The organism is Ruegeria sp. E8, from assembly GCF_056533985.1.
This window is the reverse complement of the sequence record NZ_JBQFOY010000003.1, coordinates 230,686-288,356: the sequence shown is the minus strand read 5'-3', so window position 1 is coordinate 288,356 and position 57,671 is coordinate 230,686. Positions and strand designations below refer to the sequence as shown.

Annotated in this window: 50 protein-coding genes and 3 pseudogenes (2 of these 53 only partly in view); 16 read left to right on the top strand and 37 right to left on the bottom strand. The window is 55.2% G+C overall.

From position 1 onward, the window contains the following. From ACR0LF_RS06615 to ACR0LF_RS06530, 18 genes are all read right to left on the bottom strand, one after another. Positions 1-1,330: the 5' portion of a trypsin-like peptidase domain-containing protein gene (locus ACR0LF_RS06615; protein ID WP_480580445.1), read on the bottom strand. 116 nt of this gene lie to the left of the window's left edge; the window shows 1,330 of its 1,446 coding nt (coding positions 1-1,330); the start codon lies at positions 1,328-1,330; its stop codon lies off the left edge, out of view. After that, positions 1,327-2,088 (bottom strand): glycine zipper domain-containing protein, encoded by a 762-nt coding sequence (locus ACR0LF_RS06610; RefSeq protein WP_480580447.1) that lies wholly within the window; start codon positions 2,086-2,088, stop codon positions 1,327-1,329. Before ACR0LF_RS06610 ends, ACR0LF_RS06615 begins: the two co-directional genes overlap by 4 nt. A gap of 72 nt (positions 2,089-2,160) precedes the next feature. Continuing rightward, entirely contained in the window at positions 2,161-4,119 is a 1,959-nt protein-coding gene (locus tag ACR0LF_RS06605; RefSeq protein WP_480580449.1) for an SUMF1/EgtB/PvdO family nonheme iron enzyme, read from the bottom strand. Further along, positions 4,112-5,341: an ABC transporter permease gene (locus ACR0LF_RS06600; RefSeq protein ID WP_480580451.1), complete on the bottom strand. Its 1,230-nt coding sequence runs from the start codon at positions 5,339-5,341 to the stop codon at positions 4,112-4,114. The genes ACR0LF_RS06605 and ACR0LF_RS06600 overlap by 8 nt, the downstream gene beginning before the upstream one ends. Beyond that, a complete protein-coding gene (locus ACR0LF_RS06595) occupies positions 5,338-6,078 on the bottom strand; it encodes an ATP-binding cassette domain-containing protein (protein ID WP_480580453.1) in 741 nt (246 codons plus the stop codon). Before ACR0LF_RS06595 ends, ACR0LF_RS06600 begins: the two co-directional genes overlap by 4 nt. 11 nt (positions 6,079-6,089) lie before the next feature. Further along, complete coding sequence (locus ACR0LF_RS06590; protein ID WP_480580455.1) at positions 6,090-8,654, bottom strand: vWA domain-containing protein; 2,565 nt, start codon at positions 8,652-8,654, stop codon at positions 6,090-6,092. 70 nt (positions 8,655-8,724) lie between these two features. Next, on the bottom strand, positions 8,725-9,147 hold the full coding sequence (locus ACR0LF_RS06585; protein WP_480580457.1) for a hypothetical protein: 423 nt from the start codon (positions 9,145-9,147) through the stop codon (positions 8,725-8,727). Positions 9,148-9,167: 20 nt separating this feature from the next. Continuing rightward, positions 9,168-10,022 (bottom strand): hypothetical protein, encoded by an 855-nt coding sequence (locus tag ACR0LF_RS06580; protein WP_480580459.1) that lies wholly within the window; start codon positions 10,020-10,022, stop codon positions 9,168-9,170. 15 nt (positions 10,023-10,037) lie between these two features. After that, complete coding sequence (locus tag ACR0LF_RS06575) at positions 10,038-12,008, bottom strand: toll/interleukin-1 receptor domain-containing protein (protein ID WP_480580461.1); 1,971 nt, start codon at positions 12,006-12,008, stop codon at positions 10,038-10,040. A gap of 151 nt (positions 12,009-12,159) precedes the next feature. After that, on the bottom strand, positions 12,160-12,474 hold the full coding sequence (locus ACR0LF_RS06570; RefSeq protein ID WP_480580463.1) for a hypothetical protein: 315 nt from the start codon (positions 12,472-12,474) through the stop codon (positions 12,160-12,162). A gap of 954 nt (positions 12,475-13,428) precedes the next feature. Next, positions 13,429-14,859, bottom strand: coding sequence for an aldehyde dehydrogenase family protein (locus ACR0LF_RS06565; protein ID WP_480580465.1), 1,431 nt, complete (start codon positions 14,857-14,859; stop codon positions 13,429-13,431). A 49-nt stretch (positions 14,860-14,908) separates the two neighbouring features. Continuing rightward, complete coding sequence (locus ACR0LF_RS06560) at positions 14,909-15,268, bottom strand: cupin domain-containing protein (protein WP_480580467.1); 360 nt, start codon at positions 15,266-15,268, stop codon at positions 14,909-14,911. A 20-nt stretch (positions 15,269-15,288) separates the two neighbouring features. Further along, entirely contained in the window at positions 15,289-16,623 is a 1,335-nt protein-coding gene (locus tag ACR0LF_RS06555) for an NAD(P)/FAD-dependent oxidoreductase (protein WP_480580469.1), read from the bottom strand. Between the two features lie 10 nt (positions 16,624-16,633). Next, on the bottom strand, positions 16,634-17,263 hold the full coding sequence (locus ACR0LF_RS06550) for a TetR/AcrR family transcriptional regulator (RefSeq protein WP_480580471.1): 630 nt from the start codon (positions 17,261-17,263) through the stop codon (positions 16,634-16,636). A gap of 74 nt (positions 17,264-17,337) precedes the next feature. Next, positions 17,338-18,639, bottom strand: coding sequence for an NAD(P)/FAD-dependent oxidoreductase (locus ACR0LF_RS06545; RefSeq protein ID WP_480580473.1), 1,302 nt, complete (start codon positions 18,637-18,639; stop codon positions 17,338-17,340). A 14-nt stretch (positions 18,640-18,653) separates the two neighbouring features. Next, complete coding sequence (locus ACR0LF_RS06540; protein ID WP_480580475.1) at positions 18,654-20,048, bottom strand: aspartate aminotransferase family protein; 1,395 nt, start codon at positions 20,046-20,048, stop codon at positions 18,654-18,656. A gap of 17 nt (positions 20,049-20,065) precedes the next feature. Further along, positions 20,066-21,442, bottom strand: coding sequence for a glutamine synthetase family protein (locus ACR0LF_RS06535; protein ID WP_480580477.1), 1,377 nt, complete (start codon positions 21,440-21,442; stop codon positions 20,066-20,068). A gap of 110 nt (positions 21,443-21,552) precedes the next feature. Then, complete coding sequence (locus ACR0LF_RS06530; protein WP_480580479.1) at positions 21,553-22,203, bottom strand: GntR family transcriptional regulator; 651 nt, start codon at positions 22,201-22,203, stop codon at positions 21,553-21,555. A 159-nt stretch (positions 22,204-22,362) separates the two neighbouring features. Between ACR0LF_RS06530 and ACR0LF_RS06525 the strand changes: the two genes are divergently transcribed. The 9 genes from ACR0LF_RS06525 to ACR0LF_RS06485 all read left to right on the top strand — a co-directional run bounded on the left by ACR0LF_RS06525 (position 22,363) and on the right by ACR0LF_RS06485 (position 31,190). Next, a complete protein-coding gene (locus tag ACR0LF_RS06525) occupies positions 22,363-23,451 on the top strand; it encodes a polyamine ABC transporter substrate-binding protein (RefSeq protein ID WP_480580481.1) in 1,089 nt (362 codons plus the stop codon). Positions 23,452-23,523: 72 nt separating this feature from the next. Then, positions 23,524-24,663, top strand: coding sequence for an ABC transporter ATP-binding protein (locus ACR0LF_RS06520; protein ID WP_480580482.1), 1,140 nt, complete (start codon positions 23,524-23,526; stop codon positions 24,661-24,663). Positions 24,664-24,674: 11 nt separating this feature from the next. Beyond that, complete coding sequence (locus ACR0LF_RS06515; protein WP_480580484.1) at positions 24,675-25,571, top strand: ABC transporter permease subunit; 897 nt, start codon at positions 24,675-24,677, stop codon at positions 25,569-25,571. Further along, positions 25,568-26,386, top strand: coding sequence for an ABC transporter permease (locus ACR0LF_RS06510; protein ID WP_480580486.1), 819 nt, complete (start codon positions 25,568-25,570; stop codon positions 26,384-26,386). The genes ACR0LF_RS06515 and ACR0LF_RS06510 overlap by 4 nt, the downstream gene beginning before the upstream one ends. After that, positions 26,383-27,723: a glutamine synthetase family protein gene (locus tag ACR0LF_RS06505; protein WP_480580488.1), complete on the top strand. Its 1,341-nt coding sequence runs from the start codon at positions 26,383-26,385 to the stop codon at positions 27,721-27,723. The genes ACR0LF_RS06510 and ACR0LF_RS06505 overlap by 4 nt, the downstream gene beginning before the upstream one ends. Positions 27,724-27,725: 2 nt before the next feature. Next, complete coding sequence (locus tag ACR0LF_RS06500) at positions 27,726-29,057, top strand: NAD(P)/FAD-dependent oxidoreductase (protein ID WP_480580489.1); 1,332 nt, start codon at positions 27,726-27,728, stop codon at positions 29,055-29,057. After that, entirely contained in the window at positions 29,057-29,788 is a 732-nt protein-coding gene (locus ACR0LF_RS06495) for a type 1 glutamine amidotransferase (protein ID WP_480580491.1), read from the top strand. Before ACR0LF_RS06500 ends, ACR0LF_RS06495 begins: the two co-directional genes overlap by 1 nt. Next, the gene (locus tag ACR0LF_RS06490) at positions 29,788-30,456 is read left to right on the top strand and encodes a glutathione S-transferase family protein (RefSeq protein WP_480580493.1); all 669 of its coding nucleotides are present in this window, start codon (positions 29,788-29,790) and stop codon (positions 30,454-30,456) included. Before ACR0LF_RS06495 ends, ACR0LF_RS06490 begins: the two co-directional genes overlap by 1 nt. Then, on the top strand, positions 30,453-31,190 hold the full coding sequence (locus ACR0LF_RS06485; protein WP_480580496.1) for a DUF1194 domain-containing protein: 738 nt from the start codon (positions 30,453-30,455) through the stop codon (positions 31,188-31,190). The genes ACR0LF_RS06490 and ACR0LF_RS06485 overlap by 4 nt, the downstream gene beginning before the upstream one ends. On the opposite strand, the gene ACR0LF_RS06480 is transcribed toward ACR0LF_RS06485, so the two are convergent. The 6 genes from ACR0LF_RS06480 to ACR0LF_RS06455 form a co-directional block, all read right to left on the bottom strand. Further along, a complete protein-coding gene (locus ACR0LF_RS06480; RefSeq protein WP_480580498.1) occupies positions 31,187-32,500 on the bottom strand; it encodes an NAD(P)/FAD-dependent oxidoreductase in 1,314 nt (437 codons plus the stop codon). The genes ACR0LF_RS06485 and ACR0LF_RS06480 overlap by 4 nt on opposite strands. 67 nt (positions 32,501-32,567) lie before the next feature. Then, positions 32,568-32,924 carry a cupin domain-containing protein gene (locus tag ACR0LF_RS06475; protein WP_480580500.1) on the bottom strand — a complete coding sequence of 119 codons (357 nt, stop codon included), beginning with the start codon at positions 32,922-32,924 and terminating at the stop codon, positions 32,568-32,570. Between the two features lie 62 nt (positions 32,925-32,986). Further along, positions 32,987-34,300: an omega-aminotransferase AptA gene (gene aptA, locus ACR0LF_RS06470; RefSeq protein ID WP_480580501.1), complete on the bottom strand. Its 1,314-nt coding sequence runs from the start codon at positions 34,298-34,300 to the stop codon at positions 32,987-32,989. A 21-nt stretch (positions 34,301-34,321) separates the two neighbouring features. Further along, positions 34,322-35,704, bottom strand: a complete 1,383-nt coding sequence (locus ACR0LF_RS06465; protein WP_480580503.1) for an aldehyde dehydrogenase family protein — start codon at positions 35,702-35,704, stop codon at positions 34,322-34,324. Between the two features lie 21 nt (positions 35,705-35,725). Next, complete coding sequence (locus ACR0LF_RS06460) at positions 35,726-37,006, bottom strand: NAD(P)/FAD-dependent oxidoreductase (RefSeq protein ID WP_480580504.1); 1,281 nt, start codon at positions 37,004-37,006, stop codon at positions 35,726-35,728. Between the two features lie 214 nt (positions 37,007-37,220). Further along, positions 37,221-38,549, bottom strand: a complete 1,329-nt coding sequence (locus ACR0LF_RS06455; protein WP_480580506.1) for a flavin monoamine oxidase family protein — start codon at positions 38,547-38,549, stop codon at positions 37,221-37,223. A gap of 288 nt (positions 38,550-38,837) precedes the next feature. On the opposite strand from ACR0LF_RS06455, the gene ACR0LF_RS06450 reads away from it, so the two are divergent. Beyond that, positions 38,838-39,395 carry a YHS domain-containing (seleno)protein gene (locus ACR0LF_RS06450; RefSeq protein ID WP_480580508.1) on the top strand — a complete coding sequence of 186 codons (558 nt, stop codon included), beginning with the start codon at positions 38,838-38,840 and terminating at the stop codon, positions 39,393-39,395. Positions 39,396-39,852: 457 nt separating this feature from the next. Here ACR0LF_RS06450 and ACR0LF_RS06445 read toward each other — a convergent pair whose 3' ends face one another. Continuing rightward, positions 39,853-41,355 carry a CoA-acylating methylmalonate-semialdehyde dehydrogenase gene (locus tag ACR0LF_RS06445; RefSeq protein ID WP_480580510.1) on the bottom strand — a complete coding sequence of 501 codons (1,503 nt, stop codon included), beginning with the start codon at positions 41,353-41,355 and terminating at the stop codon, positions 39,853-39,855. Positions 41,356-41,457: 102 nt separating this feature from the next. On the opposite strand from ACR0LF_RS06445, the gene ACR0LF_RS06440 reads away from it, so the two are divergent. Continuing rightward, positions 41,458-42,354: a LysR family transcriptional regulator gene (locus ACR0LF_RS06440; protein WP_480580512.1), complete on the top strand. Its 897-nt coding sequence runs from the start codon at positions 41,458-41,460 to the stop codon at positions 42,352-42,354. A gap of 234 nt (positions 42,355-42,588) precedes the next feature. Here ACR0LF_RS06440 and ACR0LF_RS06435 read toward each other — a convergent pair whose 3' ends face one another. From ACR0LF_RS06435 to ACR0LF_RS06415, 5 genes are read right to left on the bottom strand one after another with little or no spacing between them, the layout of a single operon-like run. Next, positions 42,589-44,052 (bottom strand): aldehyde dehydrogenase, encoded by a 1,464-nt coding sequence (locus ACR0LF_RS06435; RefSeq protein WP_480580514.1) that lies wholly within the window; start codon positions 44,050-44,052, stop codon positions 42,589-42,591. A 14-nt stretch (positions 44,053-44,066) separates the two neighbouring features. Beyond that, a complete protein-coding gene (locus ACR0LF_RS06430; protein ID WP_480580516.1) occupies positions 44,067-45,104 on the bottom strand; it encodes an LLM class flavin-dependent oxidoreductase in 1,038 nt (345 codons plus the stop codon). Between the two features lie 6 nt (positions 45,105-45,110). Next, positions 45,111-46,046, bottom strand: a complete 936-nt coding sequence (locus tag ACR0LF_RS06425; RefSeq protein WP_480580518.1) for a flavin reductase — start codon at positions 46,044-46,046, stop codon at positions 45,111-45,113. Then, entirely contained in the window at positions 46,043-46,870 is an 828-nt protein-coding gene (locus tag ACR0LF_RS06420; protein ID WP_480580520.1) for an alpha/beta fold hydrolase, read from the bottom strand. The genes ACR0LF_RS06425 and ACR0LF_RS06420 overlap by 4 nt, the downstream gene beginning before the upstream one ends. After that, positions 46,842-47,444: an amino acid synthesis family protein gene (locus ACR0LF_RS06415; protein WP_480580522.1), complete on the bottom strand. Its 603-nt coding sequence runs from the start codon at positions 47,442-47,444 to the stop codon at positions 46,842-46,844. The genes ACR0LF_RS06420 and ACR0LF_RS06415 overlap by 29 nt, the downstream gene beginning before the upstream one ends. Before the next feature lie 103 nt (positions 47,445-47,547). Between ACR0LF_RS06415 and ACR0LF_RS06410 the strand changes: the two genes are divergently transcribed. The 3 genes and pseudogenes from ACR0LF_RS06410 to ACR0LF_RS06400 all read left to right on the top strand — a co-directional run. Next, positions 47,548-48,240: a GntR family transcriptional regulator gene (locus tag ACR0LF_RS06410; RefSeq protein ID WP_480580524.1), complete on the top strand. Its 693-nt coding sequence runs from the start codon at positions 47,548-47,550 to the stop codon at positions 48,238-48,240. Further along, positions 48,233-48,529, top strand: a complete 297-nt coding sequence (locus ACR0LF_RS06405; protein ID WP_480580526.1) for a DUF1330 domain-containing protein — start codon at positions 48,233-48,235, stop codon at positions 48,527-48,529. The genes ACR0LF_RS06410 and ACR0LF_RS06405 overlap by 8 nt, the downstream gene beginning before the upstream one ends. Before the next feature lie 101 nt (positions 48,530-48,630). After that, positions 48,631-48,899 (top strand): annotated as a pseudogene (locus tag ACR0LF_RS06400) (IS6 family transposase); the annotation flags it as partial. Between the two features lie 66 nt (positions 48,900-48,965). Here the strand turns inward: ACR0LF_RS06400 and ACR0LF_RS06395 are convergent. From ACR0LF_RS06395 to ACR0LF_RS06385, 3 genes are read right to left on the bottom strand one after another with little or no spacing between them, the layout of a single operon-like run. Beyond that, a complete protein-coding gene (locus tag ACR0LF_RS06395) occupies positions 48,966-50,450 on the bottom strand; it encodes a SpoVR family protein (protein ID WP_480580528.1) in 1,485 nt (494 codons plus the stop codon). After that, positions 50,443-51,765: a YeaH/YhbH family protein gene (locus ACR0LF_RS06390; protein ID WP_480580530.1), complete on the bottom strand. Its 1,323-nt coding sequence runs from the start codon at positions 51,763-51,765 to the stop codon at positions 50,443-50,445. Before ACR0LF_RS06390 ends, ACR0LF_RS06395 begins: the two co-directional genes overlap by 8 nt. A gap of 19 nt (positions 51,766-51,784) precedes the next feature. Then, complete coding sequence (locus tag ACR0LF_RS06385; RefSeq protein WP_480580532.1) at positions 51,785-53,719, bottom strand: PrkA family serine protein kinase; 1,935 nt, start codon at positions 53,717-53,719, stop codon at positions 51,785-51,787. Between the two features lie 223 nt (positions 53,720-53,942). On the opposite strand from ACR0LF_RS06385, the pseudogene ACR0LF_RS06380 reads away from it, so the two are divergent. Continuing rightward, positions 53,943-54,423: pseudogene (locus ACR0LF_RS06380) on the top strand (IS6 family transposase); the annotation flags it as partial. Between the two features lie 240 nt (positions 54,424-54,663). Beyond that, entirely contained in the window at positions 54,664-55,215 is a 552-nt protein-coding gene (locus tag ACR0LF_RS06375) for a HutD/Ves family protein (protein WP_480856152.1), read from the top strand. A gap of 245 nt (positions 55,216-55,460) precedes the next feature. On the opposite strand, the pseudogene ACR0LF_RS06370 reads toward ACR0LF_RS06375, so the two are convergent. The 4 genes and pseudogenes from ACR0LF_RS06370 to ACR0LF_RS06355 all read right to left on the bottom strand — a co-directional run. Continuing rightward, positions 55,461-55,661: pseudogene (locus tag ACR0LF_RS06370) on the bottom strand (transposase); the annotation flags it as partial. Between the two features lie 128 nt (positions 55,662-55,789). Continuing rightward, positions 55,790-56,116 carry an ion channel gene (locus ACR0LF_RS06365; RefSeq protein WP_480580536.1) on the bottom strand — a complete coding sequence of 109 codons (327 nt, stop codon included), beginning with the start codon at positions 56,114-56,116 and terminating at the stop codon, positions 55,790-55,792. Between the two features lie 95 nt (positions 56,117-56,211). Then, on the bottom strand, positions 56,212-56,874 hold the full coding sequence (locus ACR0LF_RS06360; protein WP_480580538.1) for a GAP family protein: 663 nt from the start codon (positions 56,872-56,874) through the stop codon (positions 56,212-56,214). 99 nt (positions 56,875-56,973) lie between these two features. Further along, positions 56,974-57,671, bottom strand: partial view of an HlyD family secretion protein gene (locus ACR0LF_RS06355; protein ID WP_480580540.1) — the 3' portion only. 529 nt of this gene lie beyond the right edge of the window; the window shows 698 of its 1,227 coding nt (coding positions 530-1,227); the start codon falls outside the window, past its right edge — the gene reads right to left on this strand; it ends in the stop codon at positions 56,974-56,976.

The window sequence follows — 57,671 nt, the reverse complement described above, 5'->3', positions numbered from 1 at the left end:
GTTTCATAAAAGCCAACGCGTTTTTCCCACGTATGACCCATCCGACATTTTCAATGTTATCGGATTCCTGCCACGCTGTGTTGGCCTTGGCCGCCACAACAGCAACCTGTCGGCCGTTGGTGTCCAGGACCGGACCACCCGAGTTGCCCGGTTGGATCGGCGCTGTAATCTGAACGCGCGTACGATCTCCGTAAAGGCCAACTGTTGACGACACGGACCCCCGGGTAAAATTCAAAGCGCGGGAGTATTTGAACACCGGAAAGCCCATGACAGCGACCGTTTCCCCAAGTTGCGGGTTATCTGCGCGAAAACGGATCGGGCGCTTATTGACAAAAGCCGGTGCGCGCAAGAGAGCTAGGTCAAGTCGCACGTCAGTGCCCAGCAGCGATGCCGGGGTTCCATTGACCGTCAGGCTGCCACACCCTTCGACCACATGCCAGTTCGTCAAAACATGCCCGCTGCGCGTCACCAATGAACCCGAACCATTGCCGATCATGGTTTTAAACCAGTCCGGGACTGTTTTACCCACCGGGTCTTCGCCTCTGGCAATACGCTTGCGGCGTTCATCCGAAGAAAAGCGGGGGCCGGCGAACAGATCAAGACCGTTCAGAATCTGCGCCACGACCGGGCGCATCGCATCATAGGTGCTGTTTGACAACGACAGCTTTGCCAACTGAAATGAACCATTTCGGATATCGGCCAGATAAATCGAGCGGAGACCATCACCCTTTGCATCGATCACAAAGCCGGAGCTTGCGGATTTCGAGGTCAAAACCTCAGGGGCGGGGTCCTGTTCCTTCAATTGCTTAAGGAACACACGCATCGTTGTTGCCGGGTCCGAGTTGGAGACATCCATACTCCAAAGGCTCAGGGTCAAACCGGAATGGTGGGTGCCCTGAAACCGCAGCAGGTTCGGCGACTCCTTGTCCAGCTGCGGCGCGTCCATCAGCGCCGAGGGCAAAGTCGCGGAGATTCCGAACCAGCCAATGTCTCGTTTCGTAAAACGATACCCGGCGCGCGACATGCCTGCGCGCCGGGATAATGTACGGCGTTCCTCGCTGGTCAATCGACCGGTTGGTTCGTTGTCAATGCTGGACTGGAATTGACGTACGGCTTGACCGAGGCTGGATCGACCCAGCCCGTCAAGTGGCCCATCATAAAGCCCGATCCAGGCCAGATCCCGTTGCACAGATACAGTGGCCTGATCCGCCCGGACCGCCGGGGCCAGACCCAGTTCGCGCAATAATTCGACCGGAGGGCCGGACTGGGCCGCGCCGGCGGTCATGCAGGCCAGAAGCCCGGCCTGCAAAAGGCAGAAGAAGGACCTCATCCGCTCAGCAATACGTCGATGGCGTCCAAACTGCGATCGATGCTTTCGCGTGAGCGTGCATCTGCCTGGACCAGTTGGGCCTGTGTTGACTTGGCACGCGAAACATTTGGCGTCGCTGCACGCGCGGTGCGCTGTTGCTGGGTTGTAGCAGCGGCCTGACGGCTGATGATAGCCTGCTCAACCCCACCGGCCTGGGCTCCGGTCCGGACAAAATCATCGACCCGGTTTCCAATCCCGTTAAACGATGCTGAAATGATCTGATTGTCGACCGACGCGCGCCGTTTAAGCACCGTAAGCTCGGCGCGGGCAGCTTGGTTACTGATCGAACCTGCGCGCACCTTCTGTTCCAGCGCCTTGATCTGCTTTTGCCTGCATGACCGCAGCCCCGCCGAAGATTTCCCGGCCTGCGTCAGCAATTGGGTGGCGCTACCAGCCTGAGCGTTCACATTGCGCAACGTTTCTGCATCTGTAGCGCGCTGCTTTTTCTGTGTTTCTGCGGTGGCTACACCCGACACGGCACCGCCAATCAGGGCACCGATCAGCGCCCCTTCACCGTCGCCGGTCACGGCAGCGCCAATCGCCGCCCCGGCCAGCGCACCAAGTGCGGCGTTCTGAACTTTCAGGTTGTTGGCTTTTTGCCGTGCATCCACGATGGATTGCTGGAAGGGACTGCAACTGTCCTTGGGATCAACTGCACCTGGCGCCAGCGTGATGGCCTCATCACAGGCCGAAAGAGCAACCATGGAAACAAGCGCCATAGTCGCCGCTCCCCTATGCAAAACGGGTTTATTAAATCTGAAACTCATAACTATCCTTTCGTTACTATCTGATCAGGGCTGGAGCTTTGGAAAATCCTGTTTTCTACGCGCGCGCGACGAATCCAATTCATCAAGCCAATCGGCACGCAGTGTTTCGGTTATCCGGCCTCTTGCGGCGCGGACCTGCTGGTGATGGTTTTCGAACAGTTCCAGATAAGAGCCGAATAATTCAACATTAAAGCCGTTGACGCCGCTGCGGCTGGCAGCCAGCTGTTGCTGCACAAACGCTTTGGGTCGTGCTCCCAATTCACTGTGGACCTGAAGATACAAATCGAACGACGCCTGAATGCGCTGTTCGTAAATGCCAATCAGCCGTGCCGCTTGGTCAAGTTTCGCTTGATCGTCTTCGGTCAGATTGGAAACGCCGCGCAGATCTTCAATCCGCGCCATTACATTGTAGATATTGGCCCCGGTGCGGTTAATCAGGTTTGAGGTTACGACACCAGACCGGATAGTCAGCAATGTGCTGGCCCGCGCTTCCTGCGCCAGCCGCGCCTCAAGCCGCTCCAACTCGATCTGCAACGCCTCGGACTGGTCCGCGAGTTGCTGTTGGGTCAGCTCTCCTTCAGAAAGTGACCGCCGCAGCTTGTTCACCTCGGACGCCAGTGCGGACTGATCGCCAGAGGCCAGGCCCACCCCTTGTTCCAGTAGCGCCTCGCGCCCGGTCATTAGCGCTTGTTCATAGGATTCGTTCAGGCGACCTTCGGTATAGGCCTGAGGGACGCCTCCCTCTTGTGCCAACCCATTGCGGCGGCCGCTGAACACAGGTGCCGAAACAGCAAAGCGCGCGCCCATTGTGCGTGTTCGCCCCTCACCCGACAGACCGAACAGTGCGGCGGCCTCAATTCGACGACCCACGGTGTTGTTCTCGCGAAACAGGGCAGAACTGCCACCCTTGGTGATAACACCCCCAACTTGCCCCCCAAGACCGTCGGGGCGTGTGACCCGAAACAGGTCCAACATGATTTCCTCGGCGTTGCAGACGACGTCATAAAGACCAAGCGAATTGGGCATCTTGCGCCCAACGGGCGCCAGCAGAACCCCCGCAGTTCGTGGCTTGTCCACGCAGACTTCGGACAGAGAAGCGGCCTTGATCGCGCCGTTTTCGTCTCGGATGGCAGGAAGTCTGTTAGAGCGGGCTTGCGCGGTTACCTGTCCGGCCCCACCGCGTGCGGCAAATTCCCACTCTGCCTCAGTCGGCAATCTGACATAGCCAGTCGCGCCCTGTTCCCACGGTACATCAGGCAGGGCACCATCTGCGATCCGATCCGCGTCACGTACAACCAGCCAGTTGGAATAGGCGCGCGAAAACGCAACGGCATCAAACCAGGACAAATCTCCCTGTGCAGCAATCGAACGTAGGTTGGTATCTTGCAAAACCGCCTCAAGCGGTTTGCAGGCGTCGCTGCCAGCTACTGTGGTTTGATCGTGGGGAAGATCGAATAGGCCCAGATCGTGAATGGCCCATTGGATTGTCGTCAGTTCATAGCGCGCCAGATAGTAAGCCCGTGCTGATAGTGAGTTCAAGCCACTGGTTACCGCATTTTCTTCCTTGTCAGAGATTGAAAACGCACCTGACACCGGCATCCTCCAGGCTCCGTTAGACAACACGGTCTGTGGCGTCTCTGATGCGATATCTACCGACCGGCCAAAATTCCCGGCCACTTGATCCAGAGGATGCGCGACGGGGACATCAATACGTTGAAAAACCATCGCGCGACCACATGGCATAGGAAGATGCAACACAGTTGGAACCGTAGCACCGGTCGCTTTTTCCGGGCACGAGATTGGGCCAAGCTCTGTGGCTCCATTTTCAATCTGCGCCTGGCGCGACGCGGCCCAGCTTGCCGGATCATCAATCTGGCACCAGTCAGATTGACCACCGATTGGCTCTGAGCCTTCTGCCAGTGCCCCGCTATCGGGCAAAACGACAAGACCGAGAACGGCAAGCAGAAATCGCAGATCAATCATGACGCAATCCTTTTCTGGGTTCGATCGTGGTGGCACGCAGTCCGGCGATTGATCCTGCCACACCTCCGGCCAGCACCGTTGCCCCAAGTGCGACGGCGAAATGCGAAACAGCGAGAAAGGACACGCGGCCTTCCAGACCGCCCAGCCCACTGAAAACGGTATTCACAATCGGTTGCGAAACTGCCGCCAGCCCACAAGCCAGCAACGCCCCGATACCCGAAATAGCCATACCCTGAATCGACGGCATCAGGGATACCTCAGCCGTTGTCAGACCCAAAAGCCGCAAGATCGCCAGTTCCCGGGCCTTTTCGGAAACGCTGGCCAACAGATGAAGGCCTAGCGTCAACAAAAATCCGACCGCGCCTAAAATTGTGATGGCGAAAAACACGATGGACAGAGCGCGTTCAATCACCAGCACACGAATGACATCTTCGGCACGAGTGCGCACATCCAGACCGTCCTGCAGCAGCGCGTCGCGGACAACCGGGACATCGCGCACGTCGCGAGTATACAGACGAAAGCTTGAAAAACTTTTGCGCTCGGGCCGCAGCAGGGTCAGACCTCCATCCCGATCGGCCCAGTCCAACGCAGGTACGGCAAACCCCTGACGCCAGGTTTCAACGGCATCTTCAAACGCAGGGGTCACGAATATATCGTCGGTTTGCAACCGGTCCCGCGACAATATGCCTGTCACCTTCGCGCGATGACGGACCGCCTGGCGGTCTTCGCCAACCGTGCGCTGAATGATAAGTTCAACCTCATTGCCGACCTCGATCTTTGCTTCGATAGCAATGCGCGTGGTGACGAGGATATCGTCAAGGCCACGAGGGGGGTCAATGCCCGTGATCAGCGGGTCATTCGCAACCGTAGGAACCATTCGGGTATCCAGTAATTGCCGCCCGTCCGGGCTTCGCAACCGCACAGATGCCGCAAGAAAATTACCGCGCGGCAGAATAAAGTCCACATCGTTCCGGGTTGCGATGGTCTCAAACCAGCTAGGTGACAATTGCGTGTCCCGCACCAACCGGATCTCGCGTACATTCGGGTCACCGCGCAGAGTTTCGATCAGGTTGCTGACCACTCCGTATTTCAAGCCGAAAAGGATCAGCAAAGGCAGCAAAGCTGCTGCGACCGCTACACTGAAGCATATGGTGGTGCCCCACCCATGGGTAAGATCGCGAAAGGCTAGGTTCAGAACTTGTGACCACCGGATCCGGTTCATGCGGCCTCCAGTGTTGCATGGCGCCAGGTGTCACCTTCGGTCACGGTCACGCGGAACAGCTCGAACCCGTGACGCTCAATAAGGGGGGCGTTGTGGCTGGCTACGATCTGGGTTGTCGCAACCGCATCGGTCGAATGGACCATCGCGGACATCACCGCTTCGGACGTGATCGGGTCCAGCGCGGCGGTGGGCTCGTCAGCCAGCATCAACGGAACCCCAGCAGCCAGGGCGCGCAACACCGCTGCCCTTTGTTTCTGCCCACCCGACAGGTCGGATTGCAGCCGGTCGAGGTACTTACCCAAACCCAAAGCATCCGCCATGGCCTCAATCTGTTCGGTGTTCAACCCCCCGCCGGACAACTGCGCGCTGAGCCTGGCATTTTCCAGCACGGAAAGATACGGCAGCAAGCCACCATCCTGCATCACAAAACCGATTGTGCGCGCCCGTAATTGTGCCAGCTGGCTCGTCCGCCGCTCTAGCAGGGCCGGAATAAGGTCGATCGCGGCGATGGTTCGCTCAGGTCTGAAATCGAACCGGGCCACCTGATCCGGCCAGGCGAGCAGTCCCAAAAGCTCAAGAAAGCTGGTCTTGCCGCTGCCACTTTCGCCGATCAAACCAATGCGCGCGCCTGCGTGAACCTTAAATTCGGGCACTGAAAGCCTGAATTCAGGGGCATCGCCTCGACCGGGCCGCACAATGTGCAACCCCGACACGTGCAGCATCACCGGTGTATCCATGCCCACGCCCTTCAGGGAAGGATCGATAGTCTGATAGGCGAGACCTGAAGCAACGGATCGTTGCTGCCGAAATCGTGCCACAGGTCTGTCTGTTCAAACACCGCCTGATAGGATTTACGCTTGGCGTCAAGCTGTTCCATGAACTCGGATCGCGAGGCTGGGCTGAGGCTGCTCCAGTCCTGCAGGTCAAGGTACAAAATCTCGCTGCGATACGGCAAATTCTGCAAAAAGCTCGGTAGAATGGCTCTCATCGCCTCGCGGTCATTGTTGCGTACCACATCGGGATCAGTTGCAGTTTGCGCAGCCAGTGCCTGCAAATTATCAAAGAAGGCTTGCGGATCGTCCCCGCCACTGCGGAAAGCATCGACGATGCTCCCGAGTTGTTTGTCCAGCGAACTGAGCTGATTTCGGGTCAGGAACACCTTCACTTCAAGGGTTTCCAGGTTCGGATCCAGAAGATCACGGTCCGAGGTCCAGCCGGCCAGAAAACTGGGCGCGCTGCCATCCGCGACCGAGGCCAGACTTTCCAGTTGGGCGCGGAATATCTCGTTCACCGCGGCGGCGGCGACATCGTCCTCAGGCACCTCTTCCAGTTCCAGAACGTCATCAACACTCAGGACTTTGCCCGCATTCACCTCAAAGATGGCTTTGGCCATCTGATCGGTTAACGACGTCATCCTTGCCAGAAACGAGTCCGGGTTCGTTGCGTCCAGCGCAAAGTACTTTTCGCTGTTGATGTCTCCGGTCTCGGCAAGGGATTCGTATTGCGGGCGTGCAAGATCAGCATTTCCGTTGCGCTGATTGGCAGGTGTCAGAAGGTGAATAGGCAAGATTGCAATATTCTTGTTGCGGGCCAGTTCTGCCACGGATTGTGGGGTATGGCCGGGATATTTGGCTAGAGGGTCCTCACCCGCCCGCATCGACGCGTCCGAAATGAAAACGACCAACCGAGCATCATAAGGTGTCCAGTCATTTCGCTCGATTGCTTCGACCAGACCAGCCAGACCATCTTCCTGAAACTGAACCGTGGGCGCATTCGCTTCCCGCATCTTGTTCATGTTTCCAAGAACCTGCTCGGCCGGTGCTTCTGGGTCGAGGGGTTGGAACAACTTGGTAGTGTATTCAACGCCCTCAGCCTGTTCCACCTCATCGCGAAAACCAAGCAATGAGAAAGAGACGAAGCTGGCGCTTTCGAACTGCTGAAAGCTATCGTAGAAAGACTGAATGGCGGTTTGCGTTCGCTCAATGAACGGTCGCATTGAAATTGTGGTATCAACAACAAAGACAACACCGACACGAAGCACACCGTCCTGTTCTGCGGCACTTTCGAGATCCGTGTCAAAGCTGTTGGTATCTTCTACCGAAATATCCTCGGCATCCGCGGGGACAGCCGCAACCTGCAGTAAGTTGGTTTCGATGGTGCCGTCAAACAACTCGGATCGCCAATCCAGAATGGGCAGCAGATAGGGCTGGTTGCCAAATGTCACGCCCGAGGCGGGTTCCATCGCGACCAGTCTTTGATCCCAGTTCGGAGTCGACCCGGCCTCACTCGCCAATCGTTTGCGTTCGACTTCAATGCTATCATAAATTTCGCCAGCCTCGACCGCATAGGAAAACGATCCGACAATATCCGAAAGGGTCGTATCATCGCGGAAAAACAGAACGTCGCTGCGTTTGCCCTTTGGCGCGAATTCCATCACCAGCATGTTGCTCCAGCGCAGGGTCTGGTCAGCTTCCACCCATCCCTGAGTTCCTTCACGCAACGAAGTGCTGACCTTCAGCCAATCGCCACCGTTGGCACGGCTTTCGTCAAAAACATAAAGCACAGAAAACGTGGGCAGCGGGCTTTCGTCGGCATCGTCACGCGGTTCGGCCTTCATCACAGCTGACGGCAAAGACAGCACGCGACGGAACAGGTTGGGGTTGTCGGGCGCAGACATCGGGGTCGTTTGTGCAGGACCGCCAGGTGTTTCTTCGACCACTTCGGTAGTGCTGTCTTCGCCATCAGTGTTTTCAGGGTCCTGCTGATCTTCGCCACCCGGCGCCTGATCGGCAACTTGTGCATCGTCTTCGGACGTTCCACTGGTTTCAGGCTCTTCGGTGGTTGCGGCGCCACCTGCGCTGTCTTCGTCAGGCGCCGCATCGGCTGCGGCGGCCTCATTGGCCTGTTCGAGCGTTTCTATGGCCTCAGCGCGATCCTGAATTTCAGCCTCATAGGTGGCGACGGCCTGTCCGAACGCATCGATCTGATCACGATATTCTTCGACAGACGGCGTCGGATTGCCGTCTGCATCGCAGCTCCACTGTAATGCACCGTCCTCACTCAACAGTACAGTTGGCGCCTTGGGTACATCAGGCAAGGGTGGTACCTGCTGTTGCACCGAGTCTGGAAGCGCCCGGATCAAAAAAACCTGCCCATCTGCACGGCTGGTTAGTTTATCGACTTTGGTCAGCAGTTTTTGGAGGTCAGCCTTCAGTTCGGCACCTTCAGCCAGGGTCGTAGGGCTGCATTCTTCTGCAAAGGACATTTGGGCGAAAAGCGCCAGAATAAACGCCGAACAAGAGGTTTTAAACATAATTTACTCCAAACAAACTAGTTTAAAGAATACGAGATTCTATTAACCACGCAAGTATCGTGAGGCGCGATTATCGTCGTAAGCATCGCGCCATTGAATCACCGTTGCCCGAATTCGGCGCCAGACAGATTTGCACGGTACGGACCACAGAATAGGCCGGACTGCCCGGGTCGATCCTGGCGCTTCGGATGGCCGAGAACATCACCGTCGCGGCCAGCATCACCGTGCAAATCCCAATCATCACGCGCCACTGCCATTTGCCCGTCCAGCCGACCAAAAAGGCCAAAGTTGAAACCTTTTCAGTCCGACGTTGCGACTGCAGCGCAAGAAGCACGTCCAGATGCAGCAGTGCCCATCGCAGGATGCGGGACATGATCAGCAGAAACGCCGCGCACAGCAAGACAAAACCCACTTGTTGCAGCATCAATGGTAAGCCCCCGACCAGGGATACAAACAATCGCTGCAGTGCATCAGGAACAAGATAGCCAAGCATATTCGTCTCTTAATGTCGGATTAGTTTAGGTCCTTGGGGTCATCCGCGGGTTTAGGCAGTTCATTGATTCCGACAGAGCCCGTATTGGTGGCACCAGGGCCGCTCATTTCGGGGCTCGTAATCATCTTTTGACGTGCCTTTTTAAGCAATCCGATATGCACGAGGTCAGGATCGTCTTCCCGCTCGGCCTCCCGGATCAGTTTGGTCATTTCATCTGCTTGTTTGGCTGTATCAAGCGTCACATCATTCTGAATAAGCTGGAATTTCTGGAACCTTGCCAACGTTTTTTCCAAACGATCAACCAACCCGTCTTCTCCGCGCGACTGGGCAAGCAGAATTTTTGACGGCAAGCCGGTCATGACCGCCTCGATTTCGCTTTCTGCCTTCAGCTCTTGGGGCAGCTGAACCTTGATCACCGCACGCTGAATGTGGAAGGGCCCGCAATTCAGACTGCCGCCCCGCTTGGGATCAACGATCTCCGTCAGTTCCTTCTGGAACGCCCGATCCTGCATGGCATCATGTTTTTCAGCCATGGAATGTGCCTCATCGGTGAGGGCCGTTTTCACGAATTGCGTAATCGGATCAGTGACCGGCAAAAGCTCGGAAACCCGTGTTTTTGTCACTGCGCAGGTCACATCAAATCGGACTTTGAAATGCAACTCTCCGATGCCCGACCTGACATCAGATTCAAAGGAAACGTCCTGCGGGGTCATATCCACGTGGTAAAAATGAGTGTAGGTGCCCAGAATCCTTTGCCCGATCGACAACTTTGCAAATTCGCCCAGAGCCACAAGCTCGTTGTTTTTCGTGCGCCCCCAGATTTCCCAACCAGGCTTGGGAGAGGGAAGGCTGTCCAATGGTACGACCAGACTCATTTCGGTCCTTTCTGTTCAATCCACAATGAATGAGACGTCCTGCGCTGACATGTATTTTTGACAGCCCCGCAGCAGGTGCGCTTCGCGCCCCGTGCCGCTGGCTTTGATCTGCTGATGGCAGCGCCTGAGGAACACCAAATAGGGATCATTTTCCCCGGTTTTTCTGTGCGCACTCTTGTTGCGCTCTTTCGAGAACTCGCGGCAGACCACGTTCATGTGCTGAACGGCGCGATAGTCCGATCCGGGTTGCGCCTTGGCCAGCGCCGCACGAGTGAAGCCGGTGACAATGCTGTCCAGAACCGTGCTGTCACGTTTGCCAAGATCAAAAACCAACTCCTCAAGCGTCAGGCGCTGCGGTGCGCTTTTGAGGTAAAGTGGCATCCGTTCGAAGGCGGACAGGAACATCCACAACGGCAACTGGCGTCGGATCAGCTTTTTCCGATCCGAGATCGGGTGATCCGTCCATTCGGCAAGAGCCACAAGAAACTGGGCGGAATAAGTTCCGCTGCTGGCCCGGACCGCCTCACCATTGCGGCCTTCATAAGTGACGTCCACCCCTGTGTCGTCTCCGTCTTGCGGGGCGCCCGTTTCAGCGTCGTCTGGTGCCTCATCATGCTTGGCGCTGTCATCAGCCACCGGCGTTTCTGTCTGATTGTTCGGAGCATCCTGCGATTCTTCACCGGACATCGCGATGTTGAGGTCCAAAGACGGGGCCGTCTCGTCTTTTGCGCCCCACAAAACGGGGCTGCGAAGAATCACCCCGCGCAGGTCATGGCCGGATTGCCCGGGCGCCCGCACGTGCCTGCCGGCTTTTTTGAGCAGTTTTATAGCAGGTTCCGGGCTGCGCTCGGCCAACGCGTCCAATGCAATAACAATGGCAAGATAACGCCCTACCCCCGGTTTCAGCCAATCTGCGTCGTAAACTTCTTCAAGAATTTCCAAGACACGTCGGCGGTTGGCGGGTTCGTCATAGGCCGCGGCAAGCAATTGGGAAAACACCGTCAGTTCATTTTGTGAGATTGGCGTGCGCAGAAGCTGCCACAACATCTCGTATTCCAGCCCATTCAGGTCGATACGGGCTAGGTGGGTCAATCCCCGGCCAAGATGCAACGCCAGCGATCTGTGCGCGTTACTTTTGAACATGTTCTGCAGCCAATTGACAAACAGCGTACGTACTTCCGGTTGCTCGGTCCACAGGTATTGCAGCAGCCGCGCCGCATGCCCCGGTTGTTTGAACTCTACCAGTTGCTCACCTCTGTTGTGGCCTGCCTCGGGCACGAGGCGATGCGCGCCAATACTCTCCAGCAGTGCGCTTTGACCGGGCCCGCCGAACACCCGAGGCAGGGCGTTGGTTTCCTCTTCGGTCATCGGGCGCAGCTTGTCCTCGATAAGCTCTTGCAACCATCGGGCCGCGTCATTGATCAAAAAGGGCCGCTCTCCCTCAAGCAGCATAACAGCCAGCGTCAGCGCCTGACGTTCGACCAGATTTTCGCCACTCACCGGCCACCCGGCCGCGCCGGCGTCGGCCGTATAGGTCGGCAGGTTCTCCGACGCCCGCCCCCCTGCTTTGATATAGGCCTTGAAGGCGTTGACGTGGGTCCAGAACTCCTGAGACGAGACCACATCCCCGATCGATTCGACCTTCAGTCCGTGGAATCGGCTGAGCTGTTCAAAATCGTTCTTCAGCGATATGCGGCCAACGATGACGGGGTAGATGTGTTTGATCCCGGCATCAATCGCCATATTGATTTCTTTGAAGACATAACTTGTGGCCGAACCATCTTCGCGTGGGTCAAGGATGTCGCGTGTGACGAAGATGATAAAAACTTCGGACGCCCGGATCTTTCGCTCCAGTTGAGGTTCCCATTCACCGGGTTTCAGGTGATTGTCCCAGTAGACAGACAATCCCTGTTCTCTGAGAAATTGTATCACCGGCTCGATGAGCGCCTTGTTCTTATGTGTATAGGACACGAAAATCTGGTCCATCGACATCCCTTTAACTTCAACCCAACGCGTTCATCGAAATCACTTTTTCGAAATGTGCGCCGCTGGGGCGCATATAGTCAACTTGTTCCCGTCAAATCGGCACCAATTTCGCACCTGCCCAAACTCAATGGGGATGTCACTGTGCCCTTGATTACTGGACGCAAACACATTCTGGGACAGTTGAACCGATTTTGTACCCTTTATTCTCGGATATCCACAGGCTAGCGGCGACTTTTTTGAGGGTGCGATCCGCACATCGGAGCAATTCCGCACGGTCTGCATTTACACCGAGTTGTTCGATTGCTTTTTTTGCCGTCGCCAGAAAATCGGGTTTCGTTGGTTTGTCGGGTTTTTGTGCCGGGAACCAGGCCTTCTGAATTTTGCGATCATTTGTTAGCGGGCTCGGCAAGCTGCCAGAAAGGTGAACCAGTTGATCCAGAAAACTACGCTGGCCAGGGAATGCCATGCGCAGCCTATCTCGTGCGGTAGGATCACGATGCAACGCAATAGATACGGCCACCAATGGTCGCGTCATCAATAGGTGAACGGCAACGAGCATAGTATACCGGTCATGGCGGGATTTGGAGCAGAGCCCCGCGTGACGAAGCTCTGGCGCAAGAACCCGTACCACCTGTAGCGCCAAGTCCACTTGCCGACCAACACGCTGACTTCCGCGCCAATACGGTTGCTCCAACCAAGCAGCGCCCTTTGAAGCTCGGGCCTCCGACCGTGACGTAACTTGAAACTCTTCACCTGGCGCCGTGCCGAGAGGTAATAGTCCTGTACCACAGGAATTATAGGCAATAGACCATGCGTAGCGCCAATGACCCAGAGAAATGCCGGGCACTTTTTGCGTGCAAGTCGGACAGTGTTGAAAGTTTGAACAGGATACAATTTCGACTGGAAGCTCTGCGCGGCGGACGAGCAACATGCCCCGCGCGTCACTCGACGACAGACGGGCAAGGACGCCGAACCGATTGATATCTGTGCCTTGCAGTTCGTGACTGGTATCAGGTGGCTGTTCGTCCAAGAACCCGAGATAGCCAAGCAATTCAGGAACAGAGCAATAGTTGGCAGCAGCAAGTCGGCTGACTCAACTTGATAACAATTCGTCTTGTAGCGGTGGTGGACGCCTCGGCAACGGAGAAGGAGGCACTAAAACACTGGAACCGGCTGTCTTCGGATGTTCCAGCTGTGCTTAGCCCAGATTGGTTGCCAACCTTGAACAGCCTCAGCCAAGCCAGAGCTTGGCGACATCGCTCCCCGAAATGATGTTCGGCAGCTGGTCTGTTTCCGCCGTGCCGTCACAGGTGATGCTAGTGATCTTGTTGCTCATTGTTCAACCCTTTGGATCAATGTGTTCAGAATCCAGATAGATGCGCGTTCGGGATGATCCCCGGCGCACCCACCAGTTTAGCCGTCAAAACGCAGAAACAGCTTTCGCTTCCAGGAATTCCTCCAACCCCAGAACGCCGCCTTCGCGACCAACCCCTGATTGCTTGTAACCACCAAACGGGCTGCCCGCTTCGATATAGCCGCCGTTGACGTTGACCATACCCGCCTCAAGGCGGCGGGCAACGCGCAAGATGCGGTCCTTGTCACCGGAATAGATATGCGATGACAGGCCATACTCCGTATCGTTGGCGATGGCGATGGCCTCTTCTTCGTCGGAAAAGGGGATCATCACGATCACAGGGCCAAAGATCTCTTCGCGCGCGATTTTCATGTCATTGGTGACATCGGCGAAAATCGTTGGCTTGACATAGTATCCGGTTTCAAACCCCTCGGGTTTGCCGGTACCGCCAGCGGCCAGTGTCGCCCCTTCGTCGATGCCCATCTGAATCATCGACTGCACCTTGTTCCAATGCGCCTCAGAGGCCAGCGGACCAATATGCTCACCTTCTTCTGCAGGATTGCCAACCTCGGTCTCATTGGCGGCGGCCTTGGCCAGTTCAACCGCTTTCTCATAGATCGACGCCTCGACCAGCATCCGGGAAGGTGCGTCACAGCTTTGGCCGGTGTTACCCATCACGTATGCGACGCTGTTTTCGATTGCGTCCTCAAGATCAGCGTCGGCAAAGATCAGGCTCGGTGATTTGCCGCCCAACTCCAGCGCAACGCGTTTCACATGCTGGGCACTGTCCGATGATACGGCCACGCCACCGCGATAGGAACCGGTAAAGGACATCATGGCGATGTCGGGGTGTTTGGACAGGGCTGCGCCCACCTCTGGCCCCATTCCATGAACCAGGTTGAACACACCCGGGGGCACACCGGCTTCATCAAGCACCTCGGCATAGAGGATCGCGGAAATCGGCGTCATCTCGGATGGTTTCAAAACCATGGTGCACCCTGCGGCAAGCGCCGGTGCAACCTTGAGCACGATCTGGTTGATTGGCCAGTTCCACGGCGTGATCATGCCGCAAACACCGATCGGGCCGCGCATCAGCGTGTCACCGTTGGGCATGGTCTTTTCGAATTCAAACGCCTTCAGCGCTTCGATCATCGCTTCAAGGTGACTGACGCCCACGGCGGCTTGTTCTTGCCGGGCCAGCGAAATAGGCGCGCCCATCTCGGTCGAGATCGCCAAAGCAAACTCATCTTGGCGACGTTTGTAGACCTCAAGCACGCGCTCCATCACCTTCACGCGTTCTTCACGGGTGGTGCGGCCCCAGGTTTTATAAGCCTCTTTCGCGGCGGCAACAGCACGATCCACGTCAGCCGACGTACCCATGGAAAGCGTGGCAAAGGTCTCTTCGGTGGCCGGATTGACGACATCAAGCGGGTTCGAGGACAGCGGATCAACCCATTCACCGTTGATGTAGAACTTGTCGGTATTCGCGTAAGTCATGATTAGCCTCGCTGTGGGGAAACGGGCGCGGCGCGCGCGCCCCGGGGAGTTACTTGCTTTTGTAGGTGATGTAGGCTTTGCGGGAGTGCTCTTTGATCTCCCAAATACCTAGGCTCATGGCCGGGAAATACACCATGTCACCGGCGTTGATTTCGGTTACATTGCCTTGCTCGTCGGTATATGTGCACGAACCGTGGGTGAAATAGCACATCTCTGCATCCTGAATCTTGCGGCGCCATTTTCCAGGGGTGCAGGTCCACACGCCGACTTCGGATCCGTCTTCGTTTTCGGCCAATGTCAGACCGCGCAGCAGCGAAGGTTCGCTGTCGATTGGTTCAGGCACAGGACCCCAGTCTTCCAGTTGATCTCCTGCGATTTCGGGCAGATTTTTCAGGTTCAGAACGCTCATTTTGCACTCCTTAATTTGGGTCAGAGGTTGTCTTTGATGTTGTACCAGGTGAAGGCCAGCGGCAGTGAAGCGCGTCGCCAGGGGCCAAGCTCGAACCGGCGCATCGGCCGTTTCATCAGGTCGGGATGGGGTCGGGTTTCACGACCCAGTGCCATGTCGGCAATCAGCGCACCGGCATAAGGCGCCATGGTCACGCCACCGCCGTGGTACCCTAGTGCGGCCCAGGCATTTTCCAGCCCTGGAACCGCCCCGGCAAAAGGCACCAGATTGCGGGTCATACAGATCAGACCCGACCAAAAATGCGCCGTTTCCACATGTCGCCATTCGGGGAACATTTGCTCGAAATCAGCGCGCGCCTTGGCTTCGGTCGCGGCGATATTGTTCTCCGTCACCCGGACAGAACCGCGCAGACCCAGCAACATCCGATTGTCCGGCAGCAGGCGGAAGTAATGCAACAACGTGCGCGAGTCACAGACCATCTGCTTGCTCCACCAACCCTGTGCCTTTATCTCATTGTCGCTCATCGGCCGGGTGACCAGAATATTCGACTGCACCGGCAGATAGCGGCCCGCAAAGGCACGCGGCAGATCGTCCGAGGAATAGCCATTGGTGGCGAACAGCACCTTCTTGGCGCGTACGATCCCCTTTGGCGTGTACAATACATGGCCGTTGTCTTGCGCAATCCGCGTCACTGGTGAATGAGAGAACATGCGCACACCGGCGGCCTCGGCCTGGCGGGTCAGACCCAACACAAATTTCATTGGGTTCAGGGCAAATCCGATCGGCAAATGCACCGCGCCATGAAAATCAGGGCTGTTCAGGCCCTGACCAGCCATCTCTTCCTTGGGTACGAATTCGAAGGGTAACCCGTAACGGTTGGTGTATTCTTGTCCGTATTCCTTCAGGCCCTCAACCGCGTCGGCGCGGTGAGCGACGTATGTGTAGCCTTTGGAATGGCGATCCACATCCAGCTTGAACCGGTCCAAGTATTCCTCGACCAGATCAACCGAGGATCGTTCCGCATCGAAAAATATCCGCGCGTCGGCCGCACCGTACTTCTTGACGATGTCGTCGTCTTCCAATTTGGCACTGCCAACCGACACGAGGCCGCCATTGCGCCCAGACGCACCCCAACCTGGGCCTTGGGCATCCAACAAGACAACATCCGCACCGGATTCAACCAGCGTGAGAGATGCCGACAGGCCGGTATACCCACCGCCAACAATAGCAAATTCACAAGTAATTTCACCACTTTGGGCGGGATAGTCCGGCAGTGGGGCTTCGACCGTCCTGTCCCAATAACGATCCCGGATCGGGCGATCGCCATATGCAAGGGGTTCATAGAGTCTTTTCATCAACCAACACTCAATTCATTTTCGGATGAGGGGGTCGTGCATCCGAAACAAAAGGTCTTAGAAACTGGCAGATAGCCGACAAAACACGCTCGGGTGGAGGTGTCGCCGAGCCGATGTGAACCATGGACAAGTATCCCCAAAGGATCGACGAAACTCCGCAGTAAACTGTTTCGACTTGTACATCCGGCTGGCCTTCACAAACCTTGCCGACAAGGCGCCGCAGAGTCTTTGTGTGGGTCAGGTCATCCGGTCCAACGATTTCGCCATAAAGCTCCGTGCCTTCGCGCAAGCCCCAGAAGGCAAACCAAACCGCAATTGTCTTTGGGTTTTTAGACGCGTGCCGAAGCTCCATTTTAGCCATGCGTAATAACAGCTCTAGTGGATCACTCTGCCGGTCATCACAGAGATCCTGCCATTCCTTCTCGTAAGGTTCGCATAGCTGGCGGAGGACCGCGGCAAACAAGTTCTTTTTGGTTCCGAAATGAACGATAATCAGAGATGGAGAAACACCAGATCGCTCGGCTACACGCCCGATGGTCGTTCCACTCAATCCTAACTCAGCAATACAGTCGATAGCCGCGTTTAGAATGCGGGACTGGGATTCTTCACCCCGTTTTTTGCGTCCATCCGGCTTTGTCACTACGGCACACATTTCTAACTAACCATCCATTTAGTTTTTATCGCCAACGGCACTGAAAGCGCCGGGAACCTAGATCACAACCTGTCGCGAAGGCTAAACCACAACATCGCGAGAACGAGTAGCGGCGTTCGGAACATCGGCCCGCCCGGGAAGGTCTTGGTTGGGACCTTTGCCATGATGTCAAAGCGCTCTGCCTGACCTGCGATGGTCTCAGCTGCTATCTGGCCGGCCAAAGTGCCCAGGGCAACTCCCGCACCGGAAAAACCAGACATGGTCAAAATGTTGCCGTTGATCCGTTCAAAGTGCGGCATGCGGTTCATGGTGATACCCAAAGTACCACCCCAGGCGTGCTCGATTCCCACGCCTTTCAACTGGGGGAAAATCTCGGTCATCGGTTTGCGCACGGCACTTGCGATGTCGGCAGGGAATTTGTAGCCGTAGCTTTCTGTACCACCGAATAGCAGGCGGTGATCGTCCGAGAACCGGAAGTAGTTGATCACGAACTTGCTGTCGGCAACGGCATAATTGTTGCGTATGATCTGTTCCTGAGCCGCCGGACTCATCGGTTCTGTAGACACGATAAAGTTGTTGATCGGCATGACCCTCTGGGCCACGTGCTTGTGCATGGTGCCCAGATACCCGTTGCACCCCATCACTACATAACGCGCCTTGACGCGGGCCTCCTCGGTGGTCACGAGGGCGGGATCGCCTTCCTTTACCTTCGTAACCTTCGATTGTTCGAAAATCCGAGCGCCAGAGTTCACGGCTAAACGGGCCAGACCCAGAACCAATTCGAAGGGGTTCACATGCCCAGCGCCCATGTCCAATGTACCGCCATAGTAGGCTGGAGAATTGACCAGATGGCGGCATTCATCCTTGTCCAGCAAACGAATCTTCTCGTATCCGTACTTGTTGGACATATGCTCGACATAGTCCACGCTGTGCGACTGATAGCGTTCACGGTGGACTGTATGGATCACGCCATCGTGGAAATCGGTCTGCACCTCGGGCCGCTGGGTCAGCGAACGCACCAGATCGACCGCCTGTGCGCCGATGTCCCACAATTGACGGGCATGTTCATCACCGACCATGCTCTCAAGATCTTCCTGATCGACTCGCTGGCCCATGCTGACCTGACCGCCATTGCGGCCTGATGCGCCAAAGCCCACGCGCTGCGCGTCCAGCACGATCACATCATAGCCGCGCTGTGCCAGATGATACGCAGTCGAAAGCCCAGTGAATCCGGCGCCAACAACGCAAACGTCGCATTCTAACGATCCCACTGCTTTGGGGAACCGATTAAGCGTCTCGGCGGTGTCAACATAGTAAGAATTAGGGTATTCACCCAATTGGTCGTTTGCAGTTAGCAAGTCCATTTTAGTCTCGTTTTTCAGGACGCTTTGAACATTCCGTCCGAGCGGATCTGCTCCAAACACTCGTCAAGCGATTTTCGGGCCCGCTCGATCAATATGTCGATTTGTTCGGGCGTTATTGTTAAGGGCGGTGAAATGATCATCCGGTCGCCGACATGGCGCATTATGATATTGTTCGCAAAGCAACGTTCGCGACAAATAAGCCCCACTGTTCCCGCTTCCGACGCGAATGCAGCTCGGCTGGCCTTGTCCGGCGTCAATGCGATTGAGGCCATCATTCCAACTATCTTTGCCTCACCCACCAATGGGTGATCGATAAGCTGCTCCCATCGTTCCTTTAAATAAGGGGCCGCGACTTTTTGAACATGCTCAATGATGCCGTCTTCTTCCAAGATTCGAAGGTTTTCCAACGCCACGGCGCAAGCAACGGGATGGCCAGAGTAGGTGTAACCGTGATTGAACTCTGTACCGCTTAGGACATCTGCGACCTTGTCGGAGACAATAGAGGCACCGATCGGAGCATATCCAGAGCTCAACCCCTTGGCGACGGTCATAATGTCGGGCTCAATCTGCAACGTCTGCGACCCGAACCAGTTGCCGGTGCGCCCAAATCCGCAGATCACCTCGTCGGCAATCAACAAGATGTCGTATTTCTTACAGATGCGTTGTATTTCAGGCCAATAGGTCGACGGAGGCACAATCACTCCACCGGCACCCTGAATTGGTTCGCCAATAAAGGCCGCCACCGTTTCCGGGCCAATTTCCTGGATCTTTTCTTCCAGTTGGCGCGCACGCTCAAGCCCGAATTCCTCAGGTGACCTATCGCCACCCTCGGCCCACCAATGCGGCTGATCAATGAACTCAATTCCCGCAATCGGCAGGCTGCCCTGCCCGTGCATGCCCTTCATACCGCCCAACGATGTGCCGCCGATGGTCGAGCCATGATAGGCGTTCCAGCGCGAGATGATTACGTCGCGCTCGGGCTGACCCTTTTCGGCCCAGTAGGTGCGCACCAGACGAATGTTTGTATCATTAGCGTCTGACCCACCGTTGGCAAAAAACACATGGTTCAAATCACCGGGGGCAAGTTCCGCCAGCTTCTTGGCCAGCATCAGAGCAGGTATGTGCGTGGTTTGGAAAAAGGTGTTGTAGTAGGGCAGTTCGTTCATCTGCCGCGCAGCGACTTCCGCCAGTTCCGGGCGGCCGTAGCCTATATTGACACACCAAAGACCCGCCATCCCGTCAAGGATTTCAGTACCTTCGCTATCCCTGAGCCAAACACCTTTCGCTCCCGTGATTACTCTCGCACCTTTCTCATTAAGCTCCTGCCCTTTGGAAAACGGGTGCAGATGGTGCGCAGCGTCCATTGCCTGCAATTCTGCTGTCGGAAGGTGATTTGAAACTTTTCTCATGTTCTATCAGCCTCCAATCAAACGTTCAAAAGAAGGTGTTGCCGTTCCCAAGGGGAAATTTCACGCTGATACTCTTCGTTTTCTGCTCGTTTGATGTCGGCAAACAACTGGCAAAACTCTTCGCCCAGAACCTCCCGGATTTCGCTTGCGTCCTCAAAGCGATCCAAAGCCTCACGCAAACTGGACGGCAGTGGTTCCTCTGCCTCCCAAACCTCCTTCGTAGCCTCGGGTCGTGGTTCAATCTTGTTGATCATACCCAAGTATCCGCAGGCCAACGACGCTGCGATTGCAATGTAGGGGTTACAATCCATACCGATGACGCGATTCTCAAGTCGCCGCGCGGCGGGGCCGGAATGTGGTACCCGCAGACCAGTGGTGCGGTTGTCGCTCGCCCACTCTAGATTGGCCGGGGCGCTTTGTCCTTCGACTGTAATCCGACGGTAAGAGTTCACATACGGCGCAAGCAAGGGGACGACTTGCATCAGATACTTCTGAGAACCACCGATGAACCACCGAAACAGGTCCGACGCAGACCCATCCTCAGTCGAAAAGATGTTATTACCAGTATCTGAATCAACAACACTCTGATGCACATGCATAGCACTGCCGGGCTCATCGCGGATGGGTTTGGCCATGAAAGTTGCGAACATGCCGTTCTTCAGCGCTGCTTCACGAATAGTGCGCTTGAAAAAAAACACCTGGTCGGCAAGGTGCAGCGGGTCACCGTGCATCAGATTGATCTCAACCTGGCCGGCTCCGCCTTCCTGAATAACCGTGTCGATTTCAAGTCCTTGTGCTTCTGCGAAGTCGTAAATCGTGTCAATCACGGGGCCATGATCATCCACTGCCGCCATGGAATACACCTGTCGACTCGCTCCCCTGCGACCAGTACGCCCAATCGGAGGTTCGATGGGCTCATTGGGATCGAGATTTGGCTTAGTTAGGTAGAACTCCAACTCGGGCGCAACAACTGGTGTCCAGTTCTTGTCTGCAAAGGCCTGCAAAACACGTTGCAAAACAACACGCGGTGAGATCGCCAATGAAGATCCATCGCGGTTGAACATATCGCAAATCACTTGTACGGAAACATCATCCGACCAGGGTATGGCGCAAGCGGTACCCATATCAGGCTTGAGAACAATGTCTTTCTCAAGCCATTGCCCTTCGATTTCCATGTCGACATACTCACCTGAGATTGTCTGATAAAATAGGGAAATCGGAAGCGCCAAGTCTGACATAGGATCAAACTTCACTGCAGGCATTGCCTTGCCACGAGAAGTACCCGCGATATCCGGTACGATGCATTCTACTTCATCGATCCTGCGCCCTTGAGCAAATAGCGCGAATTCATCCGGCAGATTCTCCTGCCAAGCCGATCTTTTTACGGACACCATCCAAACCTCCTGGGTCGCCCATTGAGTTGGCGACCAATCTATAGAAGTTTTGATCAAAAATTATCAGATAGTCAATCACCCATTCCCGAGTATCGGATTTGATCGTTTTGTTACACTTTTGTTGCCTGCAAAACAAACTGCATCCCTTGGCGAATATCCTCCTCAAAGGCCAGCTTGACCGCATCAAAGTTTTTTTCTCTAAGCGCGGTTGTGGCTGCTCTATGTTGATCAACCAAATTGGCTGTTCCAAAGCGCCCACAACCGACTCGCAGTGCTGGACCCACTTGAAGCCACAGTGATTCAGCCACTCGAAACAACACTTGTGCGTCTGCTGCAGCGTACAACGAAAAATGAAACTGGTAGTTTGCTTCGAGGTATTTCCGGATGTCGCCGACTTCAATTGCTTGGTTGACCTGCTCATCCCAGAATTCCAAATCGGCAGTAACATCCACACTACTATTTTCCGCACCCATCATTGCCAAAGCAGGCTCAACAGACAATCTAACCAGTTCGATCTGATTCAGCCGTCTTTGGGTCATTCTAGGGATTTCGACCCTTCGATTCTCGCGCGTGACAAGAGCCCCTTCGGCAGTGAGGCGGCGTATCGCTTCGCGAATAGGTGTAACTCCAGAACCGATGGATTCAGCAAGCCCATGGATCGTCAGAGGTTGGCCTGGTACAAATTCACCAAAAAGCAACTGCTCCTTCAACTGGGTGTATATAGTCTCATGCTCCGGCTTTCTGCCCACTAAGCGGTTCATCTTTCTCCCTTCATTCTGTCAATTAGCGACTTTGTAGATTTCCGATCGGCAATATAGTCGAGGGTCATGAAACTATCAAATGTGAGTGTGGGGATTGCAAAGAATCATTTTTTGATCAAAAGTGCATTCAATCTGAGTGCAACCAATAGGGAGGAATGAATGCTCAAATTGAAATCGTGTTCGCTGCTTGCGATTGCGGCAGTAACCGCACAAACCGCGTTGGCGGAAGAAGTGCGTGTGTACAACTGGTCAGACTACATCGATGAATCGCTTTTGGAGAAGTTCGAGCAAGAAACGGGCATCGAGCTGATCTATGATGTGTTTGATAGCAATGAAGTCCTTGAGACTAAACTGCTGGCCGGTCAATCGGGTTATGATGTGGTTGTGCCATCGGGCACCTTCCTGCAACGCCAGATCGCTGCAGGCGTCTTCCAGCCACTGGACCAGTCCAAGCTTTCGAACGCCGAACACCTGTGGGACGCCATTCAGGAGCGCACCGAACGCTATGACCCCGACAATGCCTATTCCGTGACCTACATGTGGGGCACGACCGGCATTGGCGCCATCCCGGAAAAAGTCCACGCTGTATTGGGCGAGGATGCTCCAATCGACTCGCTAGACTTGGTCTTCAATCCCGAGAACATGGAAAAATTGGCCGAGTGCGGCGTGTATTTCCTGGACGCTCCAGGTGAGATGATCCCTGCGGCACTGAACTACATCGGCGAAAATCCTGACGCTCAGGATGTTGAGACGATCGAAAAAGCCGAGGCCGTTCTGGCTGCGGTTCGCCCCTACGTCAAAAAATACAACAGCTCGGAATACATCACTGCCTTGGCCAATGGCGACATCTGCGTAGCCTTCGGCTGGTCGGGTGACATACTTCAGGCACGTGACCGTGCGGCAGAAGCCGAAAACGGGGTTGAGGTCGTGTATAATGCGGTTCAGGAAGGTTCACTGATGTGGTTCGATCAGATGGCGATCCCTTCAGATGCTCCGAATGTTGATGCGGCACACGCTTTCATCAATTTCATCATCGATCCTGAAAATATCGCGATTGCATCCAACTATGTCTACTTCGCCAACGGTGTGAACCCGGAAGGTCAGGAACTGGAAGAAGACGTGATTGGCGACACCGCAATTTACCCGGATGACACCACGATGGGTAACTTGTACACCACTTCTCCCTGGGGACCGAAGGCACAGCGTGCAGCAACTCGCCTTTGGACAAAGGTTAAATCGGGCACCTGAGCTCAAATTCACGTGACCAAGAACCGCCCGGCCTTTAGAAATGGCCGGGCGGCTTCCGTAGGGAGAAACAAAATGAATCAACCCGCTATCGCACCGACCTTTGAACCTTGGACAGACTCACGGGAAACGCCTTTGATTTCCTTTAAGTCAGTAACTAAGAGATTTGGTTCTTTCACTGCAATCAACGATGTTACGCTGGATATCTACAAAAAAGAGTTTTTTGCTTTGCTTGGCCCTTCGGGTTGCGGCAAGACAACTCTAATGCGGATGCTGGGCGGATTCGAAACGCCAACAGAAGGTGTGATCACGATTGATGGCCAGGACATGGCCAATATTCCTCCGAACAAACGCGCAGTGAACATGATGTTCCAAAGCTATGCGCTGTTCCCGCACCTTACGGTCTGGGACAACATCGCCTTTGGCCTCAAACGCGACAAGATGCCGAAAGAGCAGATTGAGGAGCGCGTTGAAGAAATGCTGAACCTGGTTCAGCTTCAGAAATTCGCACGGCGTAAACCTCACCAGATTTCCGGTGGCCAGCGTCAGCGCGTGGCCCTGGCCCGTTCGCTTGCCAAAGCCCCCAAGCTACTGTTACTCGACGAACCTTTGGGCGCGCTGGACAAAAAACTGCGTCAGGATACCCAGTTCGAACTGATGGATATTCAGGAAAAGACTGGCACCACCTTCGTGATCGTGACGCATGATCAGGAAGAGGCGATGACAGTTGCCAGCCGCATAGCTGTCATGGATCATGGCGAACTGATCCAGGTTGAAACCCCAGACCGTATCTATGAGACACCCAATTCCGTCTACGTGGCCGATTTTATCGGCGATGTGAATCTGATCGAAGGCAACACCAAACCACGCGGTGACGGCAAAGTCGAAATACATTGGGCCGAAGGTCAGCAACCACTGGTCGCCGAATGCCCCCATGCTCCGAATTCCGAAGCACGCTGCACTTTCGCTATTCGCCCAGAGAAGGTGAACATCAGCAAAGAGCGGCCGGACACACAAGTAAACGTTGTCCAAGGCAAGATTCACGACATTGCCTATCTGGGTAACATCTCGACCTACAAAGTCGAATTGTCGAACGGCACCATGGTCAAGGCGCAAGCTGCGAACAATCGCCGACTTGCCCGCCGCAATCTGACCTGGGAAGACGATGTCTGGCTGTCCTGGACTGAAACTGCCGGCATCGTGCTGGACAGATAACGGAGAAAGTGATGAACTTCAGGCGTTTTTTCCTAATCTCCGTGCCATATGTCTGGCTGCTGGTATTGTTTCTGATTCCATTTGGTATCGTTCTCAAAATCTCGCTGTCGGACACGGCACTGGCAATTCCACCCTACACTCCAACACTTGATCTGGCCGGCGGCTGGGCATCTATCAAAGAGTTCTTTTCGCAGCTGGATTTTGAAAACTTTGTCTTTTTGACAGAGGACGACCTGTACTGGAAAAGCTATCTTTCAAGCCTAAAAATCGCGTTTCTCGCAACTTTCTTATGCCTATTGGTCGGTTTTCCAATCGCCTACGGCATGGCAAATGCGCCGGACGAATGGCGCCCGACCCTGATGATGCTGGTGATCCTACCCTTCTGGACCAGCTTCCTGATCCGTGTGTACGCATGGATGGGCATCCTCAGTCAGGAAGGTCTGCTGAACCAGTTCCTCTTGTGGTTGGGTGTCATAGGCGAACCGTTGACAATCCTGAACACAAACGTGGCCGTCTATATCGGCATCGTCTATACATACTGCCCTTTCATGATCCTGCCGATCTATTCGACACTTGAAAAACTGGACGGATCGCTGCTGGAAGCTGGCGAAGACCTTGGGTGCTCCAGAACATCCGCGTTCTGGCTGATCACGGTTCCGCTGTCAAAATCCGGCATCATAGCGGGCTGCTTCCTTGTTTTCATTCCGGCACTGGGAGAGTTCGTGATCCCGTCGCTGCTGGGTGGCTCGGGTACGCTTATGATCGGCAAGGTCCTGTTTGAGGAATTCTTCTCGAACCGCGACTGGCCGGTGGCGAGCGCGGTGGCCATCGTTCTGCTGTTGATCCTGATCATCCCGATCGTGCTTTACCAGCGCAATGAACAGAAAATGATGGAGGCCGAGCAATGAGACGCCTGACTTGGTTCAACACAACTTCACTGACGCTTGGGTTTGCGTTTCTGTATCTGCCGATGGTCATCCTGATCATCTACAGCTTCAATGAATCCCGACTGGTTACAGTCTGGGGCGGCTTCTCGACCAAATGGTACGGTGAGCTCATGAAGAACGAGGCGTTCCTGGACGCGGCGGTAGTCACATTGAAGGTGGCACTTGCATCCTCGATCACGGCGACGGTTCTGGGCACAATGGCGGCATATGTACTGGTGCGAGGCGGGCGGTTTTTTGGCCGCACGCTGTTCTCGGGCATGATCTATGCTCCGCTGGTGATGCCCGAGGTGATCACCGGCCTGTCATTGTTGTTGCTATTCATCTCAATCGGGCTGGATCGCGGCATCCTGACGATCGTTCTGGCGCACACCACTTTTTCGATGTGTTATGTATCGGTTGTGGTCAGCTCTCGTCTGGTCAGCTTTGACCGCTCGGTCGAAGAGGCGGCGCTGGATCTGGGTTGCACTCCTTTCGATGCGTTCAGGTCCGTAACTCTTCCGATCATCGCGCCTGCTGTCATCTCGGGCTGGTTGCTTGCTCTGACATTGTCGCTGGATGACCTGGTGATCTCTTCATTTGTTGCGGGCCCGTCTTCCACAACCTTGCCGATCAAGATCTTCAGCTCTGTTCGTTTGGGTGTCAGCCCAGAAATCAACGCGCTGTCGACCATTTTGATCGGGCTCGTCACTATTGGAACCATAAGTGTCTCGCTCGCCAGTAAGCGCGCGGTCAAAAAGCGCCAGAGGGAAGAGCAAATGGCGGAGCAAATGGCGTGAGTTTTTCCGATGACTACGCCGCCTATTGCCAGGCACATGGTGTTCCGGACCGTATCGAGTTGTTGCTGTGCGACCTGAACGCAGTTCTTCGGGGCAAATGGGTGCCCGGCGACGGCGTCGATAAACTGGAAAAAGGGGCAGTTCGACTGCCCCTGTCCACCTATGCGCCTGCAATAATGGGCAACGAGGTAGAAAATACCGGGTTGGGCATCGAATTTGGTGACCCCGACGGAATTCTGGTTCCTATTGAGGGAACACTGCACCCGGCCCAATGGCTCGCCGGGAACGTCGCACAGGTTCTGGTCGAAATGACGGACATGCAGGGCAACATTAGCGCTCAGTCTCCGCGCGAGATACTGCGCTCAGTCTGGAACCGGTTTGACGAAAAAGGATGGCGCCCGGTTGTTGCAACAGAGCTGGAATTCTACATCCTTCGCCCCCGCAATGAACGTTCTGAGGCGCCCTGCCCACCGTCTTTTAGCCCAGATGCGCAAAACTACGACATGGAACTTCTGGCGCGGCGCGAGACGATCTTGAATGATATCCTGTCCGCCAGCGCGGCACAGGGTCTGGCAACCGATACCCTGATCGCCGAGTACGGCCCTGGCCAGTTCGAAATCAATTTCCACCACACCGAAGATGTGTTGGCGGCCGCAGAAACGGCAATCCTGTTCCGACGTCTGGTGCGCGGCGTTGTGGCCAGCCATGGGTTCGAGGCCACTTTCATGGCCAAACCCTATTTAGATCATCCCGGCAATGGCATGCATGTACATGCCTCGGTCGTCGACAAGAACGGTAAGAACATTTTCTTGCCAGCCAATGGTGAAGAGATTGCGCAGAATCTGCGCAACGCCGTGTCTGGTGTTCTAGGCAGTATGCGCGACCTGCAAGCGATATTCGCGCCGCATGGTAATTCATACCGCCGTTTCCGGCCTAACAGCTTTGCGCCGGCCACGCCCGACTGGGGTCTGGATAACCGTGCTGCATCAGTCCGGCTACCGGAAACCAAAGGCCCTGGCGCTCGTCTTGAACATCGCATCAGCGGTGCCGATACCAACCCCTATCTGGCAATGGCTGCCATTCTCGGCGGCATGATACATGGCTTAGAAAACGCACCTGATTTGCAGCTCCCGCTGGACGATCCTGATTGTGTACCGGCCCAACCTTTGGATCATGACTGGTACTCTGCCGTCGATCGGTTTGCTTCCGCGCCCATAGCGCAGGAGATTTTCGGCGACTACCGTGAACTATATTCGACCGTTAAGCGCGATGAGATTTCGTCAATTCAAGACCCCATCACCCCTGCGGAGTACACTTATTATCTCAGCCGGATGTGACGATGCGACTGTTCGAAGATATGGCCTATGGGGCTGCCCCGATCGCGGACAGCTACTGGAATACCACGGTTCAGCGCCGGGATTATGCGGTGCTGACCGGGGCGGCCAAGTGTGACACTGCGATAATCGGAGCAGGTTTCACCGGCCTGAACGCAGCTCTGGAATTGGCGCATAGTGGACAGGACGTGGTCATTCTGGATGCCGAACAACCGGGATGGGGTGCCTCGGGTCGCAATGGCGGATTTTGCTGCATTGGCGGTTCAAAAACCGGGTTGGCTGATCTGACTCGCCGGTTCGGCAAGGACCATGCGCTGGACTATATGCGCGCCGAGCGCGATGCTGTCGGATTCGTTCGGACCCGGCTGGATGATTATGGGATCGACGCCGACACCCACTCCAAGGGCGAAACCCGTCTGGCACATTCGCAAAGAGTTGCGGATGAGATGCAGGACGAGATCGCCGGATATCGGGATGTTTATGGCGCAGAACCTGAATTTCTTCGGCGCGAAGCGTTGGAAGATCACGGACTGTACAGCGCCGAATTCTACGGAGCCCTGACGACGCCAATAGGCTTTGCCCTAAACCCGATGAAGTACGTCACCGGGCTTGCCCGTGTAGCGTCAGACGCGGGTGTGCGTATCTACGGCGGCAGCGCCGTGACTGATATTTCGCAATCGGACAATGGCCTGCACCTGCTGAAAACCGCACAAGGCGAGTTGCGTGCCAAAAACCTGATCGTTGCCACCAATGGCTATAGCTCTGAAACCTTGCCGACTTGGCTGGGTGGGCGTTACCTGCCGGTCCAGTCCGGTATCATCGCCACCCGCCCGATGACCGACAACGAGCTTAAGGTCCAAGGATTTACCAGCCGCCAGATGTGCTATGACAGTCGCAATCTGCTTCACTATTTCCGCCTGCTGTCGGACAATCGGATGCTGTTTGGATTGCGCGCCTCATCGCGCACCACGACACATAGCGAGGCAGGAACCAAAGCCCGTGCCCGGGCTGATTTCGACCGCATGTTCCCGGCCTGGCAACACGTAGAAACGGCGCATTACTGGTCGGGGCTTGTGTGTCTTTCCCGCAACTTCACCCCTTTTGCCGGGCCGATCCCCGGAATGGATAGAACCTGGGCTGCGCTGTGCTATCACGGCAACGGTGTCGCCATGGGCAGCTATACCGGCGCGATGGTTGCCGGGCAAATTTTGAACCACGGGCTTCAAACCCCACATGTAATGACCCAACCCATGCGTAAGTTCGAACTGGGACGTTGGCGGCGCGCAATGCTGCCTCTGATCTACGCATGGTACGGACTGCAAGATAGGAGAGCATGATGAGCGATCAGAAACTTCGCGTCGGTATTCTGGAAACCGGCCGCCCGCCCGAAGAACTGGCCCCGATCCACGGTGACTATCCCGGTATGGTGCAGCAATGGCTGGGTGATCTGGATGCCGAGTTTTCATCCTATGCTGTTCTGGACGAGGAATTTCCGGCCAGCCCGAGAGATGCTGACCTTTGGGTGATCACAGGGTCGAAATTCGGAGCATACGAAGATCATGCATGGATTCCACCGCTCGAAGCGTTCATACGCGGTGCGCGAGACTCGGGCAAACTGATGTTCGGTATCTGCTTTGGCCACCAGATCATCGCGCAGGCCCTGGGTGGTGTGGTATGCAAATCCGACAAGGGCTGGGGCCTTGGCGTTCATGAATACCCAACGACTGGTGACTGGCCCGATGAATTGGGTAACCCCCCCAGAAACATCGCCATCCAGGCCTACCATCAGGACCAGGTTGAAAAGAAACCTGATGGCGCTGTGACCATCGCCTCGACGGATTTCTGCGAACACGGCGCGCTGTGGTATCCCGGCTTTGCGATCACGGTTCAGGGCCACCCCGAGTTTGGCAAACCCTATGCCAGTGACTTGCTTGAGAACCGCCGCGGCAGCGTACTGAAAGACGAAGACGTGGATCAGGGCCAGCGCAACATGGCGATTGACGACAACCGCTCGATGGTGGCCGATCTGGTGCGTGACTACTTGCTGAAGCAAAAGACGCCGGCCTGATGGTCCCGGTCGGAAACTTAAGCCAGCTGACGCTATATGGCATTGAGGAGTCGCTCTATTTTTGGATAGCGCGGTTGGCGCTGCATGAACGAGGTCTGCCATTCGATATTGTCGAGACAGACCCGTTCGACCCACCCCTGCCCGACAGCTACCTGGCGCTTCATCCGTTTGGTCGAATCCCGACGCTGGTGCATGGCGACTTCGTCTTGTACGAGGCCAGCGCAATCCTGCGCTATGTCGATCTGGTGTTCGAAGGGCCATCTCTGATACCGCCCGAACCCCGGCGCGCCGCCCGCATGACGCAATTGATGTCGCTGCTGGATGACTATGCCGTCAATCCGATGATTGACAAGGTCGTCTCGGAGCGACTGTTTTCACCACTTGAAGGTAAATCGCCAAACGAAGAAGCCATTACCGACGGCCTTCGCGGGGCGGGCCGCGTGCTGGCTGCTGTAGACGCGTTTATCACCGAAGGGTTGATCCTGGATCAGCGGTCGATCACGCTAGCTGACTTGTATCTGGGGCCGTTCATTGGTTACTTTGTCATGACCAGAGAGGGTTCGGACATGTTACGCCGCTTTCCGGCCTTGTCGCGCTGGTATGAATGGTTTGCCGCGCACCCGTCCGCGATTGCCACCAACCCCGGCCCACCTGTGGCGGACGAATGATCCAGCGGCTTGCGTTTGTGCTGACCGGTCTGCTTGTGATCTGGTGGGCTACCGCATCCCGCGCACAGGTGCCGGTCGATATCGAACTGGTGATTGCTATCGACACCTCGGTCAGCGTTTCGGATCAGGAATTTGCGCTGCAACTTCTGGGCGTCGCGGATGCGATGCGGGGGCCTCGGGTACAACAGGCAATTAACGCAATGCCTGACGGTCTGGCAGTCACTGTGATGGAGTGGAGCTATGGCCATCTAAACCGCCCCGTCCTGCCTTGGTTCCATCTGCGCACAGCAAATGACGCGGTGGCATTTGCCAAACAAGTCGAACAAGTCCAGCGCGAGGGTGGCGGACGCGCTACTGCAATCGGAGAAGCAATCACAAGGGCCACCGATTTGCTTAACAGCAACAATTTCACCGGTCTTTTTCGCAAGATAGATATCTCGGGCGACGCCCGGAACAATTCCGGCGTGAACCCTTTGCTGCCCCGCCAGATCGCCATTGATCAGGGAATAACAATCAATGGCCTTGCCATTCTAACCAGCGACAGGGAACTGGGCGCTTATTACGCGACATTTGTCGCTGGTGGACCTGGTTCGTTTGTGATGGCCATCAGCAATTCAGACAGCATCCGTCACGCGATGCGCCGTAAACTGGAACGCGAGTTACAGTTCCGGTTGTCCCAGACCAACCCGAGCACTCTGGTTCGGGAAACCCGAATGGGAGTACAAACAGACTAGTGAAGCTTGAGCTGCGGGCGCACACGTTTCATCGCCTGCGACAACAGGCTGCGTGTCGCTGCCCGCCAATTACCCTGAACCGCCGATTCATGTGCAAAGTGCAGGTACCTATAGGCGCGACGGGCCAGCCAACCCTCAATCGTCATGGTTCCCAGCGCCCGACCCATCAGCGAACCGACGGCCGAATACTTGCTGATCGCCACCAATGATCCTCGGTCGACATACCGAAAATTTTCCAGTGCCTTACCCTCGATTGCACGGCGCAACTGCGTCTCCATGAACTCGGCTTGCTGCGAGGCGACCTGCGCCCGCGGCGGCAGAGAAGTTCCTTTTTCTGGCCACTGACATTCAGAGCAGTCGCCGATGGCGAACACGGAGTCGCTTCTTGTTGTCTGCAATGTCGAGCGGGTACTGATACGACCAAGCGAGCCAATGTCGAAAGCGTCCAGTTCTTTCAGAATTGCAGGTGCCTTGATGCCTGCGGCCCAGACCATCAGCTCAGCCGGAATCTTTTGACCGCCCTGTAGGCGCACACCGTCCGATGTGGCTTCTTCGACCATTGAAGACAGGCGCAAATCGACATCGATACTGTGCAACTTGCTCGCTACCTTTTCCGACACTTGTTCAGGCAGTGCAGCAACCAGCCGATCTGCTGCTTCTACAAGTGTGATGTTGACTGACGAAGGGTCACGCAGCTTATCGATCCCATGACGGGCAAACTGTTCAGTCGCCTCACGCAGTTCGGCGGCAAGTTCCACTCCGGTCGCACCACCGCCGATGATACAGATATTGAGTTTTGAGACTCCTTCGCCTAGCGCGCCAGTTTCCAGACGCAGGCAAAGGTTCAGCAGTTCAGCCTGCATCTTCTTGGCTTGCTTAGGTGTATCCAGGAACATGCAGTGTTCGGACACCCCACTACAGCCGAAGTCATTGGATCGGCTGCCGATTGCCAAAACCAGATAGTCGAAATGCAATGTGCGCTGCGGGGCCAGGAGTTTTTGCGCGCTGTCCCGGACAGGGTCCAGAAGAATGGTTTTGGCTTCAAGATCCAGCGCGCTCAGCCGTCCTAGCCGAAAGTTGTATCCATTCCGGTTGGAATGTTCGAGAAAGCTGATCTCGTCCTCGTTGCCCTTGGTTCCGGCGGCAAATTCATGTAGTGAGGGTTTCCACATGTGAGTCAGATTTTCGTCAACCAAGGTCACTTCGGCCCGACCGCGGCGTCCCAAGGAACGGCTGAGGCGAGTCGCCAGATTCAATCCCCCGGCGCCTCCTCCGACAATTACAATGTGCGGTCTTGCTTCCGAGCGCATGTCCCCTCCAATCGGCGCCCACCAAAGTCGCCAGTTGTCTCTGATTTGTTACATTTGATTGATTGGATCAGGTTGCGTCGAATGCCGCATAGATCTTGCGTACTGGCGTCACCGACTCCCAGGTGCCGACAAAGCCTGCCGGGATCACGAACGCGTCACCTTGATAGAAGGTCCACATGTCACCGTCTTGGTTTTCAATGGTTGCTGTACCCTCGAGCAGGATGCACAATTCGTTTTCCGAGTAGTTGACGTTCAGTTTGCACGCCTCACTGGACCACTGCCCCACGTTGAACTGCTCAGTACTGTCGGAATAAGCATTCCAGAGGCGTGTCGCTGGCTCGCCCGAGATCAGCTTCTCGGCGGCAATGTCGCTTTCGTGCAGCGGAACTGACCGATCGACACGCGTTATCGTATTGTTGCTCATTGTTTTTAGAACTCCGGGAAAAAGGCGGCCCGGCATTGCGCCGGACCAGTTGGGGAGATTTGTTATTGAACCTTGCGTAGTGCCACGCGGAGGATGCCGATCAGTTCGTCAATCTGATCTTCCGAGATGATCAATGGCGGTGACAGGGCGATGATGTCGCCGGTCACGCGGATCAGCGCACCTTGTTCGAAGCACTCAGTGAACACGTCAAAAGCACGTGCGCCCGGAGCTCCGTCGCGCGAGGACAGCTCAATCCCGCCGATCAGGCCCAGATTTCGAATATCGATAACATTCGGTTCATCGCGCAGCGAATGCACCGCATGCTGCCATTTCTCATTCAAGTCCGCAGCACGGGTCAGCAATTGACCGGATTCGTAGATGTCCAGAACGGCCAAACCGGCTGCACAGGCAATCGGATGGCCTGAATAGGTGTACCCGTGGAACAACTCGATCATGTTTTCCGGGCCCTGCATGAACGCGTCATGAACGTGCTTTTGGGCAAACACAGCGCCCATAGGAACTACGCCGTTGGTCAGACCCTTGGCCGTGGTGAACAAGTCGGGGGTCACGCCAAAGAACTGGGATGCAAACGGCGTACCGAGACGGCCAAAGCCAGTGATCACCTCATCAAATATCAGCAGGATACCGTGTTTGGTGCAGATCTCACGCAGGCGCTCAAGGTAGCCCTTGGGCGGAACCAAAACGCCAGTTGACCCGGCAACAGGCTCAACGATACAGGCCGCGATGGTTTCCGCACCGTGCAGCGCAACGATGCGTTCCAAATCTTCGGCCAGATCGGTGCCGTATTCGGGTTGCCCCTTGGCAAAGGCGTTTTCCGGCAGATGCGTGTGGCGCAGATGGTCAACGCCGGTCAACATACCGCCGAACTGACGGCGGTTGTTAACGATACCGCCAACAGAAATGCCGCCAAAGCCTACCCCGTGATAACCGCGTTCGCGCCCGATGAAGCGGGTTCTTGTACCTTCGCCACGGGCTCTGTGATAGGCCAGAGCCATTTTGAGCGCAGTATCAACCGATTCCGATCCTGAACCGGTATAAAACACATGATCGAACCCCTCGGGAGCCAATGCCTTGAGGCGTTCGGCAAAGGCAAAAGCCAGATCGTGACTGATGTTAAAACTCGGAGCATAGTCCATCTGACTTAACTGGTGATGAACCGCATCGGCAATTTCCTGATAGCCGTGGCCCGCGTTGCAACACCACAGTCCGGCGGTGCCGTCGATGATCTCTCGGCCATCGTCGGTTGTGTAGTGCATTCCCTTGGCCCCAGATAGTATCTTGGGAGCCGCCTTGAATTGCCGATTGGCCGTGAACGGCATCCAATAGGCGTCGAGATTTCGGTTTTGAAGGTTCATAATGTCCTCACAAAGCTGTCGTTACAGCGCTTTCTTCAGGTGATAGGATTTTGGCCGCGTCAGTGAGTTGTAACCAAGTATCGACAGTGTTGTGCCGCGTCCTGTATTCTTACAGCCGGTCCAACATACAGCAGGGTCCAGATAGTCGCAGCGGTTCATGAACACGGTGCCAGTTTCGATCCGGGCACCAATTTCGGCGGCGCGGTCGGCATCCTGCGTCCACAGGCTTGCTGTCAGTCCAAACTCGCTGTCATTCATCAACGCGATGGCTTCCTCATCAGACGACACCTTCATGATGCCGACAACCGGGCCAAAGCTTTCGTCACGCATCACGCGCATGTCGTGGTTTACGTCCACCAGGATCTGCGGTGCCAGATAGGCCCCGCCATCATCCGCCGGGAAATTTTCCGGGTCGATCAACGCCTTTGCGCCATCAGCGATGCCCTCACTGATCTGGTCGCGCACTTCCTGCGCAAATCGCACATTGGCCATGGGACCAATGGTCGTACCCTCTTCAAACGGGTTGCCCAGATTCAGCTTGTTTACCTCGGCCACGGCCTTTTCAACGAACTCGTCGAACTTACTTTCATGGACATAAACGCGCTCAATCCCACAGCAGCACTGACCGGCGTTGAAGAACGCACCATCCATAAGGGTCGCAACAGCTGCATCCACATCGGCGTCTTGCATCAAATAAGCCGGATCCTTGCCGCCCAATTCGGTGCCAACGCCGGTGAATGTACCCGCCGCCGCGCGCTCCATCGCTTGGCCGCCGCCAACTGAGCCGGTAAAGTTGACAAAGCCGAAATGGCCTTCGCCGATCAACTCGGACGTAGTGCTGTGGTCGAAGAACACATTTTGCAAAACATCGGTCGGGAAACCCACCTCGTCAAAAGCTTTTACGATCAACTCACCTGCAATCAGGGTCTGGGCTGCGTGCTTCATGATGACCGAGTTACCAGCGATCAATGCAGGCACCAGTGAGTTGATAGTGGTCAGGAACGGATAGTTCCAAGGCGCCACAATAAAGACGATGCCAACCGGCTCTTTCTCAATACGGCGTTCAAACTTGTCGCTATCCTCAGCCACAATTGGCTTCAGCGCCTCTTCGGCAATATCGGCCATATAGGTTGCGCGCTCGACACAACCGTTGAATTCAAAGAACTGCGCCGTGGGGCGACCCATCATATGGGCGACCTGTTCGGCCGCTTCGTCGCGGTGGGTTGCCAGCTGGTGGATGGCTTTCATGACCAGATCACGACGTTCTGTCAGCGGACGTGCGGCCCAGTCCTTGCCCGCTGCCTTGCTGCGTTTGATCCGGTCCAACGCCTCATCTTTGGACATAGCCTGACGGGTTACATATACTTCGCCGTTGACCGGCGATACGCATTTGATTTCAGACATTTATCAGATCTCCTCTGCGGATCAGCGCAGTTTTTCCTTGAGTTTGTAGTACATCATGCCTACCGCAATCGCCTGACTTCCAAGCGCGCGGGTGAACGGCAGTTTCATGTGACGAACGTTTTCGTAGATAAGAAAATCCGTCATGTCGCCGGTGATGGCCTCGGCCATGATCTCGCCCATGATATGGGTGAGGGCGATGCCATGCCCGGAATAGCCCTGTACGTAGAACACGTTGTCGCTGATCTTGCCGACCTGTGGGATGCGGTTGATGACGATACCGTCAATACCGGCCCAGCTGAACTCGATATCCACACCTTTCAGGCGCGGAAACGTTCGCTCCATTGCCGGTCGCAATTCTGAACCGATATCTTTGCTGTCGCGACCGGAATAGTTGGTTCCGCCACCGAACATCAGGCGGTGATCGGCGGTGCAACGATAGTAGTCCAGCACGAACCGACAATCGTACACGGCCAGGTTATGCGGGTTGATCTGGCGCGCAACCTCTTCGCCCAGCTGAGCCGTGGCCATATTAGCCAGCGACGCCGGGAACAGCTTGCCTGCCAGCTCCTTCTGTTCGAGGAAGTGATAGGCGTTGCCTGCAATCAGCACGGTATCCGCGGTAACTCGGCCATGCTCGGTGACCAGAACCGGACGAACACCATGTTCGATCTTCGTCACCTGCGAGTTTTCGAACACTTTTGCGCCCAGTGATTCTGCCGCCCGAGCCTCTCCCACGCACAGGTCCATTGAATGGACGTGCATGTTGCGCCGATTTAGCAGGCCACCGCAGTAAATCTCCGTTTCCAGATATTTGGGAATGTCCTTGCCGTCGATCAGCTCAAGATCGTCCCCCATGCCGCGCTCTTGCGCTTCGTCATGGATGGCCTTCAACTCTTCCATATGCGCAGGCTTCATCGCGGTCTGGAGGTGGCCGAAATTCAGATCGCACTCAATACCGTATTTTTCAATCCGGTTGCGAATGATGTCATGGCCCTTCCAGCGCGTCTGCCACACAACGTCATCCGCCTCTGAGCCGACGGTGCGCTTGAACTCGCGCGCCATAGCAATATCGCCTGACAGGCTGCCGGTGATTTGACCACCGTTCCGTCCGGTGGCGCCCCAACCGATTTTCTTGGCTTCAAGCAATGCAACGGTCTTGCCGCGCTCGGCCAACTCAACAGCAGCGGCGACACCGCTAAAGCCGCCCCCGATGATTGCAACATCCACATCCAAGTTCTCTGACAATGTCGCGAACCCGTTGGTATCACGGGTCGTTGCTGCATAGTACGAGTTTGTGTGCATACAGATTCCCTTTTTGATCAAATTTATTATCAACAATCCATCAACGCAAGGGCTCGTTTAAAATTTCGCAATCTATTGTTTTATAATTATTTTCATACGTTGACGGATGAATTTCGCCTTAAAGTACTCGATTCACTTAACAGTTTTGACAAAAACAAAAAACGGGGCGCAACTGCACCCCGCACTGATAGATCAACTGAAACTTTGACATACGCTACAGTGTATTGTGGATGTCCTCTGCCACAACTAGGCCGGACTTGTGAGCACCAGCGACTGTCGCCCAGTCATCTTCACTTAGCGCTTCACCAGCAAACCATAGGCGGTCCGCTTCCTGTGAACGCAATTCGTCGCGCGACCATGCACCACCAGGTTCCGCAGAAGCGTAAGAACCATAGGTGTAAGGATTGGTGGTCCAATCAAATGTGGAACTGTTGATGATGGCATCCTCAACCTTAGAGCCGAATGCCTTTTTCAGTTCGGAAACAACGAAGTCATACATTGCGCCGGTGCCTTCATCCGACATCTGGCGCGCAAAGTCGCCACCTAGATCGCAATAAGTGATGCCGTGACCGCTGGCATCGACAAGCGCACCAAAGCCCTTGGGCGCGCCGTTCATCTGTTCAGTGATTTTATAGCCATAGTAGCCGTCTTCACCGATGCCAAAGAAATTCTCGCTCAGCTGCAATGCAACATGGTTGTAGTGCCCCATGGTCAGGACGTTGATTGCTTCCTGCTTTTTTACCGGCAGCGGCGGGTCGAACTTGATGTCCCCGCTTGCCAGAACGCCCATTGAAACTGTTACGACAACAGCACGCGCCTTGATAGTGCCATTGTCGGTCACAACCTCGACACCAGAGCCACCCCAGCGAATTTCTGAAGCAGCGGTTTCAAGTGTGACGGGTACATCGCGGGCGCTGTGCGCAAACAGAGTGCCGAAACCTTCGCGGCAGTACCAATCAGTGCCACCTTCGGCCGAGTACCAGTCTGAGCATGAGAAATTGGCCAGATCCTTGGCCATCTCATACGCGCCCTGATATACGTCTACCATCAAGTTCAGATCGCCAGCATCAGGCACAACAGATGCAGCAGAGACATCTTGCCCGTTCTCTCCTGCGAGCAACATCGCATCAACTGCTGCCTCGTCAGCCGCTCGATATGCCGCGAGCTCGCTGTCCGTCATGGGACGGTCACCGTTATACCAAATCTCGTCAAGCGGGCTTTTGTACAGGTCAAATCCGTTTTCAAGCCCGTAATCCACAAAGGGGTTTTCTTCCCTGTAATGCAACCAATGAGCTCCAACATCATAGGGCACGCCAAATACTTCGGAGTCCGTGTGAACGCGCCCCCCTATACGGCTATCGGCTTCAATAACCGTAACCGTCAAGCCACGACGTGTAAGTTCACGTGCTGTCGAAATACCGGCAGCACCCGCGCCAATCACAACGACATCTACGTCAGCTGCATGAGCACGGCGCACAAACATCGGCGTCGCAAGCGCCGCTGCGCCGGTCAGCAGAGCATTCCTTCTGGTAATCATGGCCATATAGCGTCCCTCCACTTTTGATCAAAACCGTTCATGGCGCATCATTACCCCAATGAAGGCTTTCAAACAATCCCCGTGATGCTTAACATAGTAAAAGTAGGTATAAATTACCAAAATTTGTTAAGAATTTGAGGCAATCACTACTGTTCAATTCTACGTGTAAACTTAACGCCACAAGCTTGACATGTGATTTTGATCAATAGTTACCTTTCTTAGGGAGCTGGTTTCATCACAAGCGCGCGGGTGCCCCGACGCTCCTTTTCACCAATTGTCCAGAAGGAGACAAAAATGATTTGCCACCCAAACTCGAAGACTCCAGGTAAAGTTCTCGCTACAGCCATCGCATTAAGCGCCGGAGCGGTAACCTCAGCGTTTGCTGAAGAGTTACTGAACACATACGAAGGGGTCGCCATGGATGGTTTTGACGTTGTCGCGTACTTTTCTGAAAACGCTCCGGTTATGGGTCTGGAACAGCATACAGTAACCTACAAGGGTGGCGAATGGCGTTTCTCTTCAGCGGAAAACGCCGCTGCCTTTAGAAGCAGCCCTGAGAATTACGCGCCCCAGTTTAACGGATTTTGTTCCTATGCCGTTTCTGAAGGGTATGGCGCCGAAGTAGACTTCATCAAGGGTTGGTCTGTGGTGGACGGCAAATTGTATTTAAACTGGAACGAAGAAACAAAGGACGAATTCCTGGCTGAACACGCAATGCGGATCAGCGCCGCCGAATCCGCGTGGCCTGCGGTTCATTCCGGGATTCAGGATGGCAGTGTGCCGCTTTACCGTCATGCAGACGAACCTGCAGAAGGAATCTCTCACCCACAGACTCTTGACCATGAAGGATGAAGTCCAGGCCTTGCCTGCCAAATCATGACCAAACTGATTCTGACAATGCTCTGACCGACCGGTCAGAGCGCAAATCTTTGTGTTATGTTGAAGAAAACGCGACCACCGAAACTTTGGTCATTTTTCGATTGGCCAACCCAATATTGCGTTAGAACATACAGGAGTGTTCAGTCTTGTCATTGGGTGCGTCTCGTGAACCCTGAACCGTAACTTATCTTCGTTACGTCAGTGCTGGATGTCGGCGCGACCGGAAAACTTGCCAACTGCTTTCGGTTCACCTTGAAAATAGGCAACAACTGACACGAAGATTGCTGATGCCAAGAGCCTTTCTTCTCGAAACAGTGATAAATGGCCAGGTCAGCGGCACAACGCAATCTGGCCCCGACCGGCTTGAGCACCTGCCGGGGCCACTCAGACCCTGAATTCCGTGAGTGGTGGGTCTGAGGGGAGGGTCTGTTTAGCCTAGCGTGGGCATCACGAATTCGGGATCCGTGCGCATGCCCGACGGCCAACGCGTGGTGGTCGTCTTGATGCGGGTATAGAAGCGAACGCCTTCCATTCCATGCATGTGATGATCACCAAAGATCGACGCCTTCCAGCCACCAAAGCTGTGGAAAGCCATTGGAACCGGAATCGGAACGTTTACGCCGACCATACCGACCTCGATGTCCTGGCTGAAGTTACGCGCCACGTCGCCATCACGGGTAAAAATGGCGGTTCCGTTTGCGTATTCGTGGCCGTGAATCAGATCAATTGCTTCCTGGTACGAATTTTTGCGGACAACCGAGAGAACCGGGCCAAAGATTTCTTCTTTGTAGCAGGTCATGCCTTCGGTCACGTTGTCCAGCAGCGTCCCGCCGACATAGTACCCGTTTTCGTAGCCTTGCTTGTCCTGCTTGAAGTTCCGGCCGTCGATGACAACTTTGGCCCCCTGTTCTTCACCAGAAGTGATATAGCCTTTGACCTTGTTCATATGCTGCTCGGTGACCAGCGGACCCATTTCCGAGGTACGGTCGGCAGCCGGGCCAACCTTCAACGCTTCGATCTGCGGAACCAGCTTTTCGATCAGTGCGTCAGCAACCTTGTCGGTGACCGGAACGGCAACCGAGATCGCCATGCAGCGCTCGCCGGCGGAACCGTAGGCGGCACCCATCAGTGCGCTTGCCGCCATGTCCAGATCGGCGTCGGGCATGATGACCATGTGGTTTTTCGCGCCACCCAGGGCCTGCACGCGCTTTCCGTTGGAAATACCTGTTTCGTAGATATACTTCGCGATCGGGGTCGAACCAACGAAGCTGATTGCCTTGACGTCCGGGTGATGCAGCAGTGCGTCAACCGCTTCCTTGTCACCCTGAACCACGTTGAACACGCCCTCCGGAAGGCCCGCTTCGGTCAGCCATTCGGCGATCAGCAGCGAGGCAGAAGGGTCACGCTCGGACGGTTTCAAGACAAAGGTGTTGCCGGTGGCCAGTGCAACCGGGAACATCCACATTGGAACCATGCAAGGAAAGTTGAACGGGGTGATGCCCGCGCAAACACCCAGCGACTGGCGAATGTTGTGGCTGTCAACGCCGGAACCGACATTTTCGCTGAAGTCGCCCTTCATCAGGTGCGGTGCGCCAACTGCGAATTCAACAACTTCCAGGCCGCGGGTCACTTCACCCAGAGCGTCGTCATGGGTTTTGCCGTGCTCGGCCGAGATCACTTCGGCCAGCTGGTCGCCACGTTCCCACAGGATGTTCTTGAACTTGTCCAGGATACGGGCACGGCGCAGCGCCGGAGTTTTCGACCACTTGGGCCAAGTCGCCTTGGCCGCGGCAACGGCTGCATCAACCTCAGCGGTCGAGGCCAGCGCCACGGTTTTCTCGGACGTTCCGGTCGCGGGGTTAAAGACGGGCTGTTCGCGGCCCGAAGTGCCCGCAACAGCTGCATTGTTGATGTAGTGCGCAATGGTCGTCATAGCGGCCTCCAGCAGAATTTGATCAAAAGCTTGATTCACTATTCATTTGCGTATATCAACGATGAAAATCGCAACCCTGATATACGAAAATAGTTACTCGCCATGAACTGGGATGATATTCGGGTCTTGCTAGCGGTCGCCCGCTCGGGTCAACTTTTGGCGGCATCTACACGACTGGGCATTACCCAAGCCACAGCCAGCCGCCGCATCGCACGTCTGGAAGAAGCCTTTTCGGTTCCCCTGCTAATCCGCCAATCCAACGGGTGTGCGCTGACCGAAGAATGCGAACGCATGATGCCAATCTTCGAAGTCATTGAAGCCCGATTTGCTGAAGCCACCGCCATCGCCACCAACCAAAAGCTTGAAATCGAAGGGATAGTCCGAATTGCGGTGCCCGACGCCTTTTCACAGTACTTCATGCCCGAGGTCCTGCGCGAGCTGGCTGAGAGTTTTCCGCACCTGGAGGTTCAGCTAGTTCCTTTGGGCCGCAACCTGTCGCTTTCTAAAAGGGACGCCGACATCGCCATCACGGTAGGCCGGCCGTCGCAGGACAGTCTGATTTGCCGGAATCTGACCGAGTATTCGCTGAATCTGTATGCGTCCAGTTCCTACCTTCAAGACTTTCCCGCTCCCGATACGCTAGACGATCTTTCACAGCACCGGTTGGTCGGCTTTGTCGACGACATGCTGGCGACGCCCTCCATGAACTACAGTCAGGAAGTGTTCGGGAAGTTCCGCCCGACGATTCGAATCTCCAGCGCGGTGACTCAGGTTCAAGCAGTGCGGGCAGGCACGGGCATCGGGATTTTGCACAACTTCGCTGCCCGGCAATACGATGATCTATCGCTGGTCTTGGCGCACGAACGCATTCAGAGGGAATACTGGATCGTCTGGCATGATCAGGACCCGCTGCCCATGAGAGTTCGAACCACGATTGATGTGCTAACGGCGCATGCTAAGGCCAAATCCAGAGGTTTCTGGACCAACACCGGTCCTTAAGGTCGAGCCTCAAGAGCATATCGCAGCCGATCGTACAGAAATGCGGCCGTACCTTAGAACGGGTGCGATCCATGAATTGGCAAGCGCGTCACAGGGTCAATTGGCAGAGGCAAACGGGTACGCCCTCGAAATGACCGCCTGACAGACGCAGGCCAGGCCTGCCGTCAGCCGCGTGCAAACAAGTTGGCAAAGCCATCGCCATGGTTTCCTCCCTGATGGCTCACTTTGTTATCGTTATCTCATGACAAACGGATCCGGGATCGGATCGTCACTGGTGCGCAACCAGACCGATTTGATCTTGGTGTAATCAAGTGCGGCCTGCAGACCGCCTTCGCGCCCGTGACCCGAAAGGCCATGGCCTCCGAATGGAGCGATGGGGCTGACGGCACGGTAGGTATTGACCCAGACGATGCCTGCGCGAATGGCGCCGATCATGCGATGTGCGCGAGTCAGGTTCTGGGTGAACAGGCCCGAGGCCAGCCCGAATTTCGTGTCATTTGCGATTGCGATGGCTTCTGCTTCGGTCTCAAACGAGGTCACTGAGAGAACCGGCCCAAAGAACTCATTGGTGAGGCTGTCCGCATCCGGTATGTCCGAGCAATCCAGAATGGTCGGCGGAAAAAAGAACCCGTCCCGGTCAACGGGCTTGCCACCTGTTACCAGTTTGGCCCCCTGCGCAATCGACCGCTCGATCAGATCAACCGCGACGTCCCGCTGACGCTTAGTGCACAGCGGGCCAACCTCGGTCGCCATATCGTCGGGTACTCCGATGATGACCGCCTCGGCCTTTTCCTTGAGCCGCGCCAGAAACGCGTCCTTGATCGAGGCCTGCACCACGAGGCGCGAGCCCGCGACGCAACTCTGGCCGGTCGCAGCAAAGATACCGGACACCTGCGCATTCACGGCGCTTTCGATATCGGCATCATCAAAGACGATGAACGGGGATTTCCCGCCCAGTTCCAGCGAGGTCGAAGCCAGATTTTCGGCCGAGTTGCGCACGATATGTCGCGCTGTTTCCGGCCCGCCGGTAAAGGCCACATGGACGACTTTAGGATGGCTGGTCAACGTGGCCCCTGCCACGGGACCACCGGTGATGACATTCAACACGCCCTTGGGGAACCCTGCCTGATCGAAGATGCGGGCAAATTCCAGCATTGGCGCGGGGCCTTCCTCGGACGCTTTCAGCACAACTGTGCATCCCGCCGCCAAGGCCGGACCAATCTTGACCGCAGACAGGAACAGCTGGGAATTCCACGGCACGATTGCCGCCACAACACCGATTGGTTCGCGGCGCAGCCAGACCTCCATATCCGGCTTGTCGATCGGCAGATGCGCGCCTTCGATCTTGTCGGCCAGCCCCGCATAATACCGGTAATATTCGGCCACATAGGCAATTTGGGCCGATGTCTCGCGGATGATCTTGCCGGTATCGCGGGTCTCCAACTCCGCCAGACGGGGTGCATTTTCGGCGATGAGGTCGGCCAGCCGGTGCAGCAACTTACCGCGCGCCGTTGCGGTCATCCCCGCCCATTCGGGCGAAAAGAATGCCTGTTCAGCAGATTCAACAGCCCGGTTGACGTCCTCGGCACTCGCATCGGGCATCAGAGCCCAGACCGTGCCTGTGGCCGGATCAAGACTTTCGAACTGTCCTGCCCCATCCGAGAACGCGCCGTCGATATACTGTTGAAACTGCTGCATTTTACGTCAATCCCTTACTGAAACGTCGGCATGACGTCTTTGATGAACCGCTCCAGCGAGGCCTTCTTGCGCTCGAACGGCATGCTTGAATCGATCCAGAACGAGTATTCGTCGTACCCAAGCTCTTCGCTAATACGGAGGCGGTCGATGACTGTGTCAGCGGTGCCGATGACCAGATCACGCTCCATGTTTTCCGGGGTATAGAACGGATGCGCTGCGATTTCTTCGTCCGTCAGCGGCTCGATCAGACCTTGCGTGATGTCGCGCTTGTTCATGAACCAGGCGCCGAAATAGCAATAGAAGCGGTTCAGCTCGATCGCCGCTTGTTTCACGTCGGCCTCATCCTCGGCCACATAGGTGTGACGTAGCAGCATGATTTTTGGCCGCGCAATATCCGGGAATTTCTCGCAAGCCACATTGAATTTGGACATGAGGTCTTCCACCTCACCATCTCCATTCCAAAGCGGTGTCACCTGAACGTTGCAGCCATTCTGGACCGCGAACTCGTGACTGTTTGGATCACGAGCCGCGACCCATATGGGGGGGCCATCCTGCTGTAAAGGTAACGGTGCTGAGGTCGTTTTCGGGAACTGGTGGAACTCACCCTCATGCTCATAGTCGCCCTGCCACAGCTTCTGAACGGCGGGAATAAGCTCGCGCATGCGCTGACCGGCCTCCCACGCGTCCATGCCGGGCATGATGCGCTCATACTCAAAGCTGTAGGCCCCGCGCGCGATGCCAAGATCCAGACGCCCGTCGGTGATTATGTCGGCCATCGCCGCTTCACCCGCCAGACGGATCGGATGCCAGAACGGAGCGATCACTGTACCCGTCCCAAGCCGCACGTTCTTGGTGTGGCGCGCGACATCGACCAAATTCAGAAACGGGTTTGGCGCGATGGTAAAGTTCATCCCGTGATGTTCACCGGTCCAGACCGCGTGCATCCCGCCTTCGTCGGCGATTTTGCACAGCTGAATGAACTCATCATACAGCTGCTTTTGGTCCTGATCCGGAGAGATCCGTTCCATATGCGCAAAGAGTGAGAATTTCATGCCAAGTTAGCTCCCCGCAGTGAGTGGTTTGACTTCGCCACTCACCTCATTTCCGTAATACACCCCGAAATTCCCGATGCGGCTTTCTTTGGCGAACCGCTCGAGCATGGTGCAGATGGCCGGATCGGCGATATCCATCAGAGTGGACTCGCTGATCTCGGTGAAAACACCATTTTCCGGATCACCATCATCAGCCTGACACAGGAACGAGATGTGTTGAAGTTTGCGCGCTTCATCCTGATAAACTGAGTAGATAAACCCCGGCTCCGCCTGTACGCCGCTCTCGCTGATAAGGCGGTTCAGGGCCGCGTTGGCACCATCAGCCACATCATCGGTGGACGGGATTGTCAGGCGGCCATTGCCGTCACCCTGCAGCAGGATTTTCCCATCCCTTTCGATCAGGGCGGACACGACCATGCCTGTCCGTTTGCTCAGGGCCTTGGCTTCGGCTGCGGGGGTTACATAGGCACCCCGGGCATAGCCCAGCCCGGGTGCGATATTGTGATCAAAGGCTTTGACTTCACCAATCAGGATCAGATGGTCGCCTGCATCAACGGTTCGGGACATGTCACAGTCGAACCAAGCCGAGACGTCATCAAGGATCGGTGATCCGTTGGGACCAGGCTGCCAGTCAACAGCTGCAAACCGGTCTTCGACCGGGCGGGCAAAGGTATTCGACACCTCGATCTGACTTTCCGACAGAATGTTGATCGCGAATTTTGATGTGTTGGCGAAGGTCTCATAGTTGTTTGAGGTGTTGGCAAGGCATACCAGCACCAGAGGCGGCTCAAGAGAAACCGAAGCAAATGAGTTTGCGGTAAAGCCCAGCGGGTTTCCGCCCTCATCATGCGCGGTCACGACAGTAACGCCGGTCATGTAGGTGCCAAACGCATTTCGCAGGGCGCGGGGGTTGCTCAACATGCGCGAGTCGAATTCGATCATTTTGGGTCAACCTCTTCCGATGGGGTTTGCAACCAGGTTTCCAAAGCTGCATTCACGGTTTCCGGCGCGGTCAGGTTCACTATGTGACGGTGATTTTCGATCACGATAGCCCTCCCATTCTGAGCAGCCTTTGCCATCGCGTGGGACATGGCCGGGGTCGAATTCGGGTCGTCGCCTCCGGTCAGCGCCAGCAGCGGGCAGGTTATCGTGCCAAACCCGTTCGCATAAAGCGCGTCGCCACGTGCAAACGCATTATACGCGGTGGCGTAACCTTCGATGTTAACTTCTGAGAGCCACGCCGCGACTTTTCTGCGGGCAGCTTTTTCTGCGGCCGTATCACCAAACCATCGCCGCAACGGAGTTTCCACGTCAAAGGAACCTGTGCTGATCAGTTTCGCGCGCGCTATCACGGATTTGCTTGCAGCTTCATCTCTACGGAATACGCCATTAATCAAAGCGACCCGCTCAACCCGGACCGGGTTACGTACGGCGAGACCACCGGCAATCAGCGCACCCATCGAATGGCCGGCAAGATTGACACTCTCAAAGTCAAATGCGTTCAGAACTGTCAACAACCAGTCCAGAAACACCGGCAGGTCAGAACCTTCGGGGATGTGATCACTGCCGCCATGGCCGGGCATATCCAGCGCAATCACATGGTGCGACTTTGCAAGATATTCGATCTGAGGAGTCCAGGCCGCCGATTGCATGCCGACGCCATGGATCAAAACGACGGGGGCCGCTTTCCCGGCATTGGAAAGCCCCGCCTCTCGATACGCGACTTTGCCGAAAGGCTCAGACAGCTGCAGGGTTGTCGACGTCATGGCCCAGCTCCTTGAGATCTTGATATCGGTCGCCGATGCGGTGATGCGGACGGCCACCAATCGAGGCACCAAGCGCGATCATGATCTCATCTGGCGCGGGTGCATCTGCAACCTGCAGCTGGATAGTCAGGTAATGGCTGCGCCGACCGCCGTCGTTCTTGTCCATCAGCGGGATCTGCATCGCGGCATTTGCCGGACCGCGCGTATTGGTGAACGCCAGATAGGACTTGGCACCAACCGCCTCACGATAGAAATTGCCGAAACGCAAGGTATGGATCAGCGCCGAACCATGCTCGACTTCGCCGTTGACACCGACGATCGCCGCCTTGCCATAGCCTTCGACCATGTCTCCACCACCGGCGGCGTCCAGCACCATTTCGGTCAGCAGGCTGCCGAGGCCCGGGGCGCAATCGTGAATCTCGGGTTTCAGGTCATCAACAAAGCCACGCCCGGCCCACGGATTCCGTATCACCGCGACCGCTGCAATCATCTTTAGCGGCTGTTCTGCAACTTTCCCCCCTTCGATCAGGGTGTTTTCTACGTGCAGCAGTGTTTTGCGGATTTCGGCGGGCATGACGGTGTTCCTTGCGAATCGATATCAAGTAAGATGGTATACCATCACACCACCTGTCAATCATACCTTGTACAAAAAAAGCCAAGCCGATAATGTTACCGCTATGAGCGCTCCCAAACTAATGAAAATCGATCACCCTCCGGCTACGCTGCGAGATATGGTTCAGGACCGTATGCGCGAGGCGATCATCGAAGGAGTATTCCAGCCCGGGCAACGGCTTGTTGAGCGGCCTTTGTGTGACCAATTGGGTGTGAGCAGAACGGTGATCCGCGAAACCATCCGCTATCTCGAGGCTGAAGGGCTGGTGGAAATACTGCCAGGACGCGGACCGATAGTTGCAACGATGAGCCGCGACGATGCGCGGCAAATCTATGATATTCGCCGCATGTTGGAAACGGCCGCAGCCGAAAACTGCGCCCGTATGATCACACCCGAACGTGCAAACTCCCTAAAAGACGCGTTGAAAAGATTGAAACAAGGTTTCTCAGATCGAACCCCGGGAACGCTGTTTCGTGCCACCGCCGATTTCTATTCCGAGATCTTTGACGGTGCGGGGCACTACATCGCCTGGGACATCGTGCAGCGATTGAATGGCCGCATAAGCCGTCTGCGTATGATGACCCTGTCGGCCACCGACCGGGACCGCCCCGGCATCGCACATATGGAACGGATCTGCGAGGCCATCATTTCCGGAAACACCGACGCTGCGCGTGCCGCCGTCGAAAGTCATTTGGATGACACAACCGCAATCGCCGACCGGCTGCTTGCCGAAGAAGAAAGGCAAAGTCATGACTAAAGCAGCAAAAGGCTACTGGATTGCCAACGTGACTGTGACCGACCCCGAAGCCTATCAGAACTATCAGGCAATCGCCCCAGAAGCCTTCCGAAAATACGGTGGTCGGTTTCTGGCGCGCGGCGAGGCGGAAACATTGGAAGGTCAGCAGTGGCAGAGACGGGTCATCATCGAGTTTGACACTGTCGAACAAGCGCATGCCTGCTACGCGTCAGATGAATATCGAGCAGCGCGTGCCAAACGCTCTGGCGCATGTCACGCAGACATCGCAATTATTGAAGGACTGTGTTGACGCAATATTCTTACGGTTCTGGCGCATATTTCTTGTGCTCTCTGTTTGAATTGAAACCGTTGTGATTCCGGCGACCCGAGTTTCGACATGGGAGTGCAGTGATGATGGTTTCATTCAAAGGCACGTACTTCCCAAAGGATGTGATCGTGCACGCGGCTTTCTTCAATCTGCGTGACGGTGTTTCATGCCGGAACCTGGAAGAACTCATGGCGGAACGTGGCGTTGATCTTGATCATGCAACGCTTTACCGCTGGGTCAGTTGACATGCAGGTCTCATTGCTGAAGCGGTGCAGCAAAAAAGCGTCCTACCAACTGTTCGTGGTCCATAGAAGAGTGGGTTTATCTCAATCGCGCCATCGAGAAACACGGTAACCTGTGTCGCATCGTGACCTTGAAGAGATTATAGCCGAACGCGGAGTGCGGGTTTCGACCATTTTTATTCGTCAAATGCCACATCATAACCCCAAACCTGCCGCAGGTAGCTTAACGTCGCGTCTCGGGTCTTTGCATCCAAGGACACGCCATTGCGTTCGGCGTGGTGCAGTTTGAGGCAGCGGTTACCCAAGAGATCCACGTCAACGATCTGAATATCGGGATCAAAATCTGAGACGTCGAGGCTCCGTGCCAGAGCGTCGCGTACCTCGTGATAGCCGCGGTCGTTGTGAATTGCGTCAATCGTATAGAACGGGTCACCCTCGTCATCAGCAAGCGCGAACATGCGAAAATGACGCATGACGTTGGGACTAAGGAATTGCTGGATGAAACTTTCGTCGCGATAATTTGCCCAAGCGTCCTTCAACACGTCGCGCCACGCGCGGCTGCCGGCGAGATCAGGAAACCACTCCCGATCTTCTTCCGTCGGGTCAGTACAGATGCGCTGAATGTCCCGCATCATTGTAAAGCCCAGCGCATAGGGATTGATCCCCTTGTTGTTCGGGGCATCGAAGTCGGGCTGTGTCAGAACATTAGTGTGATTGTGCAGTATTTCGAGCATTGCGCCATCAGTTAGGAGGCCCGCGCGATGCATTGCGTTGGTAATGTAATAGTGAACAAAGCATGCGCAGCCTTCGTTCATCACTTTGGTCTGACGCTGGGGGTAGAAATATTGCGCGATGTTGCGAACGATACGAAGCACTTCGCGCTGCCACGATTTCAGAACTGGGCTGTGATGCTCAACGAAATAGAGCAGATTTTCCTCCGGTAGCCCCATCTCTTGCTTGCGTTTACGTATCTCTTCATCGGCTTTTGTAGACGGGGTGGAGTGATCGAATGCATCCCAAAGATAGTGCACCGCCCGTTCTTCCTCGATGTGCCGCTCGCGTTGCCGGACCTTCTCATCGGCCAGCGAAGTATGAGGCGGGCGGCGATGACGGAATACACTTGATGACATGAGCGCATGTGCTGCATCGAGTATCTGTTCGACCTCACGTGCGCCATGTTGCTCTTCACACTTGGCGATGAAGCTGCGTGCATAGTCGAGGTAGTCGAGGATTCCCTGCGCGTCGCTCCACTGCCGGAACAGGTGGTTGTTTTTAAAGAAATGATTGTGACCAAATGCGGCGTGGGCCATCACCAGCACCTGAAGGGCCATGGTGTTGTCTTCCAGGCAGTAGCTGATGCAAGGGTCAGAATTGATCACGATCTCATAGGCGAGACCATGCGCACCTTTTCTGTAGATTTGTTCTTCACGGGCGAAACGCTTGCCGAATGACCAGTGCTGGTACATGAGCGGCATCCCGGTCGATGAATATGCATCCAGCATTTGCTGATATGAAATAATCTCAATCTGGTTGGAGTAGACGTCGAGCCCCAGATCATCAATCGCGACCTGTTCAATCGCGTCATAGCTGCGCTGAATTGCATCGAAATCCCATTCCGCCCCTTCGAAAAGGGGCGTCTTGGTTTCGGCGCGCTCAACCATTGGGTACACCGTGTGTCTTGCGCGCAAAAAGCTCGTGCAGAACCGGGTAGATATCAGTTCGATGGGCGATCCGCTTCATTGCAAAGTTGGGCCATGCCGCAGCCACTTGACGATACGCGCGCCACAACTCCATGCCGTTGTCCTCGCTGTTCATCAGGTTGGCTTCGGTCTCGTCAACGATCTCGGTGTAAGCGAAGTACTGACAGCGCTTCATCAGGTCGCCGTTCAGGAGTTCGGCGCATAGGCTGGAATCTCCACTATAGTTCTCGCCGTCCGAAGCCTGTGCCGCATAGATGTTCCAAAGCGACGGTGGATAGCGAGCCTTCATGATCTTCTTCATCTCGTTAAGCGCGCTGCTCACGACTGTCCCACCGGTTTGACGCGATTTGAAAAAGGTGTCCTCATCAACTTCCGATGCGATTTGGGTGTGGCGGATAAACACAAGCTCAATCTTGTCGTAGCGTTGTTTGAGAAACAGATGCAGGAGGACGAAGAACTGCTTGGCAAGATCCTTCTCGCGCTCGCCCATTGAGGCCGACACGTCCATCAGGCAGAACATAACTGCATTTGCGGCCGGTTCATGGCGCACTTCAAAGTACTTGTAACGCACGTCCAGCGGATCAATGTACGGAACGTGAAAGCGGCGGCGCTGGATTTTTTCCAACTCAAGGCACAGCATCTGCAATTCGGCTTTTTGCCCCTCGCCCGGCCGCGTCAAAGCCTCAAGCTCTTCGATCCGCTGCTCAAGCGCCTGCATCTCGGTCGAGGTTGGGCGCCGCAATGCAATACGCCGACCAAACGCATTGCGCATCGTGCGTGAAACACTGAGATTGGCGGACGTTCCAGAGGCGGTGTAACCCATGCGTTGGGGTTTGGGGGCGGTGATGTCTTTCAGGCTGCGCTTGACCATGTCAGGCAGTTCGAGGTCCTCGAAGAACAATGTCAGAAATTCGTCGCGTGAAAGAACGAACAGGAACTCATCTTCATCGTCGCCGACGAGCGCGCCCTTACGTCCGTTTTGAGAACTTTGATCAACCGTTGGTTTTTTGATTTTGTCGCCCACCCGGAATTTCTTGTTCCCGGTTAAAACCATACGCCGATAGCCGCTTTGACTTGCGTGCTGGAACGACGGCTCTGCGATCCCCTCGGCTGGAATTGAAACATTTTCCTGCTGATCGACGTCGGCGATTTTCCGGCGCCGCACGCTTTCGTCCACCGCCTTTTTCACCGCCGCACGGACGCGGCCAATGAACCGTCTCCGATTTCCGAGGCTCTTGTCCTTGGGATTCAGCCTTCGGTCGATGAAATGGGCCATTCGCGCATGGGCTCCTTCCCTACCCGGCCTTGTTAACCCTCATGTACCATTCGACCAGGCGCCGGACTTGCCGGCGCGTGTATCCGCGCTCAATCATCCGGTCGATAAATTCGTTGTGCTTGGCTTCGGTTTCCTTATCGCGTTTGGCACCAAAGCTAATGACGGGTAGAAGGTCCTGTATTTGGCCAAACATGCGCTTTTCGATGACCCTTCTCAGCTTCTCGTATTTGCGCCAATCCGGGTTGCGACCGTTATTGTTGGCCCGCGCACGGAGCACAAACTTAACCACCTCGTTTCGGAAATCTTTGAAATTGGAGATTCCAGCCGGTTTCTCAATCTTTTCAAGTTCTTGCTCAAGAACATCACGGTTTAGAATCTGGCCAGTGTCCAGATCCTTGAAATCCTGGTCCTCGATCCAGGCATCCGCAAAAGCGATGTATCTGTCGAAGAGGTTTTGACCAAAGTCAGAATAAGATTCCAAATAGGCTTTTTGAATTTCGTTGCCGATGAACTCCGCATAACGGGGTGACAGATCGTCTTTCATGAATGACAGGTATCGGCTTTCGATATCGTCAGAGAATTGTTCGCGTTTCACCGCTTGATCCAGAACATACAGCAGATGCACCGGATCAGCGCCGACTTCTTCCGTGTCGTGGTTGAAGGTTTCCGACAGCACCTTGAAAGCAAAGCGGGTTGAAATGCCGGTCATACCTTCATCGACGCCTGCGGCGTCACGATACTCCTGCACGGAGCGTGCCTTGGGATCTGTGTCCTTCAAAGTTTCCCCGTCATAGACGCGAAGTTTTGAGTAAATTGGTGAATTTTCATGGTCCTTCAAACGCGTCAGCACACTGAACCGGCTTAACATCGAGAGTGTTTCCGGCGCACAGGGGGTTTCGCCCAGGCTGCTTTCCTTCAGCAGTTTTTCGTAGATTTGGATTTCATCCGAGGCACGCAAGCAATAGGGCACCTTGACCAGGCTGATCCGATCAAGGAAAGCTTCGTTGTTCTTGTTATTCTTGAATTGGGACCATTCCGCCTCGTTGGAATGGGCTACGATGATGCCCTGAAAAGGGAATGCGCCGATATTCTCGGTACCGGCGTAAGAGCCTTCCTGCGTTGCAGTCAACAAGGGATGCAACACCTTGATCGGGGCCTTGAACATCTCCACGAATTCCATCAGCCCCTGCGTCGTGCGGTTCAGAGCACCGGAATAGGCATAGGCATCCGGATCGTTCTGGCTGAACTCCTCCAGCATACGAATATCGAGCTTGCCGACCAGCGAGGAGATGTCCTGATTGTTCTCGTCGCCCGGCTCCGTCTTGGCGATGCAAATCTGACGCAGTTTTGAGGGATAGAGTTTGACGACCGAAAATTCAGAGACATCACCGTCGAATTCACCAAGCCGCTTTACAGCCCAGGGTGAAATCAAACCGTTCAGCAGCCGTTTGGGAATATTGTATTTCTGCTCCAGTAAATCGCCCAATCGCTCACGGTCGAACAGCCCCAGCGGAGACTCGAATACCGGACTGATTTCGTCAGTGGCCTTGAGGACGTAAATCGGCTGCTTTTCCATCAGGTTTTTGAGGATCTCGGCAAGTGTCGATTTGCCGCCACCTACCGGACCCAAAAGGTAGAGAATCTGTTTCCTCTCCTCGAGCCCCTGGCTTGCGTGACGAAAGAAGCCAACGATGCGCTCAATGGTTTCCTCAACGCCGTAGATGTCCTGAAATGGTTTGTAGCGCTTGATCGTTCGATTGAGAAAAATGCGACTAAGCCTCGGGTCCTGACTGGTATCGCAAAGCTCAGGTTCGTCGATCGCAGTGACCATTCTCTCGGCGGCAGTTGCCCGCATCGAGACATCTTCTCGACACCCCAGAAGGTAATCCTGCAACGTCATTTCGACGATCTTGGTGCGCCCATACTCTTCGGCAAACTGCTCGAAAATCTCCATTTTCAGGGTCCTTTGCTTCTAAAATCTCCTTCGTTCCGGTGTTACCAATTCATGTTCTCATACATTAACTTGGTGCGTAAATGTGCGGTTTCCAGTCACAATTTGTTTCCTGATAAATCACGGTAACATTGCCAACTTGATTGTGCGCGTCCCACTGCAGGCTGGTTTTGTCAATCGCGGGTACTCGCCGATTATCTCAGCGCGAGCTCAATTGAAGTAACGTCCAACACGGAATTCCTGGAGAACGAGTGAAACCTACCTGCGTGTGCGAGGCAAGTGGATGTGTCTCTATCGAGCGGTCGACAAGGCGGGAAACACTCTTGATTTCACACTTTCACGACGTCGAAACAAACCGGCTGCCACCAAGTTCTTCGCCAGGACGTTGGAGGCAAACGGATTGCCGAGGAAGATTTTGATCGACAAGAGCGGAGCCAACCCCGCTAGCATACAGGCCATCAACAAAATGTTGATGAGCTTTGGCGGCTCGATCCCAATCAAAATAGTATGGAGATATTACTTGAAAAACATCGTCGAAGAGGACCACCGTTTTTATCAAGAGAGGCACTCGGTCCATGTTGGAGATTAAAGCTCTCGCTGCTGCAACAGTGACGTTAGGTGGGATCGAAGTTACGCACATGATCCGAAAAGACCCACGCGCGCCCAGCCTCTGCATGTTCCGTCATTTCGCTGAGCTCGCCGCCTAACTCACAAACGGTTGCTGAAACAACACTGCGGGCTCAAAACTTTTCAACACAATCGTTGGGCGTTCGGTCGACATATGGAACCGGAACTCCAAAGGCCGGTTCGAATGCGCTCCGGAACCACCTGTTTGATATCCCGGTAGCTCAGTTTGCCTTGAGGTCCAGCCAGGGTGCTTCCCAACATCATAAATTGGCGTTATCCACGAAAAATACATACTCAGAATGGCCGTAGTGAAGCACGATATGCAGATCATCCGATGGCGCGACTATACCCTCAAGCCTTGGAAGAACGGGGGCGGCAAGACGCGGGAAATCGCATACCATTCTATCCGGGGCGCGCTGGCGTGGCGGCTGAGCCTTGCTCTGGTTGAGGGAGATGGCCCGTTCTCGAATTTTGAAGGGTTTGAGCGTATCCTGACCGTGGTCAGAGGCGATGGGATGCGCCTGCTAGGTGTCGAGCATGACTATGAGGCGCGCCCTTTTGTGCCCGTAAGGTTCCCCGGTGGTGAAAAGATTACAGGGCGTTGTCACAGCACGCCAATTGAGAACTTCAACCTTATTTTTAACCCTGAACTGATCGAGGCCGAGGTTCGAATTCTGGACGCCTCGGAAATCGCTCATGTAGCGGGTCGACCACGTAGCACTACGATCGTGCATGTATTGGAGGGTCAGGTTATATGCGACGACTCGCTTGCGCTTGAGGCGCAGGATACCGGAGTCTGCGAGAGACTTGTCCCGCAGTTGCATCCCAGCCGGGACGGGCGGTGCGCCATCGTTTCTTTGACGTACGGCTAGGTTTCATACGGCATAGAGCGGATCGGAAACTGCCGATTTGTAGCGCGCCGCAATAGCCTGATATTCGCGATGTCGCCCGTGGTGCACAAGGTGGCGGCCAGCCGACCAGGTGTCGTTAACAACATCATCCGGCGCGACGAAACACAGACCGTCCAGGATTTGATCGTAGATTAGTATCCACGCCTTGGCGTAAACACTCCGACTTCCAGTCGGACCTGCTTCCGCGCGAGGAATCTCCTAGGCTAGGCGAGGTTGAGGTGCACCTCGTTGCAGAGCCGCCGTTCTGAACGGAGGCCAAAACAATATCCGACAACGAGCATCCGGATCATCAACTCGGGATCGGCCGAAGGCCGCCCAGTTTGGCTGTAGAAATCCATGAGATACGTGCGTACGCTGCTCAGCCCCACACATCGATCAACCGACCGCAGCAGGTGGTCTTGCGGGACGTCAGCCGGACATACCAGCCACGCCTACGGCACATGCGGCGAGTATGTTTTTGGAGATCCCTTCGGAAACGTATCTCGCCCCCCAAGATTGCGCCTTAAATTTAGCTCGGAAGTTGACACCCAATCCCTCAGTTTATCGTAGTCACTGCCGTCTCAACAGCATGCACGCCGATCCCGACAAAAACGCCAGCAACCAACAGGCCCACAAACGCGTTGACTACCGACAAAAACCGGCTTGAAGATTGTTCCGGTCTTACGTCACCGTACCCAACAGTAGTCGCGTTTATGAAGGCGTGGTAAAGGCTTTCGCCCAGCTTCCAGCCTTCAATTTTACCAATCGCGAGACCAAGAGTTGTGATCATCGCCAAAAGAAAGAGCAAAATAGGCGCCAAGTAGATCAAATCCCAAAAGAAAACAGATAGAAAAATGCGTGTATAACCAAGGCCAATTTCCATGATCTTGTACCTACTCTTTCAATGACCTTGTTGCTTAAGTGCAGTGCTACGCCTGCTTACAGAAGCAACAAGTTGCTTTTCTTACGGGCGAACGTTCACAAATCTGCCAACGCGCCAGCGACGACGACGATCCCAAGTACTGCCAGAACTACTGTTAAGATTATCGCACTGTACCTTGTCAGGAAATCGTTGAAGCTTTTCATAACGAGTTCCGCACGTGACCCCAGCATCAGCAAAAGCCCCAATGGGAGGGCTAAGCCGAGGCTTGAAACGGTCGCAAACGCCACCAGTGCCAGGAACTGAGATACAGGCACATATGTTTCCGCAGCAATGATCAATGCGCCGGAAACGAACAGGGCGGCATTTTTTGGGTTAAGTGCCGCCAATCCTGCGCCTATGCCAAACGTTCTTATTGGTTTCATCTGTTGCAATGCGAGCATCCATTTTGGCCTTGCCCCATCCGAAGCCGCTCGGCTTTGAAATTTGCGAATAGCCAGTGCGATCAAGCCCAGCCCAACAGCAAGCCGAAGCCAGATTACCCATCTTGCCGGAGGGTTCTGGCCCTGCGTACTCAGGTCCGAAACGGCAATTGCAAGCCCTCCGACAATTACTGCGCCAGAAATCCAGCCAGCAAGGAATGCGAGATAGGCATTCAAGTCCGGCCGGTCAGCCAAAAGCAGCGACACACTGACCAGTGGCAATGTCGCCAAGACGGTGCCAAAGGCCACTGGCAATGCTTCAAGAAACGCGGCAAGCATTTGTGGCCTTTCGGTTTATGTTGTCACTTCCAATTTCCAAGCGTGGCTGGCTTTGGCGCCGGTCAAGTATTGCTCGGGGCTGTTTGAGCATGCCCGTCACTATGAAAAAACCAAAACCTTGACCGGTAACAAAATGGCCTGTGCTCTCAGAACGATCGCATTTGCAATACCCATTCCATCTACGATACGCGCGACGAACGCAGACAGCCCCGTGATCTCTCCATCTTCGATTTCTTTGGCCCGACTGGTATAGGCAACACCAACGCAGGCGCTGCCTTGTGGAATTTGGTCTAGGTGGCTGGGAAAGATCGGTCGAAGAAAAACGGTGATTGTGCCTGGTCGCGCCCGGTCTTGTTGGTCCAACAGCGCGTCACCCGGACGGAATTGCCCAGCCGCAATGACCCCCTGGATGTCATCGACAACCATAGGGATTATACTCAGCGGTTTTGACGCGCAGGTTATTTCCACCAGCATACCAGGCTTCAAAACGCTTGCCGAGATCTGCCCAAATGCCGCAATAAAGCGTCCCTGACCAGTGACATCCGGTACCAGAATACCCGCTGGCCGCAGGATTGGATTAACGATATCCCCGGGCTTGAGCAAAAATTGCGTTACCGTCCCATCCACTTCGGCAAACACTGTAGACTTGGCTATCTCGTTCTCGGCTTCTCGCAAAACAGCGCGCGCGCTCTCTCTTTGCGCGGGCAATAGTGTGGTCTGGCGAAGCTTTGCACCATCAAGTGCCGCCATAGCGGCAGCCCGTTGGCTGGCTGCTCGCGATACCGCAGTCTGCAGGC

Coding starts and splice junctions, on each gene's coding strand:
- ACR0LF_RS06600 (WP_480580451.1), bottom strand. CDS start 5,341: ATGAACCGGATCCGGTGGTCACAAGTTCTGAACCTAGCCTTTCGCGAT.
- ACR0LF_RS06440 (WP_480580512.1), top strand. CDS start 41,458: ATGAACTGGGATGATATTCGGGTCTTGCTAGCGGTCGCCCGCTCGGGT.
- ACR0LF_RS06560 (WP_480580467.1), bottom strand. CDS start 15,268: ATGAGCGTTCTGAACCTGAAAAATCTGCCCGAAATCGCAGGAGATCAA.
- ACR0LF_RS06535 (WP_480580477.1), bottom strand. CDS start 21,442: ATGGTGTCCGTAAAAAGATCGGCTTGGCAGGAGAATCTGCCGGATGAA.
- ACR0LF_RS06565 (WP_480580465.1), bottom strand. CDS start 14,859: ATGACTTACGCGAATACCGACAAGTTCTACATCAACGGTGAATGGGTT.
- ACR0LF_RS06430 (WP_480580516.1), bottom strand. CDS start 45,104: ATGAAATTCTCACTCTTTGCGCATATGGAACGGATCTCTCCGGATCAG.
- ACR0LF_RS06435 (WP_480580514.1), bottom strand. CDS start 44,052: ATGCAGCAGTTTCAACAGTATATCGACGGCGCGTTCTCGGATGGGGCA.
- ACR0LF_RS06590 (WP_480580455.1), bottom strand. CDS start 8,654: ATGTTTAAAACCTCTTGTTCGGCGTTTATTCTGGCGCTTTTCGCCCAA.
- ACR0LF_RS06415 (WP_480580522.1), bottom strand. CDS start 47,444: ATGCCCGCCGAAATCCGCAAAACACTGCTGCACGTAGAAAACACCCTG.
- ACR0LF_RS06465 (WP_480580503.1), bottom strand. CDS start 35,704: ATGTCTGAAATCAAATGCGTATCGCCGGTCAACGGCGAAGTATATGTA.
- ACR0LF_RS06450 (WP_480580508.1), top strand. CDS start 38,838: ATGATTTGCCACCCAAACTCGAAGACTCCAGGTAAAGTTCTCGCTACA.
- ACR0LF_RS06395 (WP_480580528.1), bottom strand. CDS start 50,450: ATGGTTGAGCGCGCCGAAACCAAGACGCCCCTTTTCGAAGGGGCGGAA.
- ACR0LF_RS06500 (WP_480580489.1), top strand. CDS start 27,726: ATGCGACTGTTCGAAGATATGGCCTATGGGGCTGCCCCGATCGCGGAC.
- ACR0LF_RS06365 (WP_480580536.1), bottom strand. CDS start 56,116: ATGGAAATTGGCCTTGGTTATACACGCATTTTTCTATCTGTTTTCTTT.
- ACR0LF_RS06410 (WP_480580524.1), top strand. CDS start 47,548: ATGAGCGCTCCCAAACTAATGAAAATCGATCACCCTCCGGCTACGCTG.
- ACR0LF_RS06485 (WP_480580496.1), top strand. CDS start 30,453: ATGATCCAGCGGCTTGCGTTTGTGCTGACCGGTCTGCTTGTGATCTGG.
- ACR0LF_RS06570 (WP_480580463.1), bottom strand. CDS start 12,474: ATGGCATTCCCTGGCCAGCGTAGTTTTCTGGATCAACTGGTTCACCTT.
- ACR0LF_RS06460 (WP_480580504.1), bottom strand. CDS start 37,006: ATGCACACAAACTCGTACTATGCAGCAACGACCCGTGATACCAACGGG.
- ACR0LF_RS06390 (WP_480580530.1), bottom strand. CDS start 51,765: ATGGCCCATTTCATCGACCGAAGGCTGAATCCCAAGGACAAGAGCCTC.
- ACR0LF_RS06445 (WP_480580510.1), bottom strand. CDS start 41,355: ATGACGACCATTGCGCACTACATCAACAATGCAGCTGTTGCGGGCACT.
- ACR0LF_RS06515 (WP_480580484.1), top strand. CDS start 24,675: ATGAACTTCAGGCGTTTTTTCCTAATCTCCGTGCCATATGTCTGGCTG.
- ACR0LF_RS06420 (WP_480580520.1), bottom strand. CDS start 46,870: ATGACGTCGACAACCCTGCAGCTGTCTGAGCCTTTCGGCAAAGTCGCG.
- ACR0LF_RS06375 (WP_480856152.1), top strand. CDS start 54,664: ATGCAGATCATCCGATGGCGCGACTATACCCTCAAGCCTTGGAAGAAC.
- ACR0LF_RS06520 (WP_480580482.1), top strand. CDS start 23,524: ATGAATCAACCCGCTATCGCACCGACCTTTGAACCTTGGACAGACTCA.
- ACR0LF_RS06425 (WP_480580518.1), bottom strand. CDS start 46,046: ATGATCGAATTCGACTCGCGCATGTTGAGCAACCCCCGCGCCCTGCGA.
- ACR0LF_RS06530 (WP_480580479.1), bottom strand. CDS start 22,203: ATGAACCGCTTAGTGGGCAGAAAGCCGGAGCATGAGACTATATACACC.
- ACR0LF_RS06605 (WP_480580449.1), bottom strand. CDS start 4,119: ATGATTGATCTGCGATTTCTGCTTGCCGTTCTCGGTCTTGTCGTTTTG.
- ACR0LF_RS06545 (WP_480580473.1), bottom strand. CDS start 18,639: ATGGACTTGCTAACTGCAAACGACCAATTGGGTGAATACCCTAATTCT.
- ACR0LF_RS06525 (WP_480580481.1), top strand. CDS start 22,363: ATGCTCAAATTGAAATCGTGTTCGCTGCTTGCGATTGCGGCAGTAACC.
- aptA (WP_480580501.1), bottom strand. CDS start 34,300: ATGAACCTTCAAAACCGAAATCTCGACGCCTATTGGATGCCGTTCACG.
- ACR0LF_RS06490 (WP_480580493.1), top strand. CDS start 29,788: ATGGTCCCGGTCGGAAACTTAAGCCAGCTGACGCTATATGGCATTGAG.
- ACR0LF_RS06610 (WP_480580447.1), bottom strand. CDS start 2,088: ATGGCGCTTGTTTCCATGGTTGCTCTTTCGGCCTGTGATGAGGCCATC.
- ACR0LF_RS06580 (WP_480580459.1), bottom strand. CDS start 10,022: ATGAGTCTGGTCGTACCATTGGACAGCCTTCCCTCTCCCAAGCCTGGT.
- ACR0LF_RS06555 (WP_480580469.1), bottom strand. CDS start 16,623: ATGAAAAGACTCTATGAACCCCTTGCATATGGCGATCGCCCGATCCGG.
- ACR0LF_RS06455 (WP_480580506.1), bottom strand. CDS start 38,549: ATGGCCATGATTACCAGAAGGAATGCTCTGCTGACCGGCGCAGCGGCG.
- ACR0LF_RS06360 (WP_480580538.1), bottom strand. CDS start 56,874: ATGCTTGCCGCGTTTCTTGAAGCATTGCCAGTGGCCTTTGGCACCGTC.
- ACR0LF_RS06510 (WP_480580486.1), top strand. CDS start 25,568: ATGAGACGCCTGACTTGGTTCAACACAACTTCACTGACGCTTGGGTTT.
- ACR0LF_RS06575 (WP_480580461.1), bottom strand. CDS start 12,008: ATGGACCAGATTTTCGTGTCCTATACACATAAGAACAAGGCGCTCATC.
- ACR0LF_RS06540 (WP_480580475.1), bottom strand. CDS start 20,048: ATGAGAAAAGTTTCAAATCACCTTCCGACAGCAGAATTGCAGGCAATG.
- ACR0LF_RS06385 (WP_480580532.1), bottom strand. CDS start 53,719: ATGGAGATTTTCGAGCAGTTTGCCGAAGAGTATGGGCGCACCAAGATC.
- ACR0LF_RS06585 (WP_480580457.1), bottom strand. CDS start 9,147: ATGCTTGGCTATCTTGTTCCTGATGCACTGCAGCGATTGTTTGTATCC.
- ACR0LF_RS06475 (WP_480580500.1), bottom strand. CDS start 32,924: ATGAGCAACAATACGATAACGCGTGTCGATCGGTCAGTTCCGCTGCAC.
- ACR0LF_RS06405 (WP_480580526.1), top strand. CDS start 48,233: ATGACTAAAGCAGCAAAAGGCTACTGGATTGCCAACGTGACTGTGACC.
- ACR0LF_RS06495 (WP_480580491.1), top strand. CDS start 29,057: ATGAGCGATCAGAAACTTCGCGTCGGTATTCTGGAAACCGGCCGCCCG.
- ACR0LF_RS06595 (WP_480580453.1), bottom strand. CDS start 6,078: ATGGATACACCGGTGATGCTGCACGTGTCGGGGTTGCACATTGTGCGG.
- ACR0LF_RS06480 (WP_480580498.1), bottom strand. CDS start 32,500: ATGCGCTCGGAAGCAAGACCGCACATTGTAATTGTCGGAGGAGGCGCC.